The sequence below is a fragment of the Lactiplantibacillus daowaiensis genome, from assembly GCF_005405085.1.
In the GTDB taxonomy this organism is placed as follows: Bacteria; Bacillota; Bacilli; order Lactobacillales; family Lactobacillaceae; genus Lactiplantibacillus; species Lactiplantibacillus daowaiensis.
This window is the reverse complement of sequence record NZ_BJDJ01000004.1, coordinates 57672-115342: the sequence shown is the minus strand read 5'-3', so window position 1 is coordinate 115342 and position 57671 is coordinate 57672. Positions and strand designations below refer to the sequence as shown.

General features: G+C 43.0%; 53 protein-coding genes and 2 pseudogenes (2 of these 55 cut by a window edge). 43 read left to right on the top strand and 12 right to left on the bottom strand.

What is annotated here, in order from left to right:
- The 29 genes from rseP to lepA form a co-directional block, all read left to right on the top strand.
- Window positions 1–446 carry the 3' end of an RIP metalloprotease RseP gene (gene rseP, locus FFM75_RS04180; RefSeq protein ID WP_137627933.1) on the top strand. Its footprint begins 832 nt before the window's first position, so only the last 446 of its 1278 coding nucleotides appear in the window; its start codon lies beyond the left edge, outside the window; its stop codon occupies window positions 444–446.
- A gap of 39 nt (window positions 447–485) precedes the next feature.
- On the top strand, window positions 486–2195 hold the full coding sequence (locus FFM75_RS04175) for a proline--tRNA ligase (RefSeq protein ID WP_137627932.1): 1710 nt from the start codon (window positions 486–488) through the stop codon (window positions 2193–2195).
- Between the two features lie 136 nt (window positions 2196–2331).
- Window positions 2332–6648 (top strand): PolC-type DNA polymerase III, encoded by a 4317-nt coding sequence (locus FFM75_RS04170; protein WP_137627931.1) that lies wholly within the window; start codon window positions 2332–2334, stop codon window positions 6646–6648.
- Window positions 6649–6785: 137 nt separating this feature from the next.
- Entirely contained in the window at window positions 6786–7265 is a 480-nt protein-coding gene (gene rimP, locus FFM75_RS04165; protein WP_137627930.1) for a ribosome maturation factor RimP, read from the top strand.
- Window positions 7266–7284: 19 nt separating this feature from the next.
- Window positions 7285–8493 carry a transcription termination factor NusA gene (nusA, locus tag FFM75_RS04160; RefSeq protein WP_137627929.1) on the top strand — a complete coding sequence of 403 codons (1209 nt, stop codon included), beginning with the start codon at window positions 7285–7287 and terminating at the stop codon, window positions 8491–8493.
- Between the two features lie 18 nt (window positions 8494–8511).
- The gene (rnpM, locus tag FFM75_RS04155; protein WP_137627928.1) at window positions 8512–8811 is read left to right on the top strand and encodes an RNase P modulator RnpM; all 300 of its coding nucleotides are present in this window, start codon (window positions 8512–8514) and stop codon (window positions 8809–8811) included.
- Complete coding sequence (locus FFM75_RS04150; RefSeq protein WP_137627927.1) at window positions 8801–9106, top strand: L7Ae/L30e/S12e/Gadd45 family ribosomal protein; 306 nt, start codon at window positions 8801–8803, stop codon at window positions 9104–9106. The genes rnpM and FFM75_RS04150 overlap by 11 nt, the downstream gene beginning before the upstream one ends.
- A 14-nt stretch (window positions 9107–9120) precedes the next feature.
- On the top strand, window positions 9121–11646 hold the full coding sequence (infB, locus tag FFM75_RS04145; RefSeq protein WP_137627926.1) for a translation initiation factor IF-2: 2526 nt from the start codon (window positions 9121–9123) through the stop codon (window positions 11644–11646).
- 22 nt (window positions 11647–11668) lie between these two features.
- On the top strand, window positions 11669–12022 hold the full coding sequence (gene rbfA, locus FFM75_RS04140) for a 30S ribosome-binding factor RbfA (protein WP_137627925.1): 354 nt from the start codon (window positions 11669–11671) through the stop codon (window positions 12020–12022).
- A gap of 151 nt (window positions 12023–12173) precedes the next feature.
- Window positions 12174–13034 (top strand): SDR family oxidoreductase, encoded by an 861-nt coding sequence (locus FFM75_RS04135; RefSeq protein ID WP_137627977.1) that lies wholly within the window; start codon window positions 12174–12176, stop codon window positions 13032–13034.
- 67 nt (window positions 13035–13101) lie between these two features.
- Window positions 13102–13530: an Rrf2 family transcriptional regulator gene (locus FFM75_RS04130; RefSeq protein WP_137627924.1), complete on the top strand. Its 429-nt coding sequence runs from the start codon at window positions 13102–13104 to the stop codon at window positions 13528–13530.
- A 94-nt stretch (window positions 13531–13624) separates the two neighbouring features.
- Window positions 13625–14548, top strand: a complete 924-nt coding sequence (gene truB / locus FFM75_RS04125) for a tRNA pseudouridine(55) synthase TruB (protein ID WP_137627923.1) — start codon at window positions 13625–13627, stop codon at window positions 14546–14548.
- Window positions 14549–14560: 12 nt separating this feature from the next.
- Entirely contained in the window at window positions 14561–15559 is a 999-nt protein-coding gene (gene ribF, locus FFM75_RS04120; RefSeq protein ID WP_137627922.1) for a riboflavin biosynthesis protein RibF, read from the top strand.
- On the top strand, window positions 15559–16269 hold the full coding sequence (gene budA / locus FFM75_RS04115) for an acetolactate decarboxylase (RefSeq protein ID WP_137627921.1): 711 nt from the start codon (window positions 15559–15561) through the stop codon (window positions 16267–16269). Before ribF ends, budA begins: the two co-directional genes overlap by 1 nt.
- Window positions 16270–16434: 165 nt before the next feature.
- Window positions 16435–17478 carry a heat-inducible transcriptional repressor HrcA gene (hrcA, locus tag FFM75_RS04110; protein ID WP_137627976.1) on the top strand — a complete coding sequence of 348 codons (1044 nt, stop codon included), beginning with the start codon at window positions 16435–16437 and terminating at the stop codon, window positions 17476–17478.
- Window positions 17479–17498: 20 nt separating this feature from the next.
- The gene (grpE, locus tag FFM75_RS04105; RefSeq protein ID WP_379832324.1) at window positions 17499–18113 is read left to right on the top strand and encodes a nucleotide exchange factor GrpE; all 615 of its coding nucleotides are present in this window, start codon (window positions 17499–17501) and stop codon (window positions 18111–18113) included.
- Between the two features lie 43 nt (window positions 18114–18156).
- Window positions 18157–20028, top strand: coding sequence for a molecular chaperone DnaK (dnaK, locus tag FFM75_RS04100; protein ID WP_137627919.1), 1872 nt, complete (start codon window positions 18157–18159; stop codon window positions 20026–20028).
- Window positions 20029–20132: 104 nt separating this feature from the next.
- The gene (gene dnaJ / locus FFM75_RS04095) at window positions 20133–21272 is read left to right on the top strand and encodes a molecular chaperone DnaJ (RefSeq protein ID WP_137627918.1); all 1140 of its coding nucleotides are present in this window, start codon (window positions 20133–20135) and stop codon (window positions 21270–21272) included.
- 478 nt (window positions 21273–21750) lie between these two features.
- Complete coding sequence (locus FFM75_RS04090) at window positions 21751–22920, top strand: serine hydrolase domain-containing protein (protein WP_137627917.1); 1170 nt, start codon at window positions 21751–21753, stop codon at window positions 22918–22920.
- 32 nt (window positions 22921–22952) lie between these two features.
- Window positions 22953–23102, top strand: a complete 150-nt coding sequence (locus FFM75_RS04085) for a teichoic acid D-Ala incorporation-associated protein DltX (RefSeq protein ID WP_137627916.1) — start codon at window positions 22953–22955, stop codon at window positions 23100–23102.
- A gap of 46 nt (window positions 23103–23148) precedes the next feature.
- Window positions 23149–24675, top strand: coding sequence for a D-alanine--poly(phosphoribitol) ligase subunit DltA (dltA, locus tag FFM75_RS04080; protein ID WP_137627915.1), 1527 nt, complete (start codon window positions 23149–23151; stop codon window positions 24673–24675).
- Window positions 24672–25886 (top strand): D-alanyl-lipoteichoic acid biosynthesis protein DltB, encoded by a 1215-nt coding sequence (dltB, locus tag FFM75_RS04075; protein ID WP_137627914.1) that lies wholly within the window; start codon window positions 24672–24674, stop codon window positions 25884–25886. The genes dltA and dltB overlap by 4 nt, the downstream gene beginning before the upstream one ends.
- 28 nt (window positions 25887–25914) lie before the next feature.
- On the top strand, window positions 25915–26157 hold the full coding sequence (gene dltC, locus FFM75_RS04070; protein ID WP_137627913.1) for a D-alanine--poly(phosphoribitol) ligase subunit DltC: 243 nt from the start codon (window positions 25915–25917) through the stop codon (window positions 26155–26157).
- Complete coding sequence (gene dltD, locus FFM75_RS04065) at window positions 26154–27437, top strand: D-alanyl-lipoteichoic acid biosynthesis protein DltD (RefSeq protein ID WP_137627912.1); 1284 nt, start codon at window positions 26154–26156, stop codon at window positions 27435–27437. Before dltC ends, dltD begins: the two co-directional genes overlap by 4 nt.
- Window positions 27438–27686: 249 nt before the next feature.
- Window positions 27687–28424 carry a WxL domain-containing protein gene (locus tag FFM75_RS04060; RefSeq protein ID WP_137627911.1) on the top strand — a complete coding sequence of 246 codons (738 nt, stop codon included), beginning with the start codon at window positions 27687–27689 and terminating at the stop codon, window positions 28422–28424.
- 66 nt (window positions 28425–28490) lie between these two features.
- Window positions 28491–29555 (top strand): WxLIP family cell surface protein, encoded by a 1065-nt coding sequence (locus tag FFM75_RS04055; RefSeq protein WP_137627910.1) that lies wholly within the window; start codon window positions 28491–28493, stop codon window positions 29553–29555.
- 33 nt (window positions 29556–29588) lie between these two features.
- The gene (locus tag FFM75_RS04050) at window positions 29589–29822 is read left to right on the top strand and encodes a hypothetical protein (protein ID WP_137627909.1); all 234 of its coding nucleotides are present in this window, start codon (window positions 29589–29591) and stop codon (window positions 29820–29822) included.
- Window positions 29823–30049: 227 nt separating this feature from the next.
- Complete coding sequence (locus FFM75_RS04045) at window positions 30050–31513, top strand: hypothetical protein (protein WP_137627908.1); 1464 nt, start codon at window positions 30050–30052, stop codon at window positions 31511–31513.
- Window positions 31514–31668: 155 nt separating this feature from the next.
- Window positions 31669–33504, top strand: coding sequence for a translation elongation factor 4 (lepA, locus tag FFM75_RS04040; RefSeq protein WP_137627907.1), 1836 nt, complete (start codon window positions 31669–31671; stop codon window positions 33502–33504).
- A gap of 156 nt (window positions 33505–33660) precedes the next feature.
- Here the strand turns inward: lepA and FFM75_RS14175 are convergent.
- From FFM75_RS14175 to FFM75_RS03990, 9 genes and pseudogenes are all read right to left on the bottom strand, one after another.
- A pseudogene (locus tag FFM75_RS14175) lies at window positions 33661–34766 on the bottom strand (site-specific integrase).
- Between the two features lie 269 nt (window positions 34767–35035).
- On the bottom strand, window positions 35036–36208 hold the full coding sequence (locus tag FFM75_RS04030) for a hypothetical protein (protein ID WP_137627906.1): 1173 nt from the start codon (window positions 36206–36208) through the stop codon (window positions 35036–35038).
- 22 nt (window positions 36209–36230) lie between these two features.
- Entirely contained in the window at window positions 36231–36422 is a 192-nt protein-coding gene (locus FFM75_RS14000; protein ID WP_179951346.1) for an SHOCT domain-containing protein, read from the bottom strand.
- A gap of 60 nt (window positions 36423–36482) precedes the next feature.
- On the bottom strand, window positions 36483–36797 hold the full coding sequence (locus FFM75_RS04020; RefSeq protein WP_137627905.1) for a hypothetical protein: 315 nt from the start codon (window positions 36795–36797) through the stop codon (window positions 36483–36485).
- Between the two features lie 458 nt (window positions 36798–37255).
- Window positions 37256–37444 (bottom strand): annotated as a pseudogene (locus tag FFM75_RS04015) (hypothetical protein); the annotation flags it as partial.
- 576 nt (window positions 37445–38020) lie between these two features.
- Window positions 38021–38614, bottom strand: coding sequence for a DUF805 domain-containing protein (locus FFM75_RS04005; RefSeq protein WP_137627975.1), 594 nt, complete (start codon window positions 38612–38614; stop codon window positions 38021–38023).
- A 113-nt stretch (window positions 38615–38727) separates the two neighbouring features.
- Window positions 38728–39432: a hypothetical protein gene (locus FFM75_RS04000; RefSeq protein ID WP_137627904.1), complete on the bottom strand. Its 705-nt coding sequence runs from the start codon at window positions 39430–39432 to the stop codon at window positions 38728–38730.
- 130 nt (window positions 39433–39562) lie between these two features.
- Entirely contained in the window at window positions 39563–39805 is a 243-nt protein-coding gene (locus FFM75_RS03995) for a hypothetical protein (RefSeq protein ID WP_137627903.1), read from the bottom strand.
- Between the two features lie 38 nt (window positions 39806–39843).
- Window positions 39844–40623, bottom strand: coding sequence for a toxin Cry1Ac domain D-VI-related protein (locus FFM75_RS03990; RefSeq protein WP_223876602.1), 780 nt, complete (start codon window positions 40621–40623; stop codon window positions 39844–39846).
- Between the two features lie 321 nt (window positions 40624–40944).
- Here FFM75_RS03990 and FFM75_RS03985 point away from each other — a divergent pair, with 321 nt between their 5' ends.
- Both FFM75_RS03985 and FFM75_RS03980 read left to right on the top strand, forming a co-directional pair.
- Window positions 40945–42294 (top strand): aspartate aminotransferase family protein, encoded by a 1350-nt coding sequence (locus tag FFM75_RS03985; protein WP_137627902.1) that lies wholly within the window; start codon window positions 40945–40947, stop codon window positions 42292–42294.
- 17 nt (window positions 42295–42311) lie between these two features.
- Window positions 42312–43748 carry an APC family permease gene (locus tag FFM75_RS03980; protein ID WP_137627901.1) on the top strand — a complete coding sequence of 479 codons (1437 nt, stop codon included), beginning with the start codon at window positions 42312–42314 and terminating at the stop codon, window positions 43746–43748.
- A 72-nt stretch (window positions 43749–43820) separates the two neighbouring features.
- Here FFM75_RS03980 and FFM75_RS03975 read toward each other — a convergent pair whose 3' ends face one another.
- Window positions 43821–44111, bottom strand: a complete 291-nt coding sequence (locus FFM75_RS03975) for a hypothetical protein (protein WP_137627900.1) — start codon at window positions 44109–44111, stop codon at window positions 43821–43823.
- 260 nt (window positions 44112–44371) lie between these two features.
- Between FFM75_RS03975 and FFM75_RS14025 the strand changes: the two genes are divergently transcribed.
- The 8 genes from FFM75_RS14025 (at window position 44372) to FFM75_RS03935 (ending at window position 50997) form a co-directional block, all read left to right on the top strand.
- Window positions 44372–44656, top strand: a complete 285-nt coding sequence (locus FFM75_RS14025; RefSeq protein WP_137627899.1) for a hypothetical protein — start codon at window positions 44372–44374, stop codon at window positions 44654–44656.
- Window positions 44657–44697: 41 nt separating this feature from the next.
- The gene (locus FFM75_RS03965; RefSeq protein WP_137627898.1) at window positions 44698–45357 is read left to right on the top strand and encodes a DNA-3-methyladenine glycosylase; all 660 of its coding nucleotides are present in this window, start codon (window positions 44698–44700) and stop codon (window positions 45355–45357) included.
- A complete protein-coding gene (prmA, locus tag FFM75_RS03960) occupies window positions 45354–46304 on the top strand; it encodes a 50S ribosomal protein L11 methyltransferase (RefSeq protein ID WP_137627897.1) in 951 nt (316 codons plus the stop codon). Before FFM75_RS03965 ends, prmA begins: the two co-directional genes overlap by 4 nt.
- Window positions 46305–46315: 11 nt before the next feature.
- The gene (locus FFM75_RS03955; protein ID WP_137627896.1) at window positions 46316–47068 is read left to right on the top strand and encodes a 16S rRNA (uracil(1498)-N(3))-methyltransferase; all 753 of its coding nucleotides are present in this window, start codon (window positions 46316–46318) and stop codon (window positions 47066–47068) included.
- Window positions 47069–47138: 70 nt separating this feature from the next.
- On the top strand, window positions 47139–47480 hold the full coding sequence (locus FFM75_RS03950; protein WP_137627895.1) for a hypothetical protein: 342 nt from the start codon (window positions 47139–47141) through the stop codon (window positions 47478–47480).
- Between the two features lie 81 nt (window positions 47481–47561).
- Window positions 47562–49826: a RelA/SpoT family protein gene (locus FFM75_RS03945; protein WP_137627894.1), complete on the top strand. Its 2265-nt coding sequence runs from the start codon at window positions 47562–47564 to the stop codon at window positions 49824–49826.
- Window positions 49827–49838: 12 nt separating this feature from the next.
- Window positions 49839–50285, top strand: a complete 447-nt coding sequence (gene dtd / locus FFM75_RS03940; RefSeq protein ID WP_137627893.1) for a D-aminoacyl-tRNA deacylase — start codon at window positions 49839–49841, stop codon at window positions 50283–50285.
- An 82-nt stretch (window positions 50286–50367) separates the two neighbouring features.
- The gene (locus FFM75_RS03935; RefSeq protein WP_137627892.1) at window positions 50368–50997 is read left to right on the top strand and encodes an HAD-IA family hydrolase; all 630 of its coding nucleotides are present in this window, start codon (window positions 50368–50370) and stop codon (window positions 50995–50997) included.
- Between the two features lie 55 nt (window positions 50998–51052).
- Here FFM75_RS03935 and FFM75_RS03930 read toward each other — a convergent pair whose 3' ends face one another.
- Together FFM75_RS03930 and FFM75_RS03925 are read right to left on the bottom strand one after the other, a co-directional pair.
- Complete coding sequence (locus FFM75_RS03930; RefSeq protein ID WP_137627891.1) at window positions 51053–51895, bottom strand: fructosamine kinase family protein; 843 nt, start codon at window positions 51893–51895, stop codon at window positions 51053–51055.
- Window positions 51896–51965: 70 nt separating this feature from the next.
- Complete coding sequence (locus tag FFM75_RS03925; protein WP_137627890.1) at window positions 51966–52814, bottom strand: N-acetylmuramoyl-L-alanine amidase family protein; 849 nt, start codon at window positions 52812–52814, stop codon at window positions 51966–51968.
- A gap of 386 nt (window positions 52815–53200) precedes the next feature.
- On the opposite strand from FFM75_RS03925, the gene hisS reads away from it, so the two are divergent.
- From hisS to FFM75_RS03905, 4 genes are all read left to right on the top strand, one after another.
- Complete coding sequence (hisS, locus tag FFM75_RS03920) at window positions 53201–54484, top strand: histidine--tRNA ligase (RefSeq protein WP_137627889.1); 1284 nt, start codon at window positions 53201–53203, stop codon at window positions 54482–54484.
- A gap of 21 nt (window positions 54485–54505) precedes the next feature.
- Window positions 54506–56302, top strand: coding sequence for an aspartate--tRNA ligase (gene aspS, locus FFM75_RS03915; RefSeq protein ID WP_137627888.1), 1797 nt, complete (start codon window positions 54506–54508; stop codon window positions 56300–56302).
- 92 nt (window positions 56303–56394) lie between these two features.
- Window positions 56395–56934: a peptide-methionine (S)-S-oxide reductase MsrA gene (msrA, locus tag FFM75_RS03910; protein WP_137627887.1), complete on the top strand. Its 540-nt coding sequence runs from the start codon at window positions 56395–56397 to the stop codon at window positions 56932–56934.
- 115 nt (window positions 56935–57049) lie between these two features.
- Window positions 57050–57671 carry the 5' portion of a YitT family protein gene (locus FFM75_RS03905; protein ID WP_137627886.1) on the top strand. 254 nt of this gene lie beyond the right edge of the window, so only the first 622 of its 876 coding nucleotides appear in the window; it begins with the start codon at window positions 57050–57052; its stop codon lies beyond the right edge, outside the window.

Sequence of the window (57671 nt, the reverse complement as noted above, 5' to 3'; positions counted from 1 at the left end):
GTAATAAAGTTGGTCAAATTGGTGTCAAATGGGGCACTAGTACCGATTCACGGCTGAGCACAAAGTTGGCATATGGCTTTACGGGTTCTTGGAATATCACGAAACAGATTTTCCAAGTGCTTGGTCGTATGGTGACCCACGGCTTTAGTTTGAATGACTTAGGCGGTCCTGTTGCCATTTTTGCGACGACCTCGCAAGCTGCTAAATCTGGGATTCGCCAAGTGATTTACTTGTTAGCCGTTTTGTCGATCAACTTAGGGATTGTGAACTTGTTGCCGATTCCAGCGTTGGATGGTGGTAAGTTGTTGTTAAACATTATCGAAGGGATTCGCGGTAAGCCACTGCGGGTTGAAACTGAAAGTGTCATTACCCTGATTGGGTTTGGCTTGTTAATGTTATTAATGGTGTTAGTCACTTGGAATGATATCCAACGATATTTCTTCTAAGCAATAATAAATTGGTACCAATAAGGAGAAGATTTCTAGATGAAACAATCGAAGTTATTAATTCCGACTTTAAAAGAAGTTCCGAATGATGCAGAGGCCTTAAGTCATCAAATGATGCTACGGGCTGGCTATATTCGGCAAATTTCAGCCGGAATGTATGCGTATTTACCATTGGCCTATCGTGTTTTAACCAAAATCGAAGCCATTATTCGTGAAGAAATGGAAAACATCGATGCCGCTGAAATGCTAGTGCCAGCCGTGATTCCAGCTGAATTATGGCAAGCAACTGGCCGTTATGAAACTTACGGTCCTGAATTATTTAAATTAAAGAATCGTCATGATCGGGAATTTATCTTAGGACCCACGCATGAAGAAACATTTACTTCGATTATTCGTGATGAAGTGAAGTCTTACAAGAAGTTGCCATTAACGTTGTATCAAATTCAAGCGAAATATCGTGATGAAGATCGTCCTCGTTATGGCTTGCTTCGTGGCCGTGAGTTTATCATGAAAGATGCTTACTCATTCCATGCGGATGAAGCCTCTTTGGATGATACGTTCCAAGATATGGCGCAAGCTTATCAAAATATTTTTGAACGCTGTGGTTTGAAGTTCCGTTCGATTATTGGTGACGGTGGCGCTATGGGTGGTAAAGATTCTCGTGAATATTCTGCTATCGCGCCAGTTGGTGAAGACACGATCGTCTATTCTGACGCGAGTGACTATGCTGCTAACTTGGAAATGGCACGGAGTTTGTATGTGCCAAAGAAATCCCATGCCTCATTACAAGATATGGCCAAAATCGACACCCCAGGAGTTGGGACGATTGATGAATTAGCTGACTTCTTAAAAGTTGGTGCTGATCAACTTGTTAAGAGTATTTTATTTATGGCGGATGACGAACCCGTATTAGCGTTAGTGCGTGGTGACCATGAAGTCAACGACGTTAAGTTGAAGAACTACTTAGGCGCCGACTTCTTAGAAATGGCAACGCCAGAACAAGCCAAGCAATACCTTGGCGCCAGCTTTGGGTCTTTAGGACCAGTTAATGTTAGTGATGATGTGAAGATTATTGCCGATGTTTACGTTAAAGATATGGTTAACATTACAGTCGGCGCTAACGAAGACGGGCATCATTTTACGAATGTTAACCCTGAACGTGATTTCCATGCTGAAGACTATGTCGATATTCGCTTTGCACAAGAAGGTGAATTGTCACCAGATGGTGCGGGTGTCTTGAAGTTCACCAAAGGGATCGAAATTGGCCATATCTTCAAACTTGGGACTCGTTACTCAAAAGATTTACATGCGGAAGTCTTAGACCAAAACGGCCGTAACATCCCAGTTATCATGGGTTGCTATGGGATTGGGGTCTCACGGCTATTGTCAGCGATTGCTGAACAACGGGCTGATGAAAATGGTTTGGTTTGGCCTAAAGCCATTTCACCATTTGATGTGCACGTGATTCCAGTTAACCCTAAGAAGGCTGACCAAGTCGAAGTGGCTGACCAAGTTGAAGCCCAACTTGAAGCTGCTGGCTATAATGTACTTTATGATGATCGTAAAGAACGGCCAGGGGTTAAATTTGCTGATTCTGACTTAATGGGGATTCCAGCCCGGATCACAGTCGGTAAAAAGGCTAGTGAAGGTATCGTCGAAATCAAGTTACGTGAAACTGGCGAAACTTTAGAAGTGAAACAAGAAGAAATTGCCAATAACTTGGCAGTCTTAATGAAAAACATCGATTAATTTTGCGACGCTCACCGTTGCAAGTTAATTAAAAAATGCGTACACTTAAACTTATTGGGTATGCAGAAATCACCTAGTTTCGAGCACCATGGAAACTAGGTGATTTTAGTTAGAATAGAGATAAGGAGGCCCACGCGTGAGCTTAAATCAGCACGAAATGTTTACGAAGTTACTTGAACAAATCGATTTGCCAGATGATCCGAGCATGGCCGATGCGACCATCGATAAATTGACGGTTCATCAAGCGTCGAAAGTTTGGGAATTTCATTTGCATTTCCAACACGTTTTGCCATTTAGTCAGTTTATGACGTTTCAAAATAAATTGCGGATGGCGTTTCACGACATTGCCGGCGTTAAAATCGTGATTCAAACGGATGACACCACTGTTAATCCAACTGAATTAGCGAATTACTGGGAATGGATCGTGCAAAATAGTGGCATCACGTCACCGTTAGTTCAATCGTTATGTAATAGTAACGTGCCAACTTATGAAGATGACCGAGTGTTGCTACTGGCTGAAAATGAAGTGATTCAGAAGTTTTTAACGAATCAGGCCTTAGGTCCAATTGAAGAAACTTATCAAGCACTTGGTTTTCCAAAATTCTCGGTTCATACGATGATTGATGAATCGGCGTCACAGGCGAAGATCAAGGCATTTCATGAGCAGAAAGCTAAGTCTGATCAAGCACTGGCGAAGAAAGCTGAAGCCGCCATTAAAAAAGCCAATGAAAAACGGCAACAACAAGGGGACACCCCAGCGCCAATTGATGGGCCAGTCCAACTTGGGAAAGCCATTAACCCAGCTGAACCAGCGAAACAGTTGGTTCAAATCACCGAAGAAGAACGTTCGGTCGTTATCGAAGGATATGTCTTTGATATGGAAGTGCGGACATTACGGTCGCAACGCCAACTATTGATCTTAAAGGTCACCGATTATAGTTCATCGATGGTCGTTAAGAAGTTTTCGCGCAATAGTGATGATGAGGCGCAGTTCGCTGCGATGCATCCTGGCATGTGGGTGCGGGTTCGCGGCTCGGTCCAAGAAGATAGCTTTATGCGCGATTTGACGTTAAATGCTTATGATATCAATGAAACAACGCATACGTCACGTCAAGATACCGCGCCTGAAGGTGATAAACGCGTCGAATTACATTTACATTCGAATATGAGTTCGATGGATGCGACTAACAGTGTTTCTGATTTCGTGGCGCAAGCCGCTAAATGGGGACAACCCGCGATTGCGATTACCGACCATTCCGGGGCACAAGCCTTTCCAGAAGCGTTTGCGGCTGGCCAGAAAAATAACATTAAAGTGTTATATGGCGTCGAAGCCAACATGGTGGATGATGGTGTCCCAATCGCGTATAACGATGCCCATGTTGACTTGAAAGAATCGACTTATGTGATTTTTGATACTGAAACAACCGGGTTATCGGCGATTTACGATAAGGTGATCGAACTTTCCGCGGTTAAGATGGTCAAAGGTAACGTTGTCGATCAATTTGAAGAATTTATTGATCCGGGATTCCATTTGTCAGATACGACAACGAACTTGACGAGTATCACCGATGATATGGTACGCGGATCGAAGTCAGAAGAAGAAGTGTTCCGCTTGTTCCGCGAATTTTACGGCGATGCCATTATCGTTGGCCATAACGTGACCTTTGATATCGGGTTTATGAATACCGGCTATGCGCGTCATGATATGGGGCCGATTGAAAATCCAATTATTGATACGTTAACGTTAGCGCGGTGGCTCTACCCAACGTTGAAGAGTTATCGACTAAATACGTTATCTAAAAAGTTTGGCGTTAACTTGGAACACCATCACCGGGCAATTTATGATGCGGAATCGACGGGGCATTTAAATCATTTATTCTTAAAAGATGCCGAAGAACGGTATGAAGTCCAATTCCATGATCAATTAAACGATCATATGAATGAAAATGCGGCTTATCGCCATGCACGGCCGTTTCATGCGACGCTCTACGCCCAGACTCAAGCAGGCTTGAAGAATTTATTCCACATTATTTCGTTATCGAACGTCGAATACTATTACCGGGTGCCACGAGTGCCGCGAAGTATTTTGAATAAGTACCGTGATGGGATTTTAGTGGGATCAGCTTGTTCAAGTGGTGAAGTCTTTACGGCGATGATGCAAAAAGGGGCCGCTGAAGCACGCCAAAAGGCTGGCTATTATGACTTCTTAGAAGTACAGCCTAAAGCTGCTTACGCGCCATTACTGGAAAGTGAATTGATCGCTGATAATGCGCATTTGGAAGAAATTATTGGTAATATGGTCAGTTTAGGTGATGAAATGAATATTCCGGTCGTGGCGACTGGCGATGTCCATTACTTAAATCCTGAAGATAAAGTTTACCGTAAAATTTTGATTCACTCGCAAGGTGGCGCTAATCCGTTAAATCGGACTGAACGGCCCGACGTTCATTTCAAAACAACGGATGAAATGCTGAAAGATTTCAACTTTTTAGGTGCCGATGTGGCGCATAAAATTGTCGTTGAAAACTCACAAGCAATCGCCAACCGATTTGAAACGGTCCGGCCTGTTAAAGATAAACTTTACACGCCACGGATGAAGGGGGCCGAAGCCGAAATCAAGCAGTTGACGATGGATCGAGCCCACGCTTGGTACGGCGATCCACTCCCAGAAATCGTCCAAAAACGGGTGGATAAAGAATTGAAGAGTATTATCGGGAACGGGTTCTCGGTTATTTACTTGATTGCGCAACGACTGGTATTTAAGTCCAATAAGGACGGGTACTTAGTTGGGTCCCGGGGGTCAGTTGGGTCTAGTCTAGTGGCCACGTTGTCTGGGATTACAGAAGTGAATCCGATGCCACCCCATTATCGTTGTCCAAAGTGTCAATATTCACATTTTTACACGAATAACGAATATGGGTCTGGCTATGATTTACCACCAAAAGATTGCCCTAAGTGTGGGACGGATATGGTGCGTGATGGTCATAACATTCCGTTCGAAACTTTCTTGGGCTTCTACGGTAACAAAGTGCCCGATATTGATTTGAACTTCTCTGGTGACTATCAACCCATTGCCCACAACTACACGAAAGTCTTGTTCGGTGAAAAGAACGTTTATCGGGCGGGGACAATTGGGACAGTTGCGGATAAGACCGGTTATGGCTATGTTAAGGCATATGAACGTGATACGAGTCAAAACCTGCGTAATGCTGAAATTGATCGCCTGGCCAAAGGGATTACCGGGGTCAAGCGGTCAACTGGTCAACATCCGGCCGGGATTATTGTTGTGCCGGACTACATGGACATTTATGATTTTACGCCGGTTCAATATCCAGCCGATGATCAAACTGCGGCTTGGCAAACGACCCATTTTGATTTCCATTCGATCCATGACAATATTTTGAAAATTGATATTTTGGGTCATGATGATCCGACGATGATTCGGATGCTGCAAGATTTATCTGGTATCAAGCCAGAAAGTATCCCACCGGTTGATCCAACGGTAATGAAGATCTTTTCTAGTCCAGAAGTGTTAGGTGTGACTGAAGACCAAATCTTTTCGAAGACTGGGACGCTCGGAATTCCAGAATTTGGGACGCGATTTGTCCGTGGGATGCTTGAAGAAACCCATCCATCGACCTTTAATGAATTGCTCCAAATCTCAGGGCTGTCACATGGGACCGATGTGTGGTTAGGCAATGCGGAAGAATTGATCAAAGATGGGACGGTCACGTTAGCTGAAGTTATTGGTTGTCGGGATAACATCATGACCGACTTGATTCACTATGGCATGGAATCAGATATGTCATTCCAAATTATGGAACACGTGCGGAAAGGCCGTGGGATTCCAGATGATTGGCAACAAGCCATGAAAGATGCGGATGTGCCAGATTGGTATATCGAGTCTTGCTTGAAGATCAAGTATATGTTCCCCCGGGCGCATGCCGCCGCCTATATTTTGATGGCTTTGCGGGTCGCTTACTTCAAAGTCTATTTCCCATTAATCTATTACGCCGCATACTTCTCAGTGCGGGCAGATGATTTTGATTTAGTTGCCATGGCGCATGGTAAAGAAGCTGTCAAAGCGTCAATGAAGGCGATCACTGATAAAGGGATGGACGCTTCCACCAAGGAAAAGAACTTATTGACGGTCTTAGAATTGGCCAATGAAATGTTGGAACGTGGGTTTAATTTCTCAATGGTCGACTTAGACAAATCGGATGCCGCCGACTGGCTGATTGATGGTGATACACTGATCGCTCCATTCCGGGCTGTACCTGGATTGGGCTTGAACGTCGCTAAACAAATCGTTGCGGCCCGTGCCGATAAACCATTCTTGTCGAAAGAAGATTTATCGAAACGTGGAAAAGTTTCCAAGACATTAATCGACTTTATGACCGATAATGGGGTTTTGGAAGGCTTACCAGACGAAAATCAATTATCTTTGTTTTAAATTTATGTGCTGAAAAACGCGCCGGGTTGCGGATTATGCATAATTATGATAATATATGAGTGTAATTTAAAACTCGTTAACGAGTGAGCAGCGATGCTCACTCTTTTTATTGGACTAATCTGGATAGGAGGCGCAACGTGAGCAGTAATAATGTTGTTGAGACGATTCAGCCGGTGGCCCAGGCCATTGTGGCGGCCCACCAGTTTGAATTAGTTGATGTTGAATTTGTAAGAGAAGGGCAAAGTTGGTATTTGAGAATTTATATCGATAAGCCTGGTGGCATTAACATTGAAGAATGTGCCATGGTTAGTGATGAATTAAGTGAAAAGTTAGATACAATGGATCCTGATCCAATTCCCCAAGCCTACTTTTTAGAAGTTTCTTCACCTGGTGCGGAACGGCCTTTGAAAAAAGAAGTCGATTATCAAAATGCAATTGGCAAATATGTCCATGTTGGGTTATACCAAAAGTTGGATGGCAAAAAGGTGTTCGAAGGGGATCTCGCTGAAGTGACCCCTGAAACGTTAACCATTAATTACTTAGATAAAACGCGGCATAAGACGGTGACGATTGATCGTCAACAAATCGCCCAAGCCCGCTTAGCCGTTAAGTTCTAATTAGTAAAGGAGTTTATTCATGAGCAAGGAATTATTAGGGGCCTTAGATACCCTAGAATCAGAAAAAGGCATTAAAAAAGAAGTTGTGATCGATGCTTTGGAAGCTGCATTAGTCTCCGCCTACAAACGGAACTATGGGCAAGCTCAAAACGTGGAAGTTGACTTTGACCAAGTTAAGGGTAATATTCATGTTTATGCGGTAAAAGAAGTTGTCGAAGATGTCTTTGACTCCCGCTTGGAAGTTAGTTTACAAGACGCCTTAGCCGTTAACCGGGCTTACGAAATTGGTGATGATATTCGTTTTGAAGTCACACCTAAGAACTTCGGTCGGATTGCAGCTCAAACCGCTAAACAAGTCATCATGCAACGGGTTCGTGAAGCTGAACGTGGCATCATTTATGATGAATACAGCCAATACGAAAACGAAATTGTGACGGGTGAAGTTGAACGTCAAGATAATCGGTTTGTTTATGTGAGCTTAGGTAAAGTTGAAGCCGTTATGAGTCGGGCCGATCAATTACCTGGTGAAACTTATCGCATTCATGACAAGATCAAAGTCTTTGTGTCTAAAGTTGAAAACACCACTAAAGGCCCACAAGTGTTTGTTTCACGGACGGCACCAGACTTGTTAAAACGGTTGTTTGAACAAGAAGTGCCAGAAATTTTTGACGGTATCGTTGAAATCGTCTCAATTGCACGTGAAGCGGGCGATCGGGCTAAAGTTGCTGTCCGGTCAAACAATCCCAATGTTGACCCCGTTGGGACCTGTGTGGGTCCTAAAGGGCAACGGGTACAAACCATTGTGAATGAACTTCATGGTGAAAACATGGATATCGTTGAATGGACTGATGACACCGCCGTCTTCATTGCCAACGCGTTGAACCCAGCGGAAGTTTTAGATGTTATTTTTGATCCTGAAAACGAACGTGGTTGCACGGTTGTTGTACCGGATTATCAATTATCACTAGCAATCGGTAAACGTGGTCAAAATGCCCGTTTAGCCGCTAAGCTAACTGGTTTCAAGATTGATATTAAATCGGAAACCGAAGCATCTGATATAATGGATGCAAACCCAACGGATGTTGCAGCTGCTGAAACAGCACCAGCTGACACCACTGATGTCGATATTGAAGACGATGTTGCCACTCCGGCTGATTCAGCTGAAGTTGCGCCTGAAGAAGATTCAGCCGCAACTAGTGATGACGCCGAAGATAGTGACGCTGAATAACTAAAGGAGGTCTGGGCGATGAAAAAAAGAAAAGTGCCGTTACGAAAAGATATCGTAACGGGTGAAATGCATCCCAAGAAAGACTTAGTCCGGGTCGTAAAAAACAAGCAAAACGAAGTGTCAGTGGACCCAACTGGTAAGAAGCCAGGTCGGGGCGCTTACATCGCGTTAGATGTCAAGGTTGCCGAACAAGCAAAGCAACAAAAGACATTTGATAAGGCGTTTAGCATTAAAGTGGACGCTGATTTTTACGATGAACTAGTGGCCTACGTTGATCATCAACAAGCCCGAAAGGAATTGTTTGGTGATGACGCCTAAAGAAGCTTGTTTGAACCTACTGGGACTTTCTCGGCGTGCCCGCAAACAGATTGCTGGTGAAGGCTTAGCCTTAGCCGCAATTCGTAACCAGTCCGCAAAACTCGTGTTTATCGCGAGTGATACGGGGCCCACGACTGCAAAAAAGTTCCATGATAAGGCCCAATCCTATAATGTACCAGTGATCGATACCTTTACAAAGGCGGAATTGAATGCTGCGACTGGCAACAAGCGGACGGTAATTGCCATTACCGATGCTGGTTTTGCCAAGAAAATGGTGGCGATCATGACTAACTAAAGGAGGGTGAAGATATGGGGAAAAAGCGAATTTATGAATTAGCGAAGGAGCTGCATGTCCCAAGTAAACAGTTGATTGCGCAAGCACAGCAGTTGGGGTTCTCCGTTAAAAATCATATGTCGACACTCGGTGACAACGAATCACGGCAATTAAAAACAGCCCAAGTTGGCACCCATCCTAAAGCATCAACGGCTAGTCAAACGACTAGTCAAGCTTCACAAGCTGAAGCTGGAAATGTGACACGAACTGCTTCTAAAAAGCAGCAATCCAACTCGCGTCATCAACAGAGTGGTGATTCTTTGAATAATAATCGTAATAATAATAACCATAGCCAAAATCGGAGTAATAACGGGAACCGCAGTAACAATAGCAACAATGGTACCCGGAGCAATAGTAGCAACACTAACTCCCGTTCAAACAGTACACGGTCAACTAACAGCCAAAATCGTTCCAACAATAATAACGGCAACCGTAGTAACAATTCGGCTAATCGGTCAAATAATAATAACCGGAATAACAACAGTAACAATACGCAAAATCGTAGCTCAAACACGAGTTCAAATCGTAGTAGCAACGGTAATAACACCCAAAACCGGAGTAATGGCAACAACAATAGTAGCCGCAATGGTGGCGGTCGTTTCGGCGGCAGCTTAAACAATAACAATAACGGTGGCCGTTATCGTGGGAACAACAAGCGCCGTAACAAGAAACAAAATCGTAAGAACCAACGGATTCGCCAAGTTAGCAACAAGCCAGCACCAGTTCGTAAGGACAAGCCGTTGCCAGAAACATTGGTTTACACGGTCGGCATGAATGCACAAGATTTGGGTAAAATCTTGCACCGTGAACCCGCTGAAATTATCAAGAAGTTGTTTATGTTAGGCGTCGCTGTTAACCAAAATCAATCTTTGGATAAAGATACGATTGAAATCTTAGCCACTGATTACGGCATTAACGCTGAAGAAAAAGTTGAAGTCGATGTCACTGACTTGGACAAATTCTTCGAAGATGAAAACAAGAACATGGAAAACGCTGTTACCCGGGCCCCAGTTGTGACGGTTATGGGACACGTTGACCATGGTAAGACGACCTTATTGGATAAGTTACGGCATACCCATGTGACTGCTGGTGAAGCTGGTGGAATCACACAAGCTATTGGGGCATATCAAGTGAAGCATGATGGCAAGACCATTACCTTCTTAGATACCCCAGGACATGCGGCCTTTACAGAAATGCGGGCGCGTGGTGCTGACATTACCGATATCACTGTCTTAGTCGTTGCCGCCGATGATGGGGTCATGCCACAAACCATCGAAGCCATCAACCATGCTAAAGCAGCGAAGGTACCAATTATTGTTGCGGTTAACAAGATTGATAAGCCAGGTGCTAATCCAAACCATGTCATGGAACAATTGACTGAATATGGGTTGATCTCCGAAGACTGGGGTGGCGATACGATCTTTGTCCAAATTTCTGCTAAATTCGGTAAGAACTTAGACGAATTATTAGACATGATCTTATTACAAGCTGAAGTCTTAGAATTAAAGGCTAATCCAGATCAAAACGCAGCTGGTTCAGTACTAGAAGCTAGTTTGGATCGTGGTAAAGGGTCAACGGCAACCTTGTTAGTACAACAAGGGACGATGCATATCGGTGACCCAGTGGTTGTTGGGAACACTTATGGTCGTGTGCGGACGATGACTAATGATAGTGGTCGTCGGATTAAAGAAGCTGTCCCATCAACGCCAATTGAAATCACTGGTTTAAACGATGTACCTGAAGCTGGGGATCGCTTTGTCGTCTTTGACGATGAAAAGACGGCTCGTGATGCTGGTGAACAACGGGCTAAGCAAGCTTTAATGGACGAACGGAAACAAACAGCTCACGTTACTTTGGACAACTTGTTTGATTCAATGAAGCAAGGGGAACTTAAAGAAGTTGATGTGATTATTAAGGCCGATGTCCAAGGTTCAGTTGAAGCTTTAGCAGGTAGCTTACGGAAGATCGATGTTGAAGGTGTTCGGGTCAACATTATCCATACAGCGGTTGGGGCTATCAACGAAAGTGATGTGGCCTTAGCAGAAGCAAGTAACGCAATCATTATCGGCTTTAACGTGCGGCCAACGCCACAAGCAAAGTCACAAGCTGATACTGATGACGTTGATATTCGCTTGCATCAAGTCATCTACAACGCAATCGATGAAATCGAAAGCGCGATGAAAGGGATGCTTGAACCGAAGTATGAAGAACAAATCACTGGTCAAGCCGAAATCCGTGAAATCTACAAGGTTTCTAAGATCGGGACTATCGGTGGTGGGATGGTCACTGATGGGGTTATCCATCGTGACTCCGGTGTTCGGGTCATCCGTGATGGCGTCGTTATTTACGATGGCAAGTTAGCCAGCTTACGTCGTTTCAAAGATGACGTTAAAGAAGTTAAACAAGGCTTTGAATTAGGGCTTCGAATTGAAGACTACAATGATATTAAGGTTAACGATGTCATTGAAGCTTATGTGATGAAGGAAGTTCCAATTGAATAATACCCCTAAGGAGGTGCACTAAATGGCACAACATTATCGGGTTGGTCGGCTTGAACAAGAAATTCAACGTGAAGTCGATGACATCTTGTTAAAACGTGTCCGGGATCCCCGGGTCGCAGGGTTAACAATTACAGGTGTCACGGTGACCGGTGACTTGCAACAAGCAACCATTTATTACAGTATTTTGTCAGACAAAGCGTCTGATGGTGAAAAAACGGCGGCCGGTTTAGAAAAGGCCAAGGGTTTGATTCGCAGTGAATTAGGCTCGCGGTTGAGTATTTACAAAACGCCAGAACTGATTTTCGAACGTGATACTTCTGTACAATATGGGAGTCGCATCGATGAATTAATCAATAACTTAAAACGCCAAGACTAATTGGCCATTTAAGTCTTTAGACAGCTACCAAGTGGTGGCTGTCTTTTTTTGAATCTATTTGTTGACTTTAAAGTAACAGGTGATAAAATAACATCTGTTGATATAAAAGTAACAACTTGATGGCAGTTAATTTGAAGGGATGGATTAAATGATGAAATATGCAGTATCGGCCGCTACCGGTCATTTTGGGCAAATCGTGGTGCGGGAACTTTTAAAAACTGTGGCGCCAACTGATATCGTCGCAATTGTGCGTAATCCGCAAAAGGCGGCACAGGTGTTACCAACATCGATCGATGTTCGCCAGGCCGACTATACCGATCAAGCCGCGTTAACAACGGCACTACAAGGTGTTGACCGGTTATTGATGATCTCCTCGGTTCCAGGTGGGGCCATTTCGCGGCAACAACAACATCAAAACGTGATTGCCGCTGCGAAAGCCGCTGGTGTTACTTTTATCGCGTATACGAGTTTTGCGCATGCTGAGACAGCTAAGTCGGCCTTGTCGACGGATCATGTGGCGACCGAAAAATGGTTACGTGATAGTGGACTACAAGTATCGTTTTTACGAAACGCTTGGTATTTAGAAAATGAGTTGAGTTACTTAAAGGCTGGGGCAACCGGTCAAGCGGCCAAATATGCCGCTGGCGATGGTAAAATTAGTTTTGCACTAGAACGTGAGTATGCCGTGGCCGCAGCTAAGGTGTTACTAACGGCCACACCTAAGCCAGTCTATGAATTCGGTGGTCAACCACGGACATATGCGGATCTAGCACAGGCGGTGGCACAAGCAACTGGCCGGACTGATGTTGAGTTTCAAGCAGTCAGTGATGCGGACTATGCTGCTGATTTAACCGCTAATGGGATGAGTGAATCTTTGGTCCCGGTATTTGTTGGGATGCAACAAATGATGCGGGCTAATGAATTAGATGTGGTCAGTGATGACTTGCCAACGGTTTTGGGTCATGAACTGACACCAATCACGACGGCTATCAACGAAATCTTAGCGCGCTAAAGTTCAGCTGGGCAATGGCCACTGCTTTTTAGTATAATGAAATGGAATAAAGTAGAGGAGCGACGCGATGAAGTATTCTTATAAATTAAGCGATGCGATTCATATTTTAGCATATGTGGACATTGTCCCGGCGGCGACGATCAGTAGTACTGAGATTGCGGCTAGTATCGAAGCCAATGCTAGTGTGGTACGTCGTCTAATGGCCAATTTAAAAACGGCTGGTTTATTAGAAAGCCATGCCGGGGCGGCGCGACCACGGTTAGCGCGGCCAGCTAGTGAGATAACGTTACTAGATGTTTTCAGAGCTGTTGAAATCAATCATGAGTTATTGCACGTTGATCCGCGGACAAATATGAGTTGTCCAGTCGGGGCTAATATTCAACAAACGTTAGATGCCGCGTACGCCCGGGTCCAACAAGCGGCGGAAGCTGAATTGGCCCAACTGACAGTCCAAGATATTATCGATGGGATTCAAGCCCGGCGATCGGTCGGTTAAGTCCGGCAAATGAAAGCTACCGCGTTTAGTGGTAGCTTTTTTGCAACGATAAAGTTGTGTTATACTAAACAGAGTTAATTTTAAGGAGTTCATTATGTCAAACGGAATTTTACCGCTTTATAAACCGCGTGGTCTCACTAGTTTTGACTGCGTCGCAAAAATTAGAAAATTATATCAAACTAAAAAAGTCGGCCATTCAGGGACCCTTGATCCGAATGTCGATGGGGTTTTGCCAATTTGTATTGGTAACGCTACCAAAGTCGTTCAGTTTTTAGTCGCTTCGGGTAAAGAATATCAAGGTAGTATTACCTTAGGCTTTGCCACGACGACGGAAGATTTAGACGGGGATGAAGTCGAGCGGCAAGCGATTCAAACCCCGTTTAGTGCGGCGGCAATCGATGCTGCCTTGGCTAAAATGACAGGGGCGATTACCCAAATTCCACCGATGTTTTCAGCGGTGAAAGTTAATGGTCGGCGTTTGTATGACTATGCTCGCCATGGTGAAACGGTCGAACGGCCAACTCGACATATCGAGATTGCCAAGTTTGAACAACGCCAACCGGCTACTTACGATGCGGCGACCCAAACCCAAACGATTTATTTTACGGTGGCCTGCAGTAAAGGGACCTATGTGCGGACACTCGCTGTTGATGTTGGTAAACAATTAGGCGTACCAGCAGTCATGAGTGATTTAACCCGGCTTAAGAGTGGGGGCTTTACATTGGACCAAACCGTCACGTTTGAAGAAATTGAAGCCCACGCGGCGGCGGGCACTGCCGGTGACTTGTTGGCGCCGATTGATATCGCGCTTAGTCAATACCCACAAGTCGCATTGACCGCAGCACAATGGGAACGGGTTCGCAATGGGGCCTTTTTGAGTGCCGATGAGGGACAACAAAGTGCGCCTGACGCGAACACGATTGTTGCGTTAACTTATCAAGACAGCATAAAATGTCTATATAGTTATCGTGAAAGCGAAGCACGGTACAAACCATTAAAAATGTTTTCAGTGAATTAAGGAGTTTTTGGCATGCAGGTGATTAAATTAGACTATCCATATGCCGCTAATCAAATTCCGGCGGGACCAATTGTTTTGGCCCTCGGTTTTTTTGATGGCGTGCATCGGGGCCACCAACGCGTTGTTCAAACTGCCCGTCGCGCTGCACAAGCGCAAGGGGCCAAACTCGCAGTCATGACCTTTGATCAGCATCCTTCCGTGGTGTTCCAACACCGCGACCCTAGTCAGGTCCGTTATTTAACAACGGTTGATGAAAAAGCTGCTTTGATGGCAGAAATGGGTGTTGATATCTTATATGTATTACATTTTGATGCGGCAGTTGGCAGTATGCCACCGCAAACGTTTGTTGATCAGTTGATCGTTGGTCTACATACGCAAACCGTTGTTGCGGGCTTTGATTATACGTATGGCCCAGTTGACGTGGCCAATATGCAAAAGTTAGCGGCATACGGTCGTCAACGGTTTGAGATTATTGAAGTGCCTAAAGCCGTCGATGGCAGTGAAAAAATTAGTTCGACGCGGATTCGCAAAGCTGTGGATGCGGGTGCACTTGATGAAGCCAATGACTTATTAGGGTATCAATACGAAACCGTGGGCACCGTCGTTCATGGTGAAGCCCGTGGGCGCACAATGGGTTTTCCCACGGCCAATGTGGCACATTCTAACAATACGCGGGTGCCAGGAATCGGCATTTATGCCACCATGGTCCAAGTCAATGGCACGTGGCAGCCAGGGATGGCATCAGTCGGCCGCAATGTAACTTTTGGTGACAACCGGCCGATTACGGTTGAAATTTATTTACTTGATTTTACGGGTGATATCTACGGGGCCAATGTCACGGTTCGCTGGTGTCACCGGATGCGTGGCGAGATTAAGTTTGATGGTGCGGCTGGACTAGTGACCCAGTTGCAACATGATGAACAGGGCACTCGGGCCTATTTTGCCCAACACCCATTTCAAGCACAACCACGCTTACAAGTGCCAACTAATCAACAGGAGGCGGCAGAATAATGACGGCAAATACGATTTATCAACACGGTACTTTGGGCCTATTAGTCCCTGGTCTATTTGAAGGAACGATTACTGCGGGTGAGCTATTAACGCATGGCGATACTGGTATCGGGACGCTTGATGGCTTAAACGGCGAGGTTATTATTTTAGATGGCCATGCCTATCAAGCGCGTGAAGATGGCCAGATTCGTGAAATTGATGCGACTGAAACGATGCCGTTTGCTTCCGTTCACTTTGAACAGCCAGATGTCAGTGTGGATGTCAAAGGCTTAAGTCAAGCCGAATTTGAACAACAATTATTGACTGAATATCAATTAGAAAATGTCTTTGCTGCAGTGCGTGTGACTGGAACTTTCAAACACATCAAAACACGCGTGGCACCAAAACAAACACGACCTTATCAAACGTTGGTGGCAGCGACTACCAAGCAACCTGAATTTGAAGGTGACAATGTTACGGGGACGATTATTGGGTATTATGCGCCACACTTGTTCCAAGGGGCGACGGTTGGCGGCTATCACTTACACTTCTTAAGTGATGACCATCAACTCGGCGGCCATTTACTGGGCTTTGACATTGATCAAGCGACGGTTAAGGTCCAACGTTTTGCTGATTTCAAGGTGCATTTACCAATTGATAATGCGGCTTATTTACAAGAAAAATTTGATAATCAAGCAATCGATACGGCGATTAATAAGGCTGAAAGATAAGCTTGATTTAGTCTGGAATTCAATTCCAGACTTTTTTTGATTTGAAATTAGCACTCACCCAATTATTTTGCTAAAAAACTTTGTCTTTCCTTGACTTTAAGCAAGGGGGTTGTTATATTAGTAATTGTGTTAGCACTCCATTAAGTTAAGTGCTAAAAAGAGGTGATGATCACGTTAACTGAACGGCAAAGCCTGATTTTGAAGGCCATTGTTCGTGACTATACCGAAGGCGGTAATCCGGTGGGCTCCAAAGCGTTGGTCCAAGAACTACCAATGAAGGTCAGTTCAGCCACGATTCGTAATGAAATGGCTCATTTGGAAGATTTAGGATTAATCGTCAAGACGCATTTGTCTTCCGGACGAATGCCATCAATTAAAGGCTATCGTTATTATGTTGATCATATTTTGAAGCCTGAAAAAGTTGATAACAAAGACTTGAAAGTTATCCAACATTCGTTGGGTGGTGAATTTCATAAAATCGATGAGATCGTTGCACAATCGGCCGATATCTTATCACAATTGACAAGTTATACGACCTTTACGTTACGACCAGAATTGAAACATAGTCGCTTAAGTGGCTTCCGGTTGGTGCCGTTAGGAAATCATCAAGTGATGGCGATCCTTGTGACCAATAATGGTGACGTGGAAAACCAGACCTTTACGATTCCGACGGACATTACTGGCGACGAACTTGAGCCGGTCGTACGGTTTATCGATGATCAGTTGGTTGGCCTGCCGTTACAAGACGTCCTTGCCAAGTTACAGTCTGAAATTCCATTAAAATTAGCGCATTATTTGCAAAATCCTGATGGCTTTTTGGATATCTTTGGCAGTGTGTTGTCCAAGGCAGCTTCCGAGCGGTTCTATGTGGGTGGTAAGTTGAATTTATTTAACTATACCTCTAAGCAAGATCCGCAAGAAATGCGATCATTGTATTCATTACTCGATCAAACCGACCATATTGCTGATGTGATTGGCCCACCTGGTCAACACATTCAAGTGCGCATCGGGAATGAAATTACCAACGATTTGTTAAAAGACTACAGTTTGATTACGGCAACTTATGACGTTGATCAACATGGTCAAGGGATGATTGCGTTACTCGGGCCGACTGCCATGCCTTATTCCCGGATGATCGGGTTGATGGGTGCATTTCAACGGGAGCTCGCCCGCAAACTGTTAGACTATTACCGGTACTTTGATGAGTGACGGACAAGGAGATGAAATCATTGGCAAAAGAACCAACTAGCGCAACCGCCACGGAACAAGCTACGGCTGAATCCACAGCGGCAAGCCAAGCGGCCACGTCCAACGACTCAGCTACGGCTAAGCCAACGACGTCCGCCACTGATGATCAAGCGACGAACGCAAAGACAACGGTTGATCCAAAAGATCAACAACTTGCTGACCTACAAAAACAAGTTGATCAAAAAGATGATCAAATGTTACGGGCCCAAGCAGAACTAGTCAATATGCAAAATCGCTTCAAGAAAGAACAAGCTTCAATCATCAAATATGATGGTCAAAGTTTGGCTAAAGATGTGTTACCAGTTTTAGATAACTTGGAACGGGCTTTAGCCACCGATGCCGACGACGATGCTGCTAAGCAGTTGAAGAAGGGTGTCGAAATGGTCTATGGCCATTTACAAGAAGCATTGAAGAAACACAGTGTCACCGAAGTAGCAGCTGCTGGTGAAACCTTTGATCCAACTATTCACCAAGCCGTTCAAACGGTGCCAGCCACGGATGAACATCCAGCTGACACGGTGGTCCAAGTCTTACAAAAGGGTTACTTATTTAAAGACCGGACGTTACGACCAGCAATGGTTGTTGTGGCACAATAATTTAGAGCATAAAAAAACTTATTAAAAAGAGGTTTGTTAATTTATGGCAAGTAATAAAATTATCGGGATTGACCTCGGGACAACTAACTCTGCGGTAGCAGTTCTCGAAGGTAGCGAACCAAAGATTATCACCACGCCTGAAGGTGGCCGGACGGTCCCATCAGTTGTGGCATTTAAAGATGGCGAAACTCAAGTTGGTGAAGTTGCCAAACGGCAAGCAATCACCAACCCTAATACAGTTGCTTCAATCAAGCGTCACATGGGCGAAGCTGGCTATAAAGTTAGTGTTGACGGCAAGGATTATACGCCACAACAAATCTCAGCAATGATCTTACAATATATCAAAGGTTTTGCTGAAGATTATGTTGGTGACACGATTGAAAAAGCAGTTATTACGGTACCTGCTTACTTCAACGATGCCCAACGGCAAGCAACTAAAGATGCTGGTAAGATTGCCGGCTTAAATGTTGAACGGATTATCAACGAACCAACGGCGGCAGCTTTAGCCTATGGTTTGGATAAAACCGACAAAGATGAAAAAATCTTAGTTTATGACCTTGGTGGTGGGACCTTTGATGTTTCCATCCTTGAACTTGGCGATGGTGTGTTTGAAGTCTTATCAACCAATGGTGATACACGTCTTGGTGGGGATGACTTTGACCAAAAGATCATCGACTGGTTAGTTGCTGGCTTTAAGGCTGACAACGGCGTTGACTTGTCACAAGACAAGATGGCCTTACAACGGTTAAAGGATGCTGCTGAAAAAGCGAAGAAAGACCTCTCGGGCGTTTCTGAAGCACAAATCAGCTTACCATTTATCTCAGCTGGTGCTAGTGGTCCATTACATTTGGAAAAATCATTAACACGGGCTAAGTTCAATGAATTAACAGCTGACTTAGTTGAAAAGACTCGGATTCCAGTTGAAAATGCCTTGAAGGATGCTAACTTACAAGCTTCTGACTTGGATGTTGTCATCTTAAATGGTGGGTCAACTCGGATTCCAGCTGTTCAAGAAGCTGTTGAAAAGTGGACTGGTAAAGAATCTAACCACTCAATCAACCCTGACGAAGCGGTTGCTTTAGGTGCTGCTGTTCAAGGTGGGGTCATCACTGGTGATGTTAAAGACGTTGTCTTACTTGACGTGACGCCATTATCATTAGGGATTGAAACCATGGGTGGTGTCTTCACGAAGTTAATCGACCGGAACACCACGATTCCAACTAGCAAGTCACAAGTCTTCTCAACGGCGGCTGACAATCAACCAGCTGTTGACATTCATGTCTTGCAAGGTGAACGGCCAATGGCAGCGGACAACAAGACGTTGGGTCGTTTCCAATTAACAGATATCCCAGCAGCACCACGTGGGGTTCCTCAAATCGAAGTTAAGTTCGATATTGATAAGAACGGGATCGTCAACGTGTCTGCTAAGGATATGGGGACCAACAAAGAACAAAAGATTACCATCAAGAGTTCATCGGGTCTTTCTGATGAAGAAATCGATCAAATGGTCAAGGAAGCTAAGGAAAACGAAGACGCTGATAAGAAGCGTAAAGACGAAGTTGACTTGAAGAACGAAGTTGATCAATTGATCTTCACGACTGATAAGACTTTGAAAGAACTTAAGGGCAAGGTTTCTGATGAAGAAGTCAAGAAAGCACAAGATGCGCGTGATGCCTTGAAGAAGGCTCAAGATGACAACAACATCGATGAAATGAAAGCCAAGAAAGACGACTTGAATAAGATCGTGCAAGACTTGTCAGTTAAACTTTATCAACAAACCCAAGAAGCACAAGGTGCCGCTGATGGCGCCGGTGCAACGAGTGGTGCTGCTGATAATGGTAGTCAAGCTAGTGGCGATGACAACACCGTTGATGGTGACTTCGAAGACTTAGATAAAGATAAGGACAAGAAGTAATTCAATGATTCGTTAACAAAAAGCCAAGGCCGCGCGGCTTTGGCTTTTTGCGTTAAATATGCTAGTATTAATGAGACTTTATTAAGGATCATTAGGAGGTTACGATGGCAGAACAAGACTTATATAAGGTTCTGGGTGTCGAAAAAGATGCCAGTCAAGATGAAATTAAGAAAGCCTACCGTAAGCTTTCAAAAAAGTACCATCCTGATCTGAACCATGAACCAGGCGCCGAAGACAAGTTCAAAGCAGTCAATGACGCGTATGAAACATTAGGTGATCCTCAAAAGCGGGCCCAATACGACCAATTTGGTTCTACCGGTGGTCAACAAGGTTTTGGTGGCGGCGCTGGCGGCTTTGGCGGCCAAGACTTCGGTGGCTTTGGTGGCGGCGGCTTCGAAGATATTTTCAGCTCGTTCTTTGGTGGTAGTGGTGGTGGTCGCCGACCTAATCCAACGGCACCACAACAAGGTCGTGACTTACAATATGAAATGACGTTGAAATTTGAAGATGCCATTTTTGGTAAGAAAACCAACATTACTTATAACCGTGAAGAACAATGTGAAACTTGTGGTGGTTCAGGTGCTAAGCCTGGAACGTCACCAGTAACGTGTTCGAAATGTCATGGGAGCGGTTATATTCAAGTTCAAACTAATACGCCATTAGGTCGGATGATGAGCCAACAAGTTTGTGATGTTTGTCATGGGACTGGTAAAGAAATCCAAGACAAGTGCGCGACTTGTGGTGGCTCTGGCCATACGGAACAAAGTCACTCGATTAAAGTGACCGTGCCAGCCGGGGTTGAAGAAGGCCAACAAATGCGGTTGCAAAATCAAGGGGAAGCCGGTGCTAATGGCGGCCCTTATGGGGATCTCTTCATTATCTTCCGGGTTGAACCTAGTGATGAATTTGAACGTGATGGTGCGACGATTTACTTCAAGCTACCAATCGACTTTGTTCAAGCCGCTTTGGGCGATGAAGTTCGCGTTAAGACCGTTCACGGTGACGTGAAGATGAAGATTCCAGCCGGCACGCAAACCGGGACGACCTTCCGTTTACGTGGTAAGGGTGCACCTAAGTTGCGTGGTAATGGTACTGGTGATGAACAAGTCACGGTATCGATCCAAACCCCAACTAAATTAAATAAGGGTCAAAAAGAAGCGTTGAAGACCTTTGCTAAAGCAAGTGGTAAAACAGTTGCTGGCAATGGTAAGAGTTCACTTTTTGATAAGTTATTCAATAACTAACCGGTTGCAAGCGTCTCGCCAAATCATTGGTGAGACGCTTTTTTTTGCTTATCTGAGAATTTCTCAGTTTAATTTCAGTGAACCTTGCTTTTACCGGTCTGCACAAATTGGCATACTGGAACCATCATAACTAGCAACATTTTGTTTATTAACTGAACTTCCCGGCTGTCGATTTTTCGACAAACTGTTTCGATATATTATAAATAAAATATCACGGGTGCTAGTATTAATTGAGGAGGTGAATCATTGGGACGACGACAAACCGTGCTCGTTAACGGTCATGTTACAAAACCGTTACAAGAATGTGTCTTTAAGACACGAATAGGCAACAATTTGAAGTTTTCAGGTGAAAACGATGATTCTATTTTCAAAATTGGTAGACTATTTGATGAATCGAAGTTATCACGCACTGGTTTTATTACGGCGGTCATGAGGAATAGGTTCGTAATCAATTAACTAATGGGGGAGTTAATGGCTTGTGAAACGATTTAAACTATTCATTTACACCTTATTGGGCTTGGTCGTCATTGGCGGTACCTTTTATTACGTACACACCGCTGATCGATCGGTGCAAGTTCAAAAAAAAGCGGTTAAGAAAAGCAAGAAACGCAAAATTGCCGCTAAAAAGAAAAAGTTAAAACGAAAAGTGACGCAAGAGCACTTTTCCAAGACCGAAACTTCGAATCAAAAAATCACGGAACTCTTAACAATGACTAAGTTTGTGGGGACGGCGTTAGTTGTTAAGAATAATCACGTGATTTATCAAAAAGGTTTTGGTTATGCGGATGAAGCGACAAGTCGTCAAAATGTCGCGTTGTCTAAATATCAAATCTTGTCGATTCAAAAGTCGTTAACGGCGGCCTGTGTCATGCAATTGGTCCAGGCCGGTAAAATCAAGCTGAGTGATCCACTTTCCAAGTATTATCCTGGAATTGGCGGTGCTAAGCAGATTACGTTACGACGGCTGTTAGACATGGATTCCGGGTTGACCTTTGGCAATGGGTCTTCACAAAAGTTATCAGAAGCACGCGTGATTGATTACGCGGTTGAAAACTTAGCGAGTGATCCAGCAAAAATTGGCCAATGGAACTATCAACCAGTTAATTACGTGTTATTAGCCGGTATTATCCGGCAAGAGACCGGTGAATCGTATCGCCAATACTTTACCAAGCATATTATCAAAGCGTTGAAACTGAAAAATACGGGCTTTGTCAGTGCTGGTCAAGGTAGCCACAGTACGAAGTCTTATAAATACAGTGGCTCACAAACTGAGGCGACTTATGCGACCCGGTCACATGAAACGAAAGCCCAAATGGCCAACGAGTTAGGGACGGGTCAAATTTATATGAGTGCTGGTGATTTATTTAAAGCGGAACGGGCCATCTTGACCGGGAAGCTGATCACCCCACAAAATGTGGCGATTTTACACACTGCGGCTACGAGCAGTACTTATGGCGGTGGCGTTTATAACTTAAGTAATGGCATCCGCTCCCATGGGATTGGTTATGGTTATGAATCTGCAGTGATGTTGTCTAGCAATGGTCAAAATGGGGTCGTATTATTAACGAATTATTATCGCCCAGCGGTGACAATCCAAACGGCGACCGAAAAATTATTTAATGAATTACAAAATGGCAATCTAAATTAATGGGGATTGACTAATTTGGAGGAGGTGAAGCGATGTTCGCAAAATTGAAAGTTTGGTTTCAACGACCAAGCGTGCAGTTTATCTCACTCACAATTTTCTACTTTGCGGTGATGTTAGCTTTGGTTTATCTCTATGGGTACAGTGGTATCAACCAAGCTAAGTTTATCTACAATGAATTCTAATGGGGCGGCTTATTAAGCCTTAGATTATATTTGGGGGAAAGCAACAATGATTAAAAACATTATCACGACAATTGATGACTTTGCCCGGACTCAACCGGACAAGATCGTTTATGACGTTCAAGGAACGACCCATACGTATGCAGAATTAAAGGCCTATTCAGATGCTTTAGCAGCGCATTTAGATTCACTAGATTTGAAGCCTAAAGCACCAATCATTGTTTTTGGTGGTCAAACCTTTGAAATGATTGCCACGTTCTTAGGGGTGGTTAAATCTGGTCGGGCGTACATTCCAATTGATACGCATTCACCAAACGAACGTTTAACGATGATCAATGAAATTGCAGAACCAGCTGCGGTGATTGCAGTAGTTGACTTACCAACGGGGGTTGGCTCAACGCCAGTCATTACACCAACGCAATTGAATCAAATCTTTGCAACACCAGTTGACTACCAAGCAACACATGCGGTTAGTGGTGACGATGATTACTATATTATCTTTACATCTGGGACAACTGGTAAACCTAAAGGGGTTGAAATCAGTCATGATAACTTATTGAGTTATGTGAACTGGATGTTGAGTGATGACTTTGGGTTGCCGGCGCAACCAAATGCCTTATCACAACCACCATATTCTTTTGATTTATCCGTAATGGATGTTTATCCAACCTTAGCTTTAGGTGGGACCTTGTTTGCCTTACCAAAAGCAGTCACGGATGATTTTAAGCAATTGTTTGCGGCTCTACCACAATTACCAATTAATGTGTGGGTCTCAACACCGTCCTTCATGGATATTTGCTTATTGGAACCAAAATTTGATGCCGAACACTTGCCTAACTTAACGCATTTCTTGTTCTGTGGAGAAGAATTGACCCATAAGACTGCTGCAACCTTAAAGCAACGGTTCCCAGCAGCACGGATCTTCAACACTTATGGTCCAACTGAAACATGTGTTGCGGTGACCCAAATCGAAATCACTGATGCAGCTTTAGCCAAGTTCGACCGGTTACCAATCGGTTATGCAAAAGCTGATACGAAGATGATCGTTGTTGATGAAAATGGCGAACCAGTGCCAGCCGGTACTGAAGGCGAAATCATCATCAGTGGGCCGAGCGTTTCTAAGGGCTATTTAAATAATCCTGAAAAGACAGAAAAAGCATTCTTTACGCTTGATGGGCAACGTGCTTATCACTCTGGTGATATTGGGATTATGGATGAAGATGGCTTATTCCGTTACCGTGGTCGGGTTGATTTTCAAATTAAGATGCATGGTTATCGGATCGAATTAGAAGAAGTTAACCACTTCTTGGGCCAACAACAACACATTGAACAAGCGGTGGCCGTACCGAAGTACAATAAAGAGCATAAAGTCACCCAAATGATTGCCTACGTCGTACCAAAGCCAAATGAGTTTGAAAGTGATTTTGCTTTGACGACGGCGATTAAAAAGGACCTACAAGGAATGATGATGGAATACATGATTCCGCAACGGTTCGTTTATCAAACGAGCTTGCCATTAACGCCGAACGGCAAGATCGATGTTAAGTCAATTATCAAAGAGGTCAACCCAGAATGATGTCCTTTGACCCATACGGTAACCCAACGTACTTCTTATTACTATTTATTGCTCTGTTACCGTTGATGATTGGTTTACTTTACGGTCGGCGTTCACACATTTATGAATCTGTCATCTCGTTTGTGTTCTTAATGTTGACCTTCGGGGGCGTTAAGTGGCGCACCGGGATTGCCTTAATCATCTACTTGGTTTACCAAATCTGTTTAGTTTGGTTATATTCGCGGTATCGACAGCGTCCCGATTCGCCGAATAAAGGCTGGATTTTCGTGGTTAGCGTGATTTTAGCAATTATTCCACTTGCCATTGTTAAAATTACGCCGGCCGTACACCATGGCGCTAGTTCCATTATCGGGTTCTTGGGGATTTCCTATTTAACCTTTAAAGTTGTGCAAACCATCATGGAAACGCGTGATGGGACGATCAAAGAATTCCATCCGATTTTGTTTGGACAGTTCTTACTGTTCTTCCCAACAATTTCTTCGGGGCCAATTGATCGGTATCGGCGCTTCATTAAAGATTATGAGAGTGTCCCAACGCGTTCGAAGTATTTAGAATTAGTTGAAAAAGGGGTTCGTTACGTCTTTCTCGGCTTCTTCTACAAATTCATCTTGGCCTATATCTTTGGGACGGTCATGTTACCAGCCGTTGAACATGCGGCGTTACAAGCACATGGCATTTCTTGGGCCTTGCTAGGTGTCATGTATACCTACAGTATGGATTTGTTCTTCGACTTTGCCGGTTACAGTTTGTTTGCTGTCGGGGTCAGTTATTTGATGGGGATTGAAACCCCAATGAACTTTAACCAACCCTTCAAATCTAAAAACATTAAAGACTTCTGGAATCGTTGGCACATGACGTTGTCCTTCTGGTTCCGAGACTTCATCTATATGCGGTTAGTTTTCTTCATGATGAAGCATAAGATCTTTAAGAGTCGGGTTACGACTGCCAACGTCGCTTACGTGATTAATATGTTAATCATGGGGTTCTGGCACGGGGAAACTTGGTACTATATCGTTTACGGGCTATTCCATGGGTTTGCAATGGTGATCAACGATGCTTGGTTACGTTTCAAAAAGAAACATCAAGCACAAATTCCACACAACAAATTTACGGAATACTTCGCAATTTTCTTAACGTTTAACGTGGTCTGCTTTAGTTTCTTGATTTTCTCAGGATTCCTAAATACGCTATTCTTTAGCGCCCGGCCATAAAAAATAAAACTTACAATTAAGGGGAGTAATTATCATGGACGAAACACAATCAACAGTTCTTTCAATTTTACAAGATTTAACAGGTGAAGACGTTTCTGGCAATATGGACACGAATTTATTTGATGAAGGTATCTTAGATTCAATGGGTTCAGTTCAATTATTACTAGAATTACAAAACCAACTTGGTATCGAAGTCCCAGTTTCTGAATTTGAACGTTCAGAATGGGATACCCCAGCTAAAATCGTTGCAAAGGTTGAGAGCATGCAATGAGCGTTTCAAAACGCCTTTTTAAGATTTTTGGCCCAATTATTTTGGCAGCCATCTTATTATTGGCCGTTCTGCTTTCACCATTCTCGTTTGGATTAAATCATGTGTCAAAAACAACTGAAGAAAAAGCTGCGGTTTCTTTATCACCCAATGTGTTGAAAGGTCGCTTGATTAAGCGGCAAGCACTTGATGATAAGTATGTCCCGTTCTTTGGTTCTTCAGAATGGTCACGATTTGATCCAATGCATCCGTCCGTTTTGGCAGCGAAGTACCATCGGAATTATCGGCCATTTTTGCTGGGGGCGCGTGGTACTCAATCTTTAACCCAATACTTCGTGATGCAATCGGTTAAAAAGCAGTTAACAAATAAGAAAGCTGTCTTTGTTATTTCGCCACAATGGTTCGTACCACAAGGGACGCGGAAAGATGCGTTTGGCTATTACTACTCACCGTTACAAACCACTGACTGGTTGCAAACGGAAAAGAATACTGCGATGGATCGATATGCCGCTAAGCGGTTACTACAAATGCCATCCGGTTCTTCTGATAAAGTTTTAGCTGGCGCTTTAGCCCGGGTCGCGGCTGGCTTCAAACCAACGGCTGCCCAACGTGCTTATATCAACTATAAAGCACGGGTCTTAGGCAGTGAAGATGAATTCTTCTCCAAATTTGGGATTGCGAGCAAGAATTTAAACAATGTTAATCACCAAGAGACACAATTACCAGCAACTTACAACTTTAATCAGTTGGATCAATTAGCTGGTAAAATTGGGAAACAACAAACGACTTCTAATGATTTGGAAATTAGTAACAAATTCTGGAAGACACAATTACGGCGTAACTACAAACGGTTAGCAAATTCGCAAACTCACTTGAATTACACCAAGTCACCTGAATTTGCTGACTTCCAATTAGTCTTAAATCAATTTGCGAAGAACAATACCAATGTGATGTTTATCATTCCACCAATTAATCAACGGTGGGCTAACTATACTGGGTTATCGATGAACATGATCGCACAATTTGATAAGAAGATTCGGTATCAATTGGAAAGCCAAGGATTCACCAATATTTGTGATTTGAGTCAAGACGGTGGTGAAGATTACTTCATGACCGACACGATTCACTTGGGCTGGCGTGGTTGGTTAGCGGTTGATCAAAAGGTCAATCCATTCTTGAGTAAAAAACAGAAGACACCAACTTACCAGATTAACGACAAGTTTTATAGTAAACAATGGCAACAACTTGATCCTAATCAGTTGACCAGTTACGAAACTAAATAGAGTTGTTTAAAACGCAATCGATCGTGAATAATCACGGTTGGTTGCGTTTTTTAATGTTAGCTGTGTTAATTTGTTTTACAAACAATTGAATATATGTGCGAATAAATGATTTATTTATATCTAGATAGCATAATGATAATGTGAAATGCAAGCAGTCCGTGTCAAACGTAACTTGGCCACTATTCGTGGTATAAATTGTCCAATGTTAACTATTGAGCGGCTCAAAAATATTAAAAGGGGTGTATTTTCATGAAACAAATGTTAGGTAGTGTATTAGTCTCTGGCGCGTTGCTGTTATCAGCGATGACACCGATGGTTGCCCATGCTGAAAATACTAGTAATGCGTCAACGACTGGGGATACCAAAGTGACTGCGAGCTTTACGGGTAGTACCAGTACGATTGATCCGGTTGATCCCAATAATCCTGACACGTCAGTTCCTGGCGGCGATGGTAATAACGGGGCTGCAGCTGGGGGTGGGTTATCATTGATCTACGTCACCAATCAGCTTGACTTTGGGACACATCAAATCGATGTTTTAAACGCAACGACGATTCCAGCCAATTATGTTGATTCATCAGATGGTAATAATTCCGCTGATACGAGTACGTTGTGGAATAATAAAGCTGTTTTTGAAGTTTCTGATGTGCGGGGGACTAATGCTGGTTGGCATCTCGATGTGTCGGCACCGAATAACCTAAAGGGTGACGATGGGTCAATTGTTAAAGGTGCGACGTTGACACTGGGTGCTGGGACACTGGGTCACTCTGGTGCAGATGCCAATAATGTGACGACCGCCCCAATTGCGGACGTTTTAGACGGTACTAGTAACACGTTAATGGCCGCGGCAGCTGGCGATGGTGCTGGGGTCACGGTAGATCAAATTGACCCAAGCAATATTCAATTAACGATTCCGGCTAACAGCGTCAAAGCCCAAGGATACACGACAACTTTAAACTGGAATTTAGCTGATACACCACAATCATAAGCGTCAAATGCGGATGGATGACATCATCCGTATACATATATTGAGATAAAAATGGGGGTCAAAACAATGCAACGATTTAAACAACAATTAATCGGATTGAGTGTCTTAATTGGCCTAGTTGCTGGCTTGATTGGTGGTAATCATACGATTCAAGCCGCCGGGACTACTCAAAGTAATAATATTGGGTTTAGTGTTGCGGCCAAGATTCCTAAGAATCAATTGAATCAGAAGAATTCTTTTTTTGATTTGAAAATGCATTCTGGCCAGACACAAACGTTAAAAACGGTGATTTATAATGTGACGAATCGCGATATTAAAGTTCAAACCGCAATTCATACAGCTTATACCAATGGCAATGGGGTAATTGAATATGTGCAACCAACCCAAAGTTTTGATTCATCGTTAAAATTTAAAATGGCTGATTTAACCAAACTGTCCGGTAGTAAGACAGTTGTTGTGCCAGCAAATGGCAGTAAAGTCGTAACCGCTCAAGTTAAGATCCCTAAAACAACCTTTAATGGGGTTATTCTAGGGGGCTGGTATTTTAAACGAGTCAATGAGAAAGCGACCAGTACCGTCAAAAAATCAATGAACATTACGAATGAGTATTCTTATGTGATTGGTTTGAAATATACACTTGGCAAAGTGCCAGCACCAACGTTGCAATTGACTAAAGTAATTGCGGGGATGCAAAACTATCATAAAGGGATTTTCCCAGTTTTAAGAAATCCACGTGCCGTTATCATTAGTAATCTTAATATTAAAACTAAAGTGACGGCTCGCAATTCCGGGAAAACGGTTGTGACTAATACGAAGCAACATGCACAATTAGCCCCTAACTCTACTTATAAGTACCCACTGTTACTAGGAAAGACCAATTTGCAAGCCGGTAAGTATCATTTGCATATGGTTGTTAAGAATAGTCAGCACCGTTGGGTATTTGACCGTAATTTTACGATTAATCAAGCAGCTGCTAAGAAATATAATGCGGCATCGGTTGATACTTCCGGTATTAATATTATTTGGTTTATTGTGCTAGGCGCTTTGGGGATGTTGATTTTAGTCTTATTACTACTTTGGCTTGTTTTATGGTTAAAGCGTCGGCGACAACAAAGTCAGGATCAAAATTAAGGTGCGATGATGCCTGGTTAGGGGGGATGACTAATGTGGCGTCAGCTTAAATGGTTGTGTGTAGGATTAGGCCTACTATTGGTTTTAGGTTGGACCTTACCAACTTGGGCTGCGACGACTAGTCGAACTGAAGTTTCAGTTGGCTTCACTGCAGCCTCACCAGCAAGTGCTGATCAGATTACACCATCGATCCCAGATGGTCGGCAAGCTTATCAGCGAGTAGAAACGCCGCAGTCAACGGCACAAGCGGATGGCGATCAGTTATAACCAAGTCGTTGGCAAGCCTTCAAACGGCAACTGGGTCGCTTACCTCAGACTAATGATTGGCAAAGTTATCGCGGGTTATTGAGTGGTTTGGGGTTACTAATTATCGTGTTAATAATGATTGTTTGGATGCAGTGGCGTCAGCTGCAAAAAGGGAGTGAGCGATAGTGTTCAAGCAACTAAAAGCGTTGTGGTGGCTTTGGGGATTGAGTTTAATAGGCAGCATATTCATGAGTGGGCCATTAATTAGTCATGCGGCTACTTTAACTAGTGTCACGTATACTGCTGAACCTGAAGGCACAGGTGTTTCATTATTAACTGATGATGGTTTTGTGGTCTTCTCAGGCTTTCCAAAGATAACTGCAATTAAAGCGGATAATGTGTCTAATGGGTCGCTTACTAATTTTACCACTCAGCTCCAAGTGACTTATTCTGGGACCTTAACGCCTAAAAATAGTTTTGTGATGAGTAGTTTGTATGCAGATTTGTTTGATAGTAATGGTAAAATTCTAAGTTCGAGTGCAGGAACGAACTTAATTTCGTCAGGTACCAAGAGTAGTTATACGTTTTCTGGTTCTGCGGCAACTCAAACGATTGCTTTGAATTGGAAATCCTGGCAAGGCGCGAATCCGACTTATATCGGGTTACGATTAGTTGCTGGGACATCAACGTTACCTTCTTATTATGGTAACAAAGAGATTGGGTTGGCGAAGTTAACGAGTTTTAACATCAGTAAACTGACACCAACGATCACGAGCGCTTTAACTGAAAACAGCACAACGATTCAAGGTAAAGGTACGGTAGCTGGTGATAAAATTACTTGTGATGCGGATCCGTCCGTTTCAGCGACAGTTGGTAGTGATTTAAGCTATACGTTAACTTTGAGTGGTGATTTAAGCGGTAAAACAAGTGTTACCGTGACTGAATCAAATAGTTCAGGTAGTTATGATGATGGGACCGTAACTGCTAGTGTCGCGCAGATTAAGCCGTTAACGATTGCGGCAACAACACCGAGTTTAACGATACTGCCAGACGATGCAACGGCGTTTAAATCGATGAGCGATGCTGATGTAATTGCTTGGATCGTTAAGCAAGCTGGCATCACAGGGACCGACCCGAATGATAATAATACCAGCAGTGGTATCACCTATGCGGCCAAAGAAAGCAATCTTGGGACGACGCTAAGTGGTCTAGCTGCAAATGGCAGTACGACCGTTGATATTTATGGGACTAAGTCAGGTGCCAAAGATTCGGCCACAACGCCAATTACGATTAAGTTGTTACCAGGTACGTTGACGTTTGGGACCGTTGCGAGTGCGGTTGATTTTGGTAGCCTGGAAATCCCAACTAGTGAAACTTATTATGCACCTAGCACCAATTGGCAGGTCAACGTTAATGATACGCGGACGGTTGGGTCCAAATGGTATTTGTATGCGAGTGCCCCGGCATTAACGGATGGCACGCATACGTTTAAAGGCGGGCTAGTTTATCGAAGCGGTAGTGATGTGCAAAACTTAAGTAGTGGCACAATTGAAGTTGCGAGTGGCGCACGTCAAAGTGGCGTGACGACCACTAATGTCACTAATAATTGGTCAAAGACTAACGGCATCGTGATCGATGCGTTGCCTGGCATTTATGCCGGGAACTACGGGACGACGGTTAATTGGACATTGAGTGATACACCAACGAATTAGGCAGTTAACGAAAACATGGGATCAAGGGTAGCGTCATGCCAACCTTTGATGCCATGTTTTGATTTATAACGCGTATTTACCGGAAAAATTGAGATTACTAAGTTTAGTTGGTATAATTGTCAAGACTAGGAATTAGTAAGAAAGTAGGAAAATCAATGGATAAAGCGACAATGCAAGATCGACAAAAGCATATCCGTAATTTCTCAATCGTCGCCCATATTGACCATGGTAAGTCAACGTTGGCGGATCGAATTTTGGAATTAACAGATACTATTTCGAAACGTGAAATGCAAGACCAAGTTTTGGATTCAATGGACTTGGAACGTGAACGTGGGATTACGATTAAATTAAATGCCGTTGAGCTACACTACCAAGCTAAAGATGGCGAAACGTACATTTTTCACCTGATCGATACTCCAGGACACGTGGACTTTACTTATGAAGTTTCCCGAAGCTTAGCCGCCTGTGAAGGGGCGGTTTTAGTTGTGGACGCGGCGCAAGGGGTTGAAGCGCAAACATTAGCGAATGTTTACTTGGCAATTGATGATGATTTGGAAATTGTACCGGTCATTAACAAGATCGATTTGCCTTCTGCTGAACCCGAAAAAGTTCGACAAGAAATTGAAGATGATATTGGGATTGAAGCCGATGATGCGGTTTTAGCATCCGCTAAAGCCGGGATTGGGATTGAAGACCTACTTGAACAAATCGTGCATAAAGTACCAGCACCGACTGGGGATTTGGATGCACCATTAAAAGCGTTAGTCTTTGACTCAGTTTACGATGATTATCGTGGGGTTGTCTTGAGCGTGCGGATTCATGAAGGTATCGTGCGTCCTGGGGATAAGATTCGCTTGATGAATAGTGGTAGTGAATACGAAGTTACTGAAGTTGGGGTCAACTCGCCTAAACCATTGGCGCGGGATTATTTAATGGCGGGCGATGTTGGTTATATTACGGCTAGCATTAAGGATATTCAAGATACCCGAGTTGGGGATACGGTGACAAATGCTGCCCACCCAGCTGAAAAAGCGCTGGCCGGTTATCGGGAAATGAATCCAATGGTCTATGCTGGGATTTATCCAACTGATAATGCGAAGTTTACGGACTTGCGTGAAGCTTTGGAAAAATTAAAATTAAACGATGCTGCTTTGGAATTTGAAGCGGAATCATCACAAGCGTTGGGCTTTGGGTTCCGTTGCGGGTTCTTAGGGCTATTGCATATGGATGTTGTTCAAGAACGGCTTGAACGCGAATTTAATTTGGACCTGATTACGACTGCGCCATCAGTAACTTATCATGTCATGATGACGGATGGTACTGAAAAAGACGTTGAAAACCCGGCTGAAATGCCTGAAGCCTCCGCAATCAAGTCGATTCATGAACCTTACGTTAAGGCCCAAATCATGGTCCCAAATGATTATGTTGGAGCGGTTATGGAGCTCGCCCAACGTAAGCGGGGTGAATTTGATACGATGGATTACTTAGACAGTAACCGGGTCAACGTCATCTATCATATTCCATTGTCAGAAATCATTTTTGATTTCTTCGATAAGTTGAAGTCTAATACGCGTGGTTATGCCTCATTGGATTATGAAATCGATGGTTATCGGGCTAGTGATTTGGTTAAGATTGATATCTTATTGAATGGTGATAAAGTCGATGCGTTGAGCTTCATTGCGCATAAAGATTTTGCCGCGGCACGTGGTCGTGAGATTGCTGCGAAGTTGAAGACAATCATTCCACGTCAAAACTTTGAAATCCCAGTTCAAGCCACTATTGGGGCCAAGGTTATTGCTCGGACTAATATTAAAGCCTATCGGAAAGATGTGACGGCCCACTTGTATGGTGGGGACCGCACACGTCGGATGAAGTTATTAGAGAAACAAAAAGCTGGTAAGAAACGAATGAAGGCCGTTGGGAAAGTTGAAATCCCACAAGAGGCCTTCATGGCTGTTTTGAAAACTGACGAAGAAGAGAAGCCGTCGTAGAGGGGTTCCGCGTATGCGGAGCTCTTTTATTTTATCGATTTTCCTACCATTTTCCTACCATGAAACTAATAAGTAGGAAAATAGACAGATTTTGTCTTTTTGTCTTCCAACCAAATTTATGATAATCAATTCACTAAAATTGTCTTCCTACCAGTACTATTGGCCGTCATCAAGCATTTGCTCAAATATATCGACGGTTTCACGTTTCATCTTATTTGTGACATGTGAAGGTATCCATAGTGGTAGCAATTCGCGAATGGCCCAGACGTTGTTGGATCTCTTTATAGTTAGCATTGTGTTCAAGCAACATGGTTGCGTGTGTATGGCGCAATGAGTGAAAGTTGAATGGAAAATCAACTTGTTTGCTGACCTTACCTGCATAGTAGTGAATTGCAGATGGCGTGACTGGTTTGCCATTGGCTTTAGTGCAGACGAAGCTACTATCTAAATAGTATTTGCCATAACGAAGCTTATTTCTCATTTGCTCTTTACGTGCCGTTCTCAAAATCTCAACTAGAGTTTTGCCAATGGCGATGGTACGGTAACTTGCTTTAGTTTTTGGCGAGGTGATTTCAAATTGTGACTTTGGTTTCATAATCATTTGTTTGTTGACTGTTAGAGTTTGATCATTAAAATTAATGTTATCCCATGTTAGGCCGGATATTTCACCGCGTCTTAATCTTGTATTGAATCCAATTTGTAGTGGCAAGTAGAACGGGGACGCCACCGGTACCAATGATAGAATTTCTTTAAATTGAGATAAACTAATAATTTTTAATTCGGTTCTTCGTTCCTGGACTGTTTTCTCAAGGTCATCATTGTTAATAGGTAAGACGATATAATCAGCAGGATTATTCTTAATCGCTTGATATGGAAAGACTGCCATCTTAAAACCTTTGCGAAGTACTGAGATAATGATGCTTATTGTATGTTTTGCTAGGTCGGTGGGCAGATTGTTTACAGCATGACGGTTTAATGTACTTGTCAATGATATTGCGGTAGTTAGCTTGTGTGTTATATTTAAGTGTTTTTACAACAAAATTTTTGTGCCAGTAGTCGAAGTAGTCTGCAACACTAATGTTTGATAATTTGAGCGGTGTACTGCCATTTTCATATTCATCAAGTGCCTTGCGAAGAGCGGCTTCAGCCTGAACACGCGTTTTGCCACCATAAGCTTCAAACCGTTTACGTTTACCATTGATTTTTGCACCTTTAAAGCTGTAGTACCAGCTATCGCCACGTTTTCTTAAATGTCCTTGCATGGATATAAATTCCTTTCAGATTGTTATAATTTGATCTTGAATGTAATCCGAATGTATGTTCTTTTTCGCTTCTAAATAATAGCCCCCGCAGGGACCATATTATTGTTTAGCATTACTTACAAATTTTGTAGTGATGACTACGTAATACTTTAGTCTAGTCGTAAAATGTAAGTTTCATATAAGTTGTCAGCATCTAAGTCGTTATTTATATTTACGCAAGATAACGAACAGTTCATTTTAGTATATGATAATTAAATGGTTTTATCAGATTAAGAATCTATATGCCAGGAGTTCTTTTTTAGTGAAAAAACATAGCTGGTTTCATTTCCAGTCTGAGGATTAATATATTCCCAAGTATCACTAGTATGAATTGTTTGCCCGTGTTTTAGAAGAACTGTATTATCAGTAGGTTTAGCTGAGGAAATAATCAAACCACCTTTGTATCTATAGGTGTTATAAGGAACCACATCACCAAATTCTTTGTCTGCATCTACCAATAAAGTTTGCCCATTATAGTTTACTTGACCAAATCGGTAGGGATCGTCATATATAAACTTAGTTAAGTGCATAGGAACACCAGGCAAGTCTATTTTTCGTTCGAAAATATCATCTTCATAATTAGCTACATTTTTTGATAATCGAGCAGGTAGATCGTTATCTGCTAATTCGGTTGTGAAGACTGTTTTACCAAGACATTTTTTTAAGGTACTAGGGGCAGAGGGATATTCTAAATCATAATTTTTTAATTTGATAACTTTCTTTCCCTTGTAATAAACGCTAGTAGGTAAGGAACTTCCAGAATCTGTATAGAGATTTAGAACTTCACGGAAGTCTCCATATAAATTTTTATAACGTACATATATGGTAATACCCGGTCTTCCCTTGGGTGTAATTCGATAATGTTCTGACGCAATATTAGTAACACTCATTTTATAAGTCTTGCCATTCGGTGATAACTTTATGGTGTGATTCTTAATTGTAATAGTTTTGCCAAAATTATCATGGGAATACGAACGATTCCAAGTTCCCTTTAGGTTAGGAGTAGCTTCAAAAAGCTTACCAACACCCTTCAATGGTCTTGACTTCTTATGTGTTCTTCCCATTTTGAACCAACTGCCATCATTGTATTTCTTTTTGACCATGTAAGTATATTTGCTGCCAGTGGTGAATTTTCCGGACTTAAAACTCCACGCGTAACCCATGTCACGGTGAATTAATTTATAATGCGAACCTTTTTTCGCCTTATATACAGCTACTTCATAGCTGTCACTACTGGGATTAGTATTTCTAATTTTAGAAACGGTCACATTTTTTGTTAGAGTAACCCAGTGTGGTCCATTCCAATGACTTGCCAGTGCCTGTACATGTTGAATGGGTTGTATCAGTATGAAAAACAGTGCAATTCCAATAATGATAAAAATAGATTTAATAATTTTTATCAATGTAATTCCTCCAAATTAATAGTTATAACCCCAATAGCTGATTCTTCTTAGCTTCAAACACCTCATTGCTAATAATCCCGTCGTCAGCTAGCTGTTTGTATTTGCGAATCTCCTCAACCGGGTCAGTAGTTACCACTGGTTGATCGTCTTGCTGGTGGGAGAGGGCGACGTACTTATTAATGATGTTAACTGCGTCAGTGAACGCTTCCTTCAAGTACTTGTCGCTCAGTGCAATTGTGTTAGGTGTCTTAGTGGCACTGGCTTCATCTTGTGCTCAGTAACTCTTAGGCGAGCTTTGCACACCGCCACCTGACACTTCAAAGTAACCAATACGTAGATGGAAGTTAACCGTCACACTGGTGATATTTTGATAGGTCATACGGAACACGTTATAACCGCATGTGTGTCCGGTCATATAACCAGTCTTTGCGATGATGACTTCATCACCGGTTGTGATTAAATATTCCTTGTAGGCACCCTTTAATCCAATCATTACATCCTTGTCATCAATACCAATTGCATTCATCACTTTTAGTAATTCATCTATATAAGCTGATTGTGCTCGTCTGTCTGCATAATCAAATTTCATATTAAAAGCTCGCCCCAGATTATGTGCAAAATACAAAAAATGCTTGATAACTATTTGCTTGTAAGTTGATAAACAATAAAAGCTATAAAAATAATTCCTAAAGTGAAAGTTGTTGCAAAGATAAACATACAAATTATAAATATTATGCCAATTATCCATAGAAAAATGGTTAAGCGATTAGGAATCTTTGGTTTCACTTTCCTATTTGCATCATTATCAATATCTACTGTCTTTTTTATTGTGTGATTGATTGTTTTGTTTCGCTCATCAAACTTTCCATATTCGTCATGAGTGTATTTGCGAAAATTTCCAAAGTCATCATAATATCCCTCGATGTTATCCTCGCTGGGTAGTTCTTCACTAGGTGATTGCTGGTCGGTCGAAACCTGAGAGACGAAATCTTTAATTTCTTTAGGATTAGGTGATATATTATCGTGAGATTGAGACGGTACTGAAGTATCAAATATTGACTTCGTTGTCTTATTATATATTTTATTATAAGTGGCTTTTCTGGGATTGTTGATCCATCCGGCACCTTTACGTCCGTAGTAGGGGTTGATTGCCCGTTTAGCAGCACGTTTATAACGTCCCGTTGTCCTAGCACTGAACGATTTCTTGAAGCTTGGTGTACGATAACCGAATTTCAAAGTTATTCCCCCTCTAAAGTAAAGAAGCCAATTCATGTGGCAACTTAAAGAAGTCTAGAAAATTTAGCACGTCTTCTTGTTTACTCCAACTATACTAGTCCCGTAGCATAGCTAGCATGAATTATTAGCTTCGTTTTCGTTGTGATCTGACAGTGGGCTATTCGTGTTGACCGCAAAAAACTGCGTATTAACTCCTTTATGATGTCGCAAGTCCCAAACTTATTTATTGAACGGTCGACATCTTCTTCAATCAACCATTCAATATAACCAGTTTTGGCTATTCCTCGCTATTTTGTAAGAAAGAGGATGAAGTTCTGGGAACAAAGGTCATTCATCGTATCTGCTAGTTTTTTATCGATACTATGTTCATCTTTCTCAATTAAGTAATGATAATACTCAATTTTATTTTACTCTGAATTTAAACTACTCATTTTTTAAGGCAAGTATAAAAAATTAATTACAAAAAATGACTAGTTCTCAGTATTGTGTTGAAAATCTAGTCATTCCATAGCTAAGCCAATGTAAATATGGTTTAGCTATTAACGGTATAGCACAAGCGCAATATCCATAAGTTCATTAAATATAACGATTACCAGCTTGTCGTGAAGGTTGGCAAAGCATAATCAAGACAGCCAAATTACCAACAACTGGCACAAAGTTAATGAGCCAAAAAGCGCCACTGTAACCAAGATCATGTAACCGGCGGACTTGAGCGGTAAAGCCAGCGACTAGGGTGAATAACCAATAAAATAATGGCAAAACTAAACTAGTAAAACTAATATCGCTATATAAAAATGTGCTGGCAAAGAACATCCCGTATGCAATTGTGAGTAGGATAGTTAAAATTGTTAATCCGAGCCAAGCCCACCAATAATCCGCACGGCCTAAGCGCTTTTGAATGTTTAAGCAGTCTTTGAAAAATAAACCAGTTGAAGCAAACAAATTAGGGTGATCATTTTCGTTATAGGGCACATCGCGAACAAATTGTGTACTTGTAGCTTGATGATCATCAGTTGATCTTGAATCATCATTATGATCGGTACCCGCAGTATGCTGATCAGTACTGGTTGAGTCTTGTGATGCGGTGGGTTGTGCAACGCCGCAATTCGGGCAAAATTGCGCATTGTCGGCTAGTTTTTGCCCACAGTTGGTACAAAATCTTTCTGTCATAATCTTCACTCCAAAGTAATCATTAATGCCAATTTCCCGTCGTTAGCATTGGTGTCTTTATCGTAACATTGATTTACGTTGATTCAAACTTAATTGTAGTTACCAATTAACGGTTACTGACGAATTTGTTTTAAAACTAATCGATGATCTGCTTGGCGTGATAATTCCCAAACTTCGGTGAATCGCTCAATATAAGCTTGCTCATAAATATTCTGATTATAGGCAGCCGACTGATTGTCATATTGAAAATAATCACGTGCCTGCGCAGTAACAACTACCTGTAGTCGGCTTGGAGAATCAGTTAAGACTTGAGCTAACTCAATGATCACAAGCCCCTCTAATTGGTCGATCTTATGCTTCTTGGTATAACCATCTAAAATTTTACGCTGCTTTTTAAAGTAGCGGGGTACCATTAGCTGTTGCAAAGTTGCTTGATCATTATGAGTCCAAGCTGTTTCAACTTGATAAAAGAACGGTTCGAATTCAGCTTGTAAATCTGCAGGCATTGGCATGGTGTTTTGAGGATGAACACGGTTGACCTGTTGCTTTTGCAGTCCACGGCGAATTTTTGGCACAAAAATAAGCATGCCAAAGCTACCGAAAATAATGATATCCATATAAGGGTTACTACGTGTGTAACGATGATGATAATAATCGTCATCGTCATGATAGTGGCTAGAATTACCCCCGGTACTTGTACCACCACCGCCAGTTGATCCGCCGCCACCCCCGGTACTGCCACCAGCACGGGCATAGGCGGTTAGTGGGGCTAGACTGAATAGTAAACTTAATATAAGGACAAGTCCCCATTTTTTCACATTTTCCACGTCCTAAAGTTAAATTGAGTGTATTAAGTTTAACACAAGCTAGTTAGGTACGTTGTAAAGATGATGTAATTAATTGGTAAATACAAAACGCCGGTCTAGTAGTCTGACCGACGTTTTTGTATTAGCCCCATTTACATAATTTGTAATAATGACGTTTAGCCCAAGATAGCTTGACACGTTTTGTACGACTGGCATGGTTTAAACCACGACAGCTACGGTTATAGTGATATTTTTTGCCATACTTAGGTGCAATCCAAACATAAGTTGTTCGTGCTTGAACAGTTTCTGGTGGCAATGCAGTTAGGCCACCACCGAAAGTAAAAACAACCATCATTGTTAGTGCGATACGTTTAAGTTTTGTCATAAATATTTACCTCAAATAGTTTTTATAGTGTTAGGTGATTATCTTAACGATTTACGATAGCCTTGTGCCTGTGCTTCCGCTTCAGTATTAAAATAAACGGCATTAGACGCATTCATATGGTAACCAGCTTGACCGGGAACGTGATAAATATGTGAGTTGACATTACCGACAATCTTGCCTTGGTTTTTCGTATAAATTTGTCCATTACTATCTTTTGACGTAGCGGTGGTTGTATTGGTGGCGGCTGCTTTCTGGCTAGTTGCAACCTGAGAGGCTGCCTTTCGGGAGCTTGATGCGGCTATTGAGGCACTTTTGGCTACTGCTCTAGAAGCTGATTTAGAATTACTTTCTGCAACGGCTTGTTGTGATTCTGAAATCGAGGCTGCTTTTGACTCAGAATTTGCAATCTTTTCGGAACTGGCCTTTGACTCACTAATGGCAGCAGCTTTTTTTGATGACGCAATGGCGGCTGATTTTTCAGCTGCCTGTTGCTGTGGTAGTAAGCGTAGTGCGTGTTTGACGTTATCTAAAAGGGTTGTTTTTGTAGCTGACGATGGTAAGGCATTAACTTCTTTTCTGACTGCCAAAATATCCGTTTTTTGTAAATTACTGATTAGCTTTTTGTGCGAGTCAGAAGTGAAAAGTGCATCAACATCTAATTTGGCGTTACTCACTTTAGATGATTGTTTAGCAACTTTTGACGTCTTAGCGTGAGAGGTACTACTAGCAGTATTGGTCGTAGTACCGCAGCCAACAAGAGTACCACTCATAAGCGCAACAGCAAGACTTAAAATAGTCTTTCTAAATATAGGTTTCATTATTTTCCTCCAAAAATAAGTGCGAAATAGTTATCACAATTTCAGCCACGTCCCCTAATGACTAAAATTATCAATATATTAATATTTTATAATATTCTTAAAGGCATCGCTATAGATAATTTGTTTATTCAAAAAGAGATTAGGATAATTAAGTAATGATTTTTAATTATTAAGATTTATATTTAATAATACAAATAACGATATAGCAATAAAATGGCTGGTTTTAAAGCTTTATTAAATGGATTATAAAAATAAATTTGCAAATAGATTAAAAATAAATTAGAATATAATCACTTTTATTTATTAGGGGAGGTCATCGCAATGGCAGCTGAAGCTCACTTAAATGCGCATGAATTAGTCACACGTGAAAATAATTATTTAGCCACTGCGGCACGCATTAATTATTATGATTTGGTTATCGATCATGCCCATGGTGCCATCTTAACGGATGTTGAAGGTCATGATTATATCGATTTATTAGCCAGTGCTTCAGCAATCAACGTTGGGCATACGAATGCTCGGGTGGTCGATGCGATTCAAACCCAAGCAGCCAGGTTGATTCATTACACGCCGGCTTACTTTCATCATCAACCGGAACAGCAATTGGCGGAACGTCTGGCAAAATTAGCCCCTGGTGATAACAATGAAGTCGCCTTTGGTAATTCTGGTTCAGATGCCAACGATGCCATCATTAAATTTGCGCGCGCTTATACCGGACGTCAATACATTGTGTCTTATATGGACGCGTATCATGGATCAACTTATGGGTCGATGACGTTATCGGGTGTCAGTCTTAACATGACCAGAAAGATGGCACCGTTATTACCTGGTGTCGTCCATGTGCCATATCCAGACTTATATCGGCGGCTACCTGGTGAGGACGAACATGATGTGGTGATGCGTGCGTTTGCAGCATTTAAGGCGCCATTTGACTCATACTTGCCAGTTGAGGAAACCGCTTGTGTGCTGATTGAGCCGATTCAAGGTGATGGTGGCATTCACAAAGCACCCACGGAGTACATACAACTGGTTTATCAATTTTGCCAGCAACACGGCATTTTGTTTGCCGTCGATGAGGTTAATCAAGGCATGGGACGGACCGGTAAAATGTGGAGTATCGAACGCTTCCCAAATGTCCGTCCAGACTTGATGTCAGTCGGGAAGTCGTTAGCATCAGGAATGCCATTAAGTGCGGTGATTGGTCGCCGGGCCGTGATGGAAAGCTTAGCGGCCCCAGCACATGTCTTTACGACGGGTGCAAATCCGGTTTGTTGTGCGGCGTCGTTAGCGACACTAGATGCGCTTGAAGCGGAACATTTATTAGAGAAATCGTTAGTTGATGGGGCCTATGCTGAAAAACGGTTCTTAGATATGCAACAGCGGCACCCTAAAATTGGCGATGTGCGAATGTATGGATTAGATGGTGGCATTGAATTGGTTCAAGATCCAGTTTCTAAAACGCCGGATCCAGAATTTGCGAGTGATGTTATCTATGATGCCTTTCAACACGGGGTCGTGATCATCACATTAAAAGGGAATATTTTACGTTTTCAGCCACCATTAGTGATTACACGGCCACAACTCGACCGTGCTTTACTAGTGTTAGACCATGCATTAACGGCTGCTGAAAATGGGCAAGTTCACCGACCAGCGGGTAAGATTGGCTGGTAATTAGAGGAGGAAACTGAATGCATCGTTTGTTGAAACGTTTGACGTTAAAAGAAGATCCATCTATATATGAAGATAAGGATTCACACCTAGTGCGGGTCCTAACGGTCAAAGATTTCCTAGCATTAGGTGTTGGGACGATTGTGTCGACGTCGATTTTTACGTTGCCTGGGGTCGTGGCTGCGGAACATGCTGGCCCAGCGGTGGTCTTTTCATTTATTGTCGCCGCAATTGTTGCCGGATTAGTGGCATTTGCTTATGCTGAAATGGCCGCGTCGATGCCGTTTGCAGGTTCGGCTTATTCTTGGATCAATGTCATGTTTGGTGAATTTTTTGGTTGGATCGCTGGCTGGGCTTTATTAGCGGAGTATTTCATTGCACTGGCTTTTGTGGGCTCCGGGTTGTCAGCGAACTTACGGGGTCTATTAGCACCGATTGGGCTAACTTTACCCAAGGCCTTATCAAATACGTTTGGGACTGACGGTGGTGTGGTTGATATTATTGCGGTCGTCGTCATTGCATTAGTATCGTGGCTATTATCACGCGGGGTCAGCCAAGCATCCCGCGTTGAAAATGTACTCGTCGTGTTAAAGGTTTTAGCAATTTTAACGTTTATCGTGGTCGGTGCGACGGCGATTCATCTTCAGAACTATGTGCCATTTATTCCGAAGTATCATGCTAATGCTGATGGCAGTGCTTTTGGTGGGTGGCAAGGTATTTATGCCGGGGTCTCAATGATCTTCTTATCTTATATCGGCTTTGATTCGATTGCGGCAAATTCAGCTGAAGCAAAAAATCCAGGCAAAACAATGCCACGTGGGATTTTAGGGTCGTTAGTGATTGCCGTGGTATTGTTTGTGGCCGTGGCTTTAGTTTTAGTTGGGATGTTCAAATACACGGTTTATGCGAATAATGCCGAACCCGTTGGCTGGGCATTACGGCATGCCGGTCATCCACTGGTGGCCAGCGTGATTCAGGCCGTGGCCGTCATCGGCATGTTCACTGCCTTGATTGGGATGACCTTAGCCGGTTCACGGTTGATCTACTCATTTGGTCGTGACGGTATGTTACCGGGTTGGCTAGGTAAGCTAAAACACAATCAGCCAAACAACGCTTTATTGGTATTGACAATTGTTGCAATCTTGATTGGGGCATTTTGTCCGTTTGCCTTTTTAGCCCAACTGATTTCAGCAGGGACGTTAATTGCATTTATGTTTGTCTCACTCGGTATTTACGCACTTCGGCGCCGCGAAGGCAAGGACATTCCAGAACCAGCCTTTAAAATGCCATTTTATCCTGTGTTACCTGCATTAGCATTTTTGGGCGCTTTGTTTGTTTTCATGGGACTGGATATTCAAGCTAAACTATATGCGGGGATTTGGTTCGTTGTGGGCTTAGTTATTTATTTCACGTATGGCATGCATCATTCTTATTTAGGTAAACAGCAAAAGAAATAATGAAAAAAGCTGACGATTTAATTCGTCAGCTTTTTGTTAAGCCTTGTTGTATTAACTTATTGGCTACTGCAACTATCCCCAAACGTTATCCATGTGTGGTAATTGTAGTAGCCCATCAGTGGTAGTGTCGGTACTGCCAATGGTCTTTAAATGCCATTGGCCATCGTCAGCTTTAGTTGCGACAACTTTTTTGCGTTTACCTTCAGTGTTTTTATAAAAGCAATTTTCATTGTCGGCCCCAATTTCACGAGCTAGCACACAATTTTTAGTGACATAGCCGTCATTGGTTTGAAAACTGTCAATTTGGTCAACCGTGGTAACTTCATCGTGACCACGATGGTAAATTTTTTCGATTAAAATCATGATAATCCCCCTATAAAATAAAACAATAAACCCTAACTGGAAATAGTTTACCATATCTTGACTAGGTTAACGGGGATTAACCGAGCATTTAAGCAAATATTCAACAATTAAACCGAGTTTCTTGCCTAACCAGTAGTGAATTGATACAATAACTGTTTAAAATCTGTTATAATATTGGTCAGATATGTGACTGATCAGAACTTTAATGATAGTTCTAAAATAAAAAATCAATTTCACGTTGTGAAGGAGAGATTAACGACATGTTAAAACGCACGAAACAGTTTTTGCGATCGATACATTATGAATACGACAAAACATATATCAGACCGCTGATGGTTCCCGATAGCGTTTACGTGTTGAAATTCGGCAAGGACCATCGGAATAATCGCGTGGTCGTAAAGTATAGTCATACTTGGACTGGTCGCGTCAAGATTAATGAGATCGCCTTGCGACTGCATAAGCAGAAGCATCCTCGAATTTTTAAGCACGAAGCGGATCTGGTTAAGTATTTAAATAAGCACTTGTCAAAAAAGGCGGCTGAATAGTCGCCCTTTTTATTAAGGTTTATTGGGAAGGAGGTTGACGAATGGATGCAGCGTTAACGGCATTCTTAACCCAACGGCCCACACCTGAGATTGCCGCAGCCCTTTTGGGTAAACAACTACAATTGACAACGGCGACGGGTCAGCTGACTGCCTGGATTACAGAAACGGAAGCTTATTTAGGTGCTCAAGATGCGGGGGCCCATGCATTTAAAAATCATCAAACGACCCGTAATAGCGCGCTATGGCAACCAGCCGGGACGATTTATATTTATCAGATGCGGACGCAGTTTTTGTTAAATATTGTGACCCAAGCTGCTGGCGTGCCCGAATGTGTCTTGATTCGGGGGATTGAACCTGACCGTGGCTTAGCACAAATGCAACAAAATCGGTCAGTGCCACTGCAAAATCTCACGACTGGTCCGGGAAAACTCATGCAGGCACTTGGTTTGGACAAAACGCTCAATAATACCCCGCTAACTGTAGCAACGTTAAACTTAGCGTTGACGCCAGTTCGTCAACCGCGACATATCGTGGCCGGACCGCGGGTTGGTATTTTAAACAAAGGCGATTGGACGACAGTACCGTTACGCTACTATGTTGCGGGTAACCCGTTTGTATCGCAATCCAAAAAACGTGATCAAGATCAACAAAATCATGGTTGGCAACCATCAACTATCTCTGGAGGTAATGATAACTTATGAAATGGACCGAAGTAACTGTTAGTACATCAAATGAAGCTGTTGAAGCCGTCTCAAACATCTTAATGGAAGCCGGTGCTAGCGGCGTTAAAATTGACGATGCTTTAGACTATCAACATTTAGAACCTGATCGCTATGGCGAAATTATTGATTTAGACACGATTCCACATGTGACCAGTGGGGCATTGATTTCAGCTTATTATCCTGAAACGGTATTTGTTCCTGAAATCTTACCAACAATTAAACAGCGAGTCGCTAAATTAGCCGACTATGGCTTGAATCCGGAACCAAATGAAGTTACGATGGCTGATTTGTCTGATGAAGCTTGGGCGACTGCTTGGAAGAAGTATTATCATCCAGTTCGGGTGACCCGGTATTTGACGATCGTGCCGAGTTGGGAAGATTATCAACCAGCACAAGCCAATGAATCAGTTTTACGATTAGATCCTGGGATGGCGTTTGGGACCGGGACCCATCCAACCACTAAATTGTCATTACAAAACTTGGAAACGGTCATCAATGGTGGCGAGCATTTGATTGATGTCGGGACGGGTTCTGGTGTTTTGAGTATCGCCGCAAAAGCAATGGGTGTTGGTCAAGTAGAAGCCTATGACTTAGATGACGTGGCCGTGCAAGCTGCCCAAGCTAATTTAGACTTAAATCCAGTTGCCGCAGATGTTAAAGTTGCTGCTAATGACTTGCTCAAGGGCATCCATACGCAAGCTGATATCATTGTGGCCAACATTTTAGCTGAAATTATCGTCCCATTGGTCCCACAAGCAAAAGCTAATTTGAAGCGCGGTGGTTATTTCATCACATCTGGCATTATCGATGAAAAATTTGACCTGATCATGACGACGTTAACAGCAGCTGGTTTTCAAATTACGCAACATACCCAAATGGGTGATTGGCACAGTATCGTGGCTTACTTGCCAACCGATGAAGATTAAGGAGGCTAACGATGCAACGTTACTTCTTAGAGACACCGATTACGAATCAGCCGGGTCAAACGTTTGAATTAACGGGCACCGCCGTACACCATTGGTTGACGGTGATGCGCGCCCAACCTGGTGATCAAGCTGAATTTGTCACAACAGCACAACAAGTTGTGATCGGCACGCTGAAAACAACAACTGATAAGACGGCAACTGTTGAAGTTGTCAGTGTCACGACGCCTAAAGTTGAACTGCCAACGCCAGTAATCATTGCCTGCGGGGTTTCTAAAGGCGATAAGACCGAACAAATCGTCCAACGTGGGACTGAATTAGGCGCAGCGGGATTTGTCTTTTTTGATTGCCAATATGCCGTCGCAAAATGGGCACCGAATAAACGTGATCGAAAATTAGCTCGGCTAACTAAGATCGCCCAATCAGCCGCCGAACAATCCCATCGGACAATGATTCCGACGGTGACGTACCAACCTGATTTAGCTACCTTAGTCGCTGAAGTGCCACATACGGCAGGAGTCGTTGCTTGGGAGGAATCGGCTAAGCAAGGTGAGAGCAGTCAGTTGGTACAAACGTTACGGCAATTACCAGTCGGGGATCAATTGTTAGCCATCTTTGGGCCAGAAGGTGGGTTAACGCCGGCTGAGATTGACACGTTAACAGCTGCAGGGGTTAAACCAGCCGGTTTGGGGCCACGGATAATGCGGGCCGAAACCGCGCCACTCTACTTGTTAAGCGCCGTTTCTTTTTGGCGCGAATTAGTGTAATTTTATAGTCGGTGGTGTACAATTAAAGAATCATAGTCATTTGGCATTTAGACATAAGTGAGGGATTAATGTGACGGAAAAGTTTCGTAAGTTCAGTGGCCAGTATTGGTTAATTGCCATTATTGTGGGCGTTGGGCTACCTTGGCTATTAAAGTTGCTCAGTATCAGTCGCTTTCATCAAATCGTCTGGTTATTATTTGTCGTTGATTTTATTGTGGCGGCAATTCTTGGCTGGCAAATCCGCCGGACCGCGCGGAGTGGCTGGTTAGTATGGCTAATGCCATTGTTTTGTTTGTTAGGACTCTATTTGTTTTTCCCAACCTACGTCTACTATTTGGCAATCGTTGATTTAGGCATTTCATATTTAGCATATGGGATGGCAACGCAACCAGTAGCGGCGGGTGAAAATTAGTCGATAAGACACGTTAGTTTGGGTAAAACGGACGTGTCTTTTTAGCAGAACCGAAATCTTGGAAAACGTGGTGATTAAAGTATGCCCAAACAACCTACTTGGACGGCACAAGACGTCCTCGAAATGGTCCAAAACTATATGAATGCTGATCACGTGGCGCTTGTGAAGCGGGCGTGTGATTTTGCAACGTATGTCCATCGTGATCAATATCGGCAGTCCGGTGAACCTTATATTATGCATCCAATTCAAGTTGCTGGTATTTTAGCTGAATTGAAGATGGATCCCGAAACCGTCGCTTCTGGTTTCTTACATGATGTCGTTGAAGACACTGGCGTTACTTTAGGCGACGTTGAAGAATTATTTGGTCATGATGTGGCGGTAATCGTCGATGGCGTGACCAAATTAGGTAAGATTCGCTATAAATCCAATAAGGAACAACTAGCTGAAAATCACCGGAAGCTTTTATTAGCGATGTCTAAGGATATTCGCGTGATGATTGTTAAACTAGCGGACCGCTTACATAACATGCGGACCTTACAACATTTACGGCCAGATAAGCAACGTCGTATTGCCAATGAAACATTGGAGATTTATGCGCCAATTGCGGATCGTTTAGGGATTAGCACGATTAAATGGGAATTAGAAGATATATCGCTACGATATTTGAATCCGCAGCAATATTATCGGATTGTTCATTTAATGAATTCGCGGCGTGAAGACCGTGAAAAATATATTGAAATTGCGATCCAAGATATTCAACAAGCGCTGCTAGATTTAAATTTACCGGATGCTGAAATCTACGGGCGACCAAAGCATATCTATTCGATTTATAAAAAAATGCGTGATAAGCATAAACAATTTAGTCAACTTTATGATTTGCTGGCGATTCGAGTGGTCGTCGACTCGATTAAAGATTGTTATGCCGTTTTAGGAGCCATCCATACCCAATGGAAACCAATGCCAGGTCGGTTTAAAGATTATATTGCGATGCCTAAGGCTAATATGTATCAATCCTTGCATACGACAGTTGTTGGTCCAGAAGGCAAGCCACTAGAAATTCAGATTCGTACTTTTGAAATGCATCGGGTCGCTGAATATGGGGTTGCGGCGCACTGGGCCTATAAGGAAGGTGTCCGCGACCAAGTTCAAACGACTAAATCTGGCGATAAGCTGAACTTAGTCAAAGAAATTATTGAACTGCAAGATGAAAGTAAAGATGCTGCTGACTTTATGGAAGGCGTCAAAGGTGATCTTTTTAGTGACCGAGTCTATGCGTTTACCCCTAAAGGCGATGTCATGGAATTGCCTAAAGGTGCGGGGCCATTAGATATGGCTTACTCGATTCATACAGAAGTCGGTAATCATACGACCGGGGCTAAAGTTAATGGTAAGATCGTCCCACTTGATTATCAAATCAAAAATGGGGATATTGTTGATATCTTGACGTCAACGAGTTCGACGGGGCCTAGCCGCGACTGGCAAAAGCTGGTCTACACACGGCGAGCACGTAATAAAATCAAGCAATTCTTCCGTAATGCTGACCGGGAAGAAAATATTATTACGGGTCGCGACATGTTAGAGCGACAATTGCGTGATTTTGAATTCAATCCTAAAACGGTGATGACTAAAGAAAAGGTCGAAGCCGTTGCTAAGAAGATGCATTATGGTGGCGAAGATGATTTATATGCCGCACTAGGGTTTGGCGATGTGCAACCAGTCGGCATTGCTAATCGGTTGACGAGTGATGTGCGCAAACAACGTGAAGCTGATCGGCAACGTGAACGTGAGCGTGAGATTTTAGCCGAACATAGTGAACAAGTTTCTAAAAAGAAGAAAAAAGAGCAAGCTGAAGCCCAAGAAAAGAATGACGAAAAACGGAAAAAAGTGTCATCTTCTGGTGGGGTTATTATTCAGGGTGTCGATAACTTATTGGTACGCTTGAGTCATTGCTGTTCACCAATTCCGGGTGATGATATCGTTGGTTATATTACCAAAGGTCGTGGGGTCTCAGTTCATCGGATCAATTGTCCAAATGTGAAAAGTGCAGAAGCTCAAGGTGAACGATTGATCGATGTGCAATGGGAAGATCCAGATGGTGATCGAACCAATTATAATTCTGACTTAGAAATTCAAGGCTACAATCGTAATGGCATGTTGAATGATGTTTTGAAAGTAATCAATAACAATACGAAGTTTTTAACGAATGTTAATGGGAAAGTTGACCATAACAAGATGGTGATTATTAGCGTTTCGTTAGGAGTACGTAACTTGGAACACTTACAACGAATTATTGATAGCTTGAAGAACGTCCAAGATGTCTATGTAGTTGAACGAAAGATGTTTTAGGAGGCTGACCTAGTGCGAGTAGTTGTTCAACGGGTACAACATGCCCAAGTTACAATCGAAGGCCAAATTTATGGCCAAATCCAACAAGGTTTTGTCTTATTGGTCGGTTTTCAAGACGGCGATGGCACTGCTGAAATTGACTATTTGGTGCATAAGATTTTAAATCTGCGGGTCTTTAGTGATGCTGATGGCAAATTGAACTTGAATGTGCAACAGATCAAGGGCGAATTGTTGTCGATCTCACAATTTACGTTATACGCTGATACACGACATGGCAATCGGCCTAGTTTTACGAAAGCTGGTGATCCACAAGTTGCCAGTCAATTGTATGATACATTTAATGCACAATTAGCGGCTAGCGGGGTACCGGTAGCGACCGGTGTCTTTGGCGCTGATATGCAAGTTGAACTAGTCAATGATGGTCCCGTGACGATTTGTTACGATACCGATCAAAAATAAGCGTTAAGAGCTGAAACTGGTGGATTAGCCGGTTTCAGCTTTTTGGGTCTACCAATTAAATAGTGATGGGAGTTTATCAGAAATGTTAAAACGAGAATTGATTTGGGATTTTGACGGCACGTTAATGGATACTTATCCGGCGATGGTTAAAGCATTTAAACAAGCGGTGACGGCCTTAGGTGGTCAGGTGACTAGTGAAGAAACTTATCAGCTCATGCGACAACAATCGGTTGGGGTGGCAGAACGAACGCTTGCCGATCGTTATGGCTGGGATTGGCATGATGTGCGCGCCGGTTATCAACAAGCTGAACCAAAATTACAAGTTCAACCAGCTGCTTTCGCGGGTGCGAGTGAGGTATTGGCCAAGGTAAAAGCAGTTGGTGGTCACAACTATTTGATGACCCATCGTGATCCGGCGGCATTGGCTTACTTGGCCCAAGCAGATTTAAAGACTTACTTTGACGATTTTGTTACTGCTGATCAGCCTTTTCCGCGTAAACCCGATCCAGCGGCACTTAATTTTATTTTAGATGGGCATCACATTGATCGCCAGCAAGCAGTGATGATTGGTGATCGTAATCTTGATATTGATGCGGGTCACAATGCCGGTATTGCTGGTTGGCTCTTTGATTATGACCAATTAGTGACGGTAACGAGTCAACCCGATGTTCAAGTGACGGACTTAAATGCGCTTTTACCATTGATTGGCTAATAAATAAGCGTCGAACCACATTATTGGTTTGACGCTTATTTGTTAGTTGCAAGTATTAATATTGATTAAGAATATGGTCGACCGCTGGCCCATAGGTTGCGCCGAATAGATTTAAGTGGGCCAGTAAATAGTAAAGCTGATACCAAGGCAACCGTGTTTGCCAGCCAGTCGTAAATGGCATCACGCTTTGATAACCTTGATAAAATTTAGCAGTAAAGCCACCAAAAAGGGTCGTCATTGCCAGGTCGAACTCACGGTCACCGTAACAAATGTCGGGATCTAGTAAGACTGGGATACCGTGCGCATCAAAACCAACGTTGCCAGCCCATAAATCACCATGCAAGAGACTCGGTTGGACGGTTTGCATATGGGTATCAGCCAGGATTATTTGCCGGAGGTGTTGGTAATGCGATTCGCGCTGAGGTGACCAATGTTGCTGTTGTATTGCCAACTTGACTAATACATCTAACCGTTGTGTTGTATAAAAGGTCGACCAACTAGTCTGCCATTGATTGTATTTAGGAATTTTGCCGAGCAAGAAGTTATGTGCTAAGCCGAATTGTGACGCCGTTTGTTGGTGGACTTGGGCCACTGCTTGTCCCAAGTCGAATTGTTGACCGGTGCCCAAAGATGACCAAGCTTGCAGTAAGTAACCATCACCGTTAATCGTACCGGTGGCGATGACTTTAGGCACTTTCACGCTGTGGCTGAGACGAGTTAGACCGTCAACTTCGTGGGCGAAAAAAGCGGCTGTTTGTTGCGGTTGGACCTTTAAAAAGTAGTCATGTCCCGCACTTGTTAATTTAAAGGCGGCATTAATATCGCCACCGGTTACTGGTTGCATGGTGGTGATCGATTTTAGTGGTAACTGTGCCAACCAGGTCGTTGTTAATTGCATCTACCAACATCTTCTTTTTAAATTAGTTGTTACACAAAACCCGCTACCAATTATGGCAGCGGGTTTTGTGTTAGTGATTAGCGAAGTAACTGGACAAGCCGGCATAGACGGCCTGGGCAACTTCATTTGGATACTTGTTTGAACTGATCGTCTTAAAGTCACTGTCATCATTAATATAGCCTAATTCCATCAAAACTGCCGGCACTGAATTATCGCGAATCACTAAGAAATCGCCAAATTCAACGCCCTTGTTTTTGATCGGTAGGGCCGAAACATCACTACTAAGTGACTTAGCTAGTGCCAGTGAGGTGGATTTATGATAATAATACGTGGTAATCCCGGATCCTTGGTTGTTTTCTGGCGAACTATCAAAATGGAAACTGATAAACGCATCGGCATGTAACTTGTTTGCTAAAGCTGGTCGGGCACTGAGGCCAACATATTTGTCACTGTCACGGGTTAAGACCACGTGTGCTCCAGCCGCTCGTAATCGTTTGGCCACGACTTTAGCCACGCGTAAGGTATACGTTTTTTCCATTTTATTTTTACTTGAAAGGGCGCCAGAGTCTGATCCACCGTGACCGGGGTCTAACACGATCGTTGCTTCAGATATTTTAGTCGTTTTTGATAATTGACTATTTTTTTCATTAACAAGCCAGCTGGCAATCCAACCAAACTTATGGTCGGCATAACGAACATATAACCAGTTATTTTTGCGGCGCATAATGTGTACCTTCGTGCCTTTAGTCGTTGAATCAGTGACCGCGTAGCTCATGCCAGGGCCTTTGCGAATATTGACATTGGCAATATTCACGACCGCCGTATTATGCGTGGCCAAAATGGTCGTAAAGCCAGCGACTAAGCCAATGAAGACGACCGCAATTAGAATTTGACGCCAGAAGCGTTTGAGTACTTGCATGGGTTTCACCAACTAAGAATTGATTTATGTAAACTGTCACTCAACCAGTATACCAAAAGTTAAGGTTAAAGTTAGCGACATCGGTAATAATTCTACTGTGCACAGTTGACTTTTCCAACTGAGTCGTGTAACTTTAATCATAAGTTAATAAATCGACCGCAGAGAAAGTAAGAGCATTGTGCAACGTTTTAACCAGAGACCGGTGGGGCTGAGATACCGGATTACGAGCAATGAGGAGACGCTTTTGAGGTGAACGAAAAGTTCCGCCTGTGTAACACAGACGTTATCAGTTAGTGCTCATAAAGGTGGTACCGCGCAAATTTGCGCCCTTGAATTAGATTCAGGGGCGCTTTTTTTGTCGATTTAATTTGAAGGAGGAACTAAAGATGAGATATCAACGGCCAAAAGGTACGGCTGACATTTTGCCTGGTGAAAGTGAAAAATGGCAATATGTTGAAAAAACAGCGCGCGATGTCTTTAAAACGTATCAATTTAAAGAAATCCGCACACCGATGTTTGAAAATTTTGAAGTTTTCTCCCGTTCTGCTGGGGATACTTCAGATATTGTCACTAAGGAAATGTATGATTTCCATGATAAAGGTGACCGGCACGTGACGTTACGGCCAGAAGGAACAGCCGGCGTTGTACGGGCCTTTGTTGAAAACAAATTATATGGGCCACAAGTCTTAAAGCCCTACAAAGTTTACTACATGGGACCAATGTTCCGTTATGAACGGCCACAATCAGGTCGGTTACGGGAATTTCATCAACTTGGGGTGGAAGCCTTCGGTAGTGAAAGTGCGGCATTAGACGTTGAAGTTATTGCAATGGGGTATAACTTACTCAAAAAGTTCGGTCTAAACGATTTGAAGTTAGTGATCAATACCTTAGGCGATCAACAAACGCGTGATGATTACCGCCAAGCGTTGATCGATTATTTGGAACCACACTTTGAAGAATTGAGCGATGATTCGAAAGCGCGTCTGCACAAAAATCCATTGCGGGTCTTAGATAGTAAGGCGCCGGAAGACCAAAAGTTTGTGGTCGATGCCCCTTCAATTTTGGATTACTTAACGCCAGAAGCCAAAGCGCATTTTGAAGAAGCCAAAGCGTTATTGACAGCGTTAGAAATTCCATTTGAAATCGATGCGACGATGGTGCGTGGGTTGGATTATTATAACCACACGATTTTTGAAATTATGACTAACTCGAAATCACTTGGTCAAGGGTATACTACCATTTGTGCCGGTGGTCGTTATAATGGATTAGTTAAAGAATTAGGCGGCCCAGAAACGTCAGGGGTCGGTTTTGGCCTTGGTGTCGAACGACTTTTAGTGTTGATGGATGCGGAAAAGATTGCTTTCCCAGTTGATGATCAATTAGACGTCTATGTGGTTGGAATTGGCGACGCGGCGAATGCCACCACTTTGAAGTTGGTTCAAGCTGTCCGTGGTGCCGGACTAACTGCCGAACGGGATTACTTGAATCGGAAACCTAAAGCGCAATTCAAGAGTGCTGACCGGCTACATGCCCAATACACGATGACAGTTGGTGACAGTGAAATCGAAAATGGCGTTGTGAACTTGAAGTCCATGGCAACTGGTGAAGAAACGCAAGTTGAGATGGCAGCTGTTTTTGCAGATGTTGCGGCTGTTTTAGCCAAACAATAATTTAAGGAGGAATTGCGATTTATGAAACGAACCACTTATGCGGGCTTAGTTAACGAAGATTATTTAGGCCAAGATGTGGTCTTACAAGGTTGGGTGCAAAAGCGCCGGGACCTTGGGAGCTTGATTTTTATTGACCTCCGGGACCGTGAAGGCATTGTTCAATTAGTGTTTAGTCAAGAATTCTCACAAGCAGCTTTAGATGTTGCTGATCAATTACGTAGCGAATACGTTATTGAAGTTCAAGGAAAAGTGGTTAACCGTCATGGTGATGCCATCAATCCCAATATGAAGACTGGTAAGGTCGAAGTTGAAATTCATGATGCTAAAATCTTGAATAAAGCCAAGACACCACCATTTTATATTCAAGATAACATCAACGTTTCTGATGAATTACGTTTGAAGTACCGTTACTTAGACTTGCGGCGGCCAGAGATGCAACGCGGGTTGAAGATTCGTAATGGCATCACGCAAGCCGTCCACAGCTACTTTGATGCTAATGGGTTCTACGATATCGAAACGCCATTCTTGACTAAGTCAACGCCTGAAGGGGCGCGTGATTACTTGGTTCCTTCACGGGTTTATCAAGGTCACTTTTACGCGTTACCACAATCACCACAATTGTTTAAACAATTGTTGATGGGTGCGGGCTTTGATCGTTATTACCAAATTGCCCGTTGTTTCCGGGATGAAGATTTACGGGGTGACCGTCAACCTGAATTTACCCAAATCGATATGGAAACCTCTTTCTTGAGCGCTGAAGAAATTCAAAGCTATACAGAAGGTTTGATTAAAAAGGTCATGCATGATGTCAAAGGCATTGATGTGACGACCCCATTCAAGCGGATTACTTGGCAAGACGCGATGAATCGGTTTGGTTCTGACAAGCCGGATGTTCGGTTTGGCATGGAATTAAAGGATATGTCGGCAGTCGTCGCAGATACTGACTTTAAAGTCTTTAGTGGCGCCGTTAAAAATGGCGGTTTTGTGAAAGCTATCGCAGTTCCTGGCGGGGCTGACAAGTATTCACGTAAAGCCATCGATGCGTATGGCAGTTATGTTGAACGCTTCGGCGCTAAGGGCTTGGCTTGGATGAAGGTCACTGATGATGGTTTCAGTGGGCCAATTGCGAAGTTCTTTAAGGATGAAGCTGATTTTGAAGCCATTACCAAAGCTGCCGATGCCAAACCAGGCGACTTGCTTTTATTTGCAGCGGACAACTTTAAGGTCGTTTCTGACACCTTAGGTTATTTGCGTAAAGCCATCGCTAAAGAACTCGATCTCATTGATGATAACCAATATGCTTATCTTTGGGTTGTTGATTGGCCATTATTTGAATATGATGAAGGGATTGAACGCTGGGTCCCAGCGCATCATCCATTCACGATGCCAAATGAAGAAGATCTCCACTACTTAAATGATGGTGAAGACCCGCATAAGGCTCATGCACAATCTTATGATATCGTCTTGAACGGTTACGAATTAGGGGGCGGTTCAATCCGGATCCACACTCGCGACGTGCAAGAAAAGATGTTCAAAGCTTTGAACTTTACGAAAGAACGGGCCCAAGAACAATTTGGCTTCTTATTAGATGCTTTAGATATGGGCTTCCCACCTCATGGTGGTTTAGCGATTGGGTTAGACCGGTTTGCGATGTTGTTATCTGGTAATGACAACATTCGTGAAGTCATCGCGTTCCCTAAGAACTCCAAGGCTTCCGAACCAATGACCAATGCGCCAGCTGAAGTTTCTGACCAACAATTGGCCGATTTAGATTTATTGATCAATCGGACCGATACAACTGATGAACCAGAAGCTTAATTAACGAACTAAAAGAACGTCCAATCGATGAGACTGGACGTTCTTTTTGGTTAGTGTTAGGTTTATATTAAAATTTAATTGGAGGAATCTTAATGTCAACTACTGAAACAGCCATTTTTGCTGGCGGTTGCTTTTGGTGCATGGTCCAACCATTCGATCGTCAACCAGGCATTGTTAGTGTCGTCTCCGGCTTTACTGGCGGGCATACCGTCAACCCAACTTATGAACAAGTGAAAGCCCATGTGACTGGTCATACCGAAGCCGTTAAAATTACGTATGATCCTAGTCAAATCAGTTACGCGGCGTTACTTGAAATTTATTGGCACCAAACGGATCCAACCGATGCAATGGGGCAATTTCAAGATCGTGGCGATAATTATCGGCCGGTGATTTTTGTCAATAGTCCGGTTCAACGGCAACTTGCCGAAGCATCTAAGGCAAAACTACAAGCAGCGGAGTTGTTCGATCAACCGATTGTGACGACGATTGAAGATGTTAAGCCATTTTATCCGGCCGAAGCCGAACACCAACGGTTTTATAAAAATAATCCCGTTGTTTTTGCGGCCCAAGAAGCCGGTGGCCGGGCAGATTTTATTGCCAAACACTGGGATCAAGCGCCTAAAGTCGATTAAGTTAATGGGAGTCTGCTGAGAAGCGTGAGACTTTCGGTAGAAATGGCCAGATACCTGCTAGACGCAGTTTGGACGTGTTAAAATAACTGAGAGCAAATGTAAAGGAGCGCAAACCATGGACGACTTTCAGCAGTTGACCAAACGTCATCGTGATGTTTTTAAAGCGTCAACCGCGTTTATTTATGCCATTTTAGTTTCAGTGGCCATGAACTTTTTTTGGACCCCAGGCCATATTTATTCTTCGGGGATTACCGGATTAGCACAATTGATTAATAGTTTGATGACGAAATTCTTACCGTATCAGTTGTCGACGGCGGTATTGTTGTTTCTATTAAATGTGCCAATGTTTATTATTGCGTGGCGCTCGATTGGCCATCGTTTCACGGTTTATACATTTTTAGCCGTTGTTTTATCTAGTATCATGATTAAAGTGGTGGCACCAGAAGGCCTCACACATGACCCCATTATTTGTGCCATCTTTGGCGGCGCTTTGAACGGTTTTGGGACCGGGACTGCGTTGAAAAATGGGATTTCAACGGGTGGTTTAGATATTATTGGAATCGTGTTACGGCGCAAGACGGGTCGCAGTATTGGGACCATCAACATGGCATTTAATTCAATTATTGTGATTTCCGCCGGGGCGGTGTATGGCTGGCCATATGCCTTTTACTCCGCCTTAGGGCTATTGGTTAACGGTCGCGTCATGGATATGACTTATACCCGCCAACAAAAAATGC

Excerpts from the sequence above, each read along its gene's own strand:
- FFM75_RS04005 (WP_137627975.1), bottom strand. The coding sequence starts at position 38,614 with ATGACAGAAAGATTTTGTACCAACTGTGGGCAAAAACTAGCCGACAAT.
- FFM75_RS03935 (WP_137627892.1), top strand. The coding sequence starts at position 50,368 with ATGTTAAAACGAGAATTGATTTGGGATTTTGACGGCACGTTAATGGAT.
- FFM75_RS03995 (WP_137627903.1), bottom strand. The coding sequence starts at position 39,805 with ATGACAAAACTTAAACGTATCGCACTAACAATGATGGTTGTTTTTACT.
- FFM75_RS04150 (WP_137627927.1), top strand. The coding sequence starts at position 8,801 with ATGACGCCTAAAGAAGCTTGTTTGAACCTACTGGGACTTTCTCGGCGT.
- FFM75_RS03985 (WP_137627902.1), top strand. The coding sequence starts at position 40,945 with ATGGCAGCTGAAGCTCACTTAAATGCGCATGAATTAGTCACACGTGAA.
- FFM75_RS03945 (WP_137627894.1), top strand. The coding sequence starts at position 47,562 with ATGCCCAAACAACCTACTTGGACGGCACAAGACGTCCTCGAAATGGTC.
- dltD (WP_137627912.1), top strand. The coding sequence starts at position 26,154 with ATGAGCGTTTCAAAACGCCTTTTTAAGATTTTTGGCCCAATTATTTTG.
- nusA (WP_137627929.1), top strand. The coding sequence starts at position 7,285 with ATGAGCAAGGAATTATTAGGGGCCTTAGATACCCTAGAATCAGAAAAA.
- FFM75_RS04175 (WP_137627932.1), top strand. The coding sequence starts at position 486 with ATGAAACAATCGAAGTTATTAATTCCGACTTTAAAAGAAGTTCCGAAT.
- lepA (WP_137627907.1), top strand. The coding sequence starts at position 31,669 with ATGGATAAAGCGACAATGCAAGATCGACAAAAGCATATCCGTAATTTC.
- prmA (WP_137627897.1), top strand. The coding sequence starts at position 45,354 with ATGAAATGGACCGAAGTAACTGTTAGTACATCAAATGAAGCTGTTGAA.
- FFM75_RS04085 (WP_137627916.1), top strand. The coding sequence starts at position 22,953 with ATGTTCGCAAAATTGAAAGTTTGGTTTCAACGACCAAGCGTGCAGTTT.
- FFM75_RS04020 (WP_137627905.1), bottom strand. The coding sequence starts at position 36,797 with ATGAAATTTGATTATGCAGACAGACGAGCACAATCAGCTTATATAGAT.
- infB (WP_137627926.1), top strand. The coding sequence starts at position 9,121 with ATGGGGAAAAAGCGAATTTATGAATTAGCGAAGGAGCTGCATGTCCCA.
- truB (WP_137627923.1), top strand. The coding sequence starts at position 13,625 with ATGTCAAACGGAATTTTACCGCTTTATAAACCGCGTGGTCTCACTAGT.
- FFM75_RS04055 (WP_137627910.1), top strand. The coding sequence starts at position 28,491 with ATGCAACGATTTAAACAACAATTAATCGGATTGAGTGTCTTAATTGGC.
- dnaK (WP_137627919.1), top strand. The coding sequence starts at position 18,157 with ATGGCAAGTAATAAAATTATCGGGATTGACCTCGGGACAACTAACTCT.
- dnaJ (WP_137627918.1), top strand. The coding sequence starts at position 20,133 with ATGGCAGAACAAGACTTATATAAGGTTCTGGGTGTCGAAAAAGATGCC.
- FFM75_RS03925 (WP_137627890.1), bottom strand. The coding sequence starts at position 52,814 with ATGCAAGTACTCAAACGCTTCTGGCGTCAAATTCTAATTGCGGTCGTC.
- FFM75_RS03955 (WP_137627896.1), top strand. The coding sequence starts at position 46,316 with ATGCAACGTTACTTCTTAGAGACACCGATTACGAATCAGCCGGGTCAA.
- FFM75_RS04130 (WP_137627924.1), top strand. The coding sequence starts at position 13,102 with ATGAAGTATTCTTATAAATTAAGCGATGCGATTCATATTTTAGCATAT.
- dltA (WP_137627915.1), top strand. The coding sequence starts at position 23,149 with ATGATTAAAAACATTATCACGACAATTGATGACTTTGCCCGGACTCAA.
- FFM75_RS04135 (WP_137627977.1), top strand. The coding sequence starts at position 12,174 with ATGAAATATGCAGTATCGGCCGCTACCGGTCATTTTGGGCAAATCGTG.
- aspS (WP_137627888.1), top strand. The coding sequence starts at position 54,506 with ATGAAACGAACCACTTATGCGGGCTTAGTTAACGAAGATTATTTAGGC.
- FFM75_RS14025 (WP_137627899.1), top strand. The coding sequence starts at position 44,372 with ATGTTAAAACGCACGAAACAGTTTTTGCGATCGATACATTATGAATAC.
- FFM75_RS03975 (WP_137627900.1), bottom strand. The coding sequence starts at position 44,111 with ATGATTTTAATCGAAAAAATTTACCATCGTGGTCACGATGAAGTTACC.
- FFM75_RS03990 (WP_223876602.1), bottom strand. The coding sequence starts at position 40,623 with ATGAAACCTATATTTAGAAAGACTATTTTAAGTCTTGCTGTTGCGCTT.
- FFM75_RS03980 (WP_137627901.1), top strand. The coding sequence starts at position 42,312 with ATGCATCGTTTGTTGAAACGTTTGACGTTAAAAGAAGATCCATCTATA.
- FFM75_RS03930 (WP_137627891.1), bottom strand. The coding sequence starts at position 51,895 with ATGCAATTAACAACGACCTGGTTGGCACAGTTACCACTAAAATCGATC.
- hrcA (WP_137627976.1), top strand. The coding sequence starts at position 16,435 with ATGATCACGTTAACTGAACGGCAAAGCCTGATTTTGAAGGCCATTGTT.
- hisS (WP_137627889.1), top strand. The coding sequence starts at position 53,201 with ATGAGATATCAACGGCCAAAAGGTACGGCTGACATTTTGCCTGGTGAA.
- FFM75_RS04045 (WP_137627908.1), top strand. The coding sequence starts at position 30,050 with ATGAGTGGGCCATTAATTAGTCATGCGGCTACTTTAACTAGTGTCACG.
- FFM75_RS04060 (WP_137627911.1), top strand. The coding sequence starts at position 27,687 with ATGAAACAAATGTTAGGTAGTGTATTAGTCTCTGGCGCGTTGCTGTTA.
- rbfA (WP_137627925.1), top strand. The coding sequence starts at position 11,669 with ATGGCACAACATTATCGGGTTGGTCGGCTTGAACAAGAAATTCAACGT.
- FFM75_RS03965 (WP_137627898.1), top strand. The coding sequence starts at position 44,698 with ATGGATGCAGCGTTAACGGCATTCTTAACCCAACGGCCCACACCTGAG.
- ribF (WP_137627922.1), top strand. The coding sequence starts at position 14,561 with ATGCAGGTGATTAAATTAGACTATCCATATGCCGCTAATCAAATTCCG.
- rnpM (WP_137627928.1), top strand. The coding sequence starts at position 8,512 with ATGAAAAAAAGAAAAGTGCCGTTACGAAAAGATATCGTAACGGGTGAA.
- budA (WP_137627921.1), top strand. The coding sequence starts at position 15,559 with ATGACGGCAAATACGATTTATCAACACGGTACTTTGGGCCTATTAGTC.
- msrA (WP_137627887.1), top strand. The coding sequence starts at position 56,395 with ATGTCAACTACTGAAACAGCCATTTTTGCTGGCGGTTGCTTTTGGTGC.
- FFM75_RS04050 (WP_137627909.1), top strand. The coding sequence starts at position 29,589 with ATGTGGCGTCAGCTTAAATGGTTGTGTGTAGGATTAGGCCTACTATTG.
- dltB (WP_137627914.1), top strand. The coding sequence starts at position 24,672 with ATGATGTCCTTTGACCCATACGGTAACCCAACGTACTTCTTATTACTA.